Origin of the sequence: Haloarchaeobius amylolyticus (genome assembly GCF_026616195.1) — an archaeon.
GTDB classification, from domain to species: Archaea; Halobacteriota; Halobacteria; order Halobacteriales; family Natrialbaceae; genus Haloarchaeobius; species Haloarchaeobius amylolyticus.
On sequence record NZ_JANHDH010000003.1, the window covers coordinates 625,165 to 680,984 of the forward strand.

The 55,820-nt window shown below is 66.4% G+C and carries 55 protein-coding genes (1 of these 55 running past the window's edge); 17 read left to right on the top strand and 38 right to left on the bottom strand.

Features of this window, described 5'->3' with window-relative positions; genetic code table 11:
- The first annotated feature begins 1,673 nt into the window (after positions 1-1,673).
- The 5 genes from NOV86_RS20680 (at position 1,674) to NOV86_RS20700 (ending at position 8,657) form a co-directional block, all read left to right on the top strand.
- Complete coding sequence (locus NOV86_RS20680; RefSeq protein ID WP_267643721.1) at positions 1,674-2,462, top strand: DICT sensory domain-containing protein; 789 nt, start codon at positions 1,674-1,676, stop codon at positions 2,460-2,462.
- Positions 2,463-2,559: 97 nt separating this feature from the next.
- Complete coding sequence (locus tag NOV86_RS20685) at positions 2,560-3,306, top strand: class I SAM-dependent methyltransferase (RefSeq protein WP_267643722.1); 747 nt, start codon at positions 2,560-2,562, stop codon at positions 3,304-3,306.
- A 12-nt stretch (positions 3,307-3,318) separates the two neighbouring features.
- Positions 3,319-4,794, top strand: coding sequence for a ribonuclease H-like domain-containing protein (locus NOV86_RS20690; protein ID WP_267643723.1), 1,476 nt, complete (start codon positions 3,319-3,321; stop codon positions 4,792-4,794).
- 93 nt (positions 4,795-4,887) lie between these two features.
- A complete protein-coding gene (locus tag NOV86_RS20695) occupies positions 4,888-7,356 on the top strand; it encodes a DEAD/DEAH box helicase (protein ID WP_267643724.1) in 2,469 nt (822 codons plus the stop codon).
- A 107-nt stretch (positions 7,357-7,463) separates the two neighbouring features.
- Positions 7,464-8,657 carry an ABC transporter permease subunit gene (locus NOV86_RS20700; RefSeq protein ID WP_267643725.1) on the top strand — a complete coding sequence of 398 codons (1,194 nt, stop codon included), beginning with the start codon at positions 7,464-7,466 and terminating at the stop codon, positions 8,655-8,657.
- Positions 8,658-8,809: 152 nt separating this feature from the next.
- On the opposite strand, the gene NOV86_RS20705 is transcribed toward NOV86_RS20700, so the two are convergent.
- Together NOV86_RS20705 and NOV86_RS20710 are read right to left on the bottom strand one after the other, a co-directional pair.
- The gene (locus NOV86_RS20705; RefSeq protein ID WP_267643726.1) at positions 8,810-9,103 is read right to left on the bottom strand and encodes a PadR family transcriptional regulator; all 294 of its coding nucleotides are present in this window, start codon (positions 9,101-9,103) and stop codon (positions 8,810-8,812) included.
- A gap of 795 nt (positions 9,104-9,898) precedes the next feature.
- A complete protein-coding gene (locus NOV86_RS20710) occupies positions 9,899-10,210 on the bottom strand; it encodes a helix-turn-helix transcriptional regulator (protein WP_267643727.1) in 312 nt (103 codons plus the stop codon).
- A gap of 508 nt (positions 10,211-10,718) precedes the next feature.
- Between NOV86_RS20710 and NOV86_RS20715 the strand changes: the two genes are divergently transcribed.
- The 4 genes from NOV86_RS20715 (at position 10,719) to NOV86_RS20730 (ending at position 14,762) form a co-directional block, all read left to right on the top strand.
- Positions 10,719-13,007: a S8 family peptidase gene (locus NOV86_RS20715; RefSeq protein ID WP_267643728.1), complete on the top strand. Its 2,289-nt coding sequence runs from the start codon at positions 10,719-10,721 to the stop codon at positions 13,005-13,007.
- Positions 13,008-13,288: 281 nt separating this feature from the next.
- Positions 13,289-13,519 (top strand): DUF8028 family protein, encoded by a 231-nt coding sequence (locus tag NOV86_RS20720; RefSeq protein ID WP_267643729.1) that lies wholly within the window; start codon positions 13,289-13,291, stop codon positions 13,517-13,519.
- Between the two features lie 78 nt (positions 13,520-13,597).
- The gene (locus NOV86_RS20725) at positions 13,598-14,101 is read left to right on the top strand and encodes a hypothetical protein (RefSeq protein ID WP_267643730.1); all 504 of its coding nucleotides are present in this window, start codon (positions 13,598-13,600) and stop codon (positions 14,099-14,101) included.
- 97 nt (positions 14,102-14,198) lie between these two features.
- Positions 14,199-14,762, top strand: a complete 564-nt coding sequence (locus NOV86_RS20730; protein WP_267643731.1) for an NUDIX hydrolase — start codon at positions 14,199-14,201, stop codon at positions 14,760-14,762.
- 137 nt (positions 14,763-14,899) lie between these two features.
- Here the strand turns inward: NOV86_RS20730 and NOV86_RS20735 are convergent, their stop codons facing one another.
- From NOV86_RS20735 to NOV86_RS20745, 3 genes are read right to left on the bottom strand one after another with little or no spacing between them, the layout of a single operon-like run.
- Positions 14,900-16,027 (bottom strand): DUF63 family protein, encoded by a 1,128-nt coding sequence (locus NOV86_RS20735; protein ID WP_267643732.1) that lies wholly within the window; start codon positions 16,025-16,027, stop codon positions 14,900-14,902.
- Between the two features lie 42 nt (positions 16,028-16,069).
- Positions 16,070-17,104, bottom strand: a complete 1,035-nt coding sequence (locus NOV86_RS20740; RefSeq protein WP_267643733.1) for a hypothetical protein — start codon at positions 17,102-17,104, stop codon at positions 16,070-16,072.
- Positions 17,079-17,984: a hypothetical protein gene (locus NOV86_RS20745; RefSeq protein WP_267643734.1), complete on the bottom strand. Its 906-nt coding sequence runs from the start codon at positions 17,982-17,984 to the stop codon at positions 17,079-17,081. Before NOV86_RS20745 ends, NOV86_RS20740 begins: the two co-directional genes overlap by 26 nt.
- 237 nt (positions 17,985-18,221) lie before the next feature.
- Here NOV86_RS20745 and NOV86_RS20750 point away from each other — a divergent pair, with 237 nt between their 5' ends.
- Entirely contained in the window at positions 18,222-18,608 is a 387-nt protein-coding gene (locus NOV86_RS20750) for a winged helix-turn-helix transcriptional regulator (RefSeq protein WP_267643735.1), read from the top strand.
- Positions 18,609-18,760: 152 nt separating this feature from the next.
- Here NOV86_RS20750 and NOV86_RS20755 read toward each other — a convergent pair whose 3' ends face one another.
- The 12 genes from NOV86_RS20755 to NOV86_RS20810 form a co-directional block, all read right to left on the bottom strand.
- Positions 18,761-19,126 (bottom strand): winged helix-turn-helix transcriptional regulator, encoded by a 366-nt coding sequence (locus NOV86_RS20755; RefSeq protein ID WP_267643736.1) that lies wholly within the window; start codon positions 19,124-19,126, stop codon positions 18,761-18,763.
- Between the two features lie 279 nt (positions 19,127-19,405).
- The gene (locus NOV86_RS20760; RefSeq protein WP_267643737.1) at positions 19,406-22,441 is read right to left on the bottom strand and encodes a bacterio-opsin activator domain-containing protein; all 3,036 of its coding nucleotides are present in this window, start codon (positions 22,439-22,441) and stop codon (positions 19,406-19,408) included.
- A gap of 156 nt (positions 22,442-22,597) precedes the next feature.
- Complete coding sequence (locus NOV86_RS20765; RefSeq protein WP_267643738.1) at positions 22,598-23,377, bottom strand: hypothetical protein; 780 nt, start codon at positions 23,375-23,377, stop codon at positions 22,598-22,600.
- 168 nt (positions 23,378-23,545) lie between these two features.
- Entirely contained in the window at positions 23,546-24,247 is a 702-nt protein-coding gene (locus NOV86_RS20770) for a hypothetical protein (protein WP_267643739.1), read from the bottom strand.
- A gap of 153 nt (positions 24,248-24,400) precedes the next feature.
- On the bottom strand, positions 24,401-25,087 hold the full coding sequence (locus NOV86_RS20775) for a hypothetical protein (RefSeq protein WP_267643740.1): 687 nt from the start codon (positions 25,085-25,087) through the stop codon (positions 24,401-24,403).
- A gap of 441 nt (positions 25,088-25,528) precedes the next feature.
- Positions 25,529-26,284: a hypothetical protein gene (locus NOV86_RS20780; RefSeq protein ID WP_267643741.1), complete on the bottom strand. Its 756-nt coding sequence runs from the start codon at positions 26,282-26,284 to the stop codon at positions 25,529-25,531.
- Positions 26,285-26,564: 280 nt separating this feature from the next.
- Positions 26,565-27,344, bottom strand: coding sequence for a hypothetical protein (locus tag NOV86_RS20785; protein WP_267643742.1), 780 nt, complete (start codon positions 27,342-27,344; stop codon positions 26,565-26,567).
- Between the two features lie 262 nt (positions 27,345-27,606).
- Positions 27,607-28,386, bottom strand: a complete 780-nt coding sequence (locus NOV86_RS20790; protein ID WP_267643743.1) for a hypothetical protein — start codon at positions 28,384-28,386, stop codon at positions 27,607-27,609.
- A 241-nt stretch (positions 28,387-28,627) separates the two neighbouring features.
- The gene (locus NOV86_RS20795; RefSeq protein ID WP_267643744.1) at positions 28,628-29,434 is read right to left on the bottom strand and encodes a hypothetical protein; all 807 of its coding nucleotides are present in this window, start codon (positions 29,432-29,434) and stop codon (positions 28,628-28,630) included.
- A gap of 104 nt (positions 29,435-29,538) precedes the next feature.
- On the bottom strand, positions 29,539-30,315 hold the full coding sequence (locus NOV86_RS20800) for a hypothetical protein (RefSeq protein WP_267643745.1): 777 nt from the start codon (positions 30,313-30,315) through the stop codon (positions 29,539-29,541).
- A 197-nt stretch (positions 30,316-30,512) separates the two neighbouring features.
- Positions 30,513-31,268 (bottom strand): hypothetical protein, encoded by a 756-nt coding sequence (locus NOV86_RS20805; RefSeq protein WP_267643746.1) that lies wholly within the window; start codon positions 31,266-31,268, stop codon positions 30,513-30,515.
- Between the two features lie 257 nt (positions 31,269-31,525).
- Positions 31,526-31,807: a DUF7123 family protein gene (locus NOV86_RS20810; RefSeq protein ID WP_267643747.1), complete on the bottom strand. Its 282-nt coding sequence runs from the start codon at positions 31,805-31,807 to the stop codon at positions 31,526-31,528.
- Positions 31,808-32,563: 756 nt separating this feature from the next.
- Between NOV86_RS20810 and NOV86_RS20815 the strand changes: the two genes are divergently transcribed.
- Positions 32,564-33,472 carry a DUF63 family protein gene (locus tag NOV86_RS20815; protein ID WP_267643748.1) on the top strand — a complete coding sequence of 303 codons (909 nt, stop codon included), beginning with the start codon at positions 32,564-32,566 and terminating at the stop codon, positions 33,470-33,472.
- Positions 33,473-34,049: 577 nt separating this feature from the next.
- On the opposite strand, the gene NOV86_RS20820 is transcribed toward NOV86_RS20815, so the two are convergent.
- Positions 34,050-35,009 carry a transcription initiation factor IIB gene (locus tag NOV86_RS20820; RefSeq protein WP_267643749.1) on the bottom strand — a complete coding sequence of 320 codons (960 nt, stop codon included), beginning with the start codon at positions 35,007-35,009 and terminating at the stop codon, positions 34,050-34,052.
- Between the two features lie 412 nt (positions 35,010-35,421).
- Here NOV86_RS20820 and NOV86_RS20825 point away from each other — a divergent pair, with 412 nt between their 5' ends.
- Positions 35,422-35,607 (top strand): DUF7331 family protein, encoded by a 186-nt coding sequence (locus tag NOV86_RS20825; protein WP_267643750.1) that lies wholly within the window; start codon positions 35,422-35,424, stop codon positions 35,605-35,607.
- A gap of 177 nt (positions 35,608-35,784) precedes the next feature.
- On the opposite strand, the gene rdfA is transcribed toward NOV86_RS20825, so the two are convergent.
- The 10 genes from rdfA to NOV86_RS20875 all read right to left on the bottom strand — a co-directional run bounded on the left by rdfA (position 35,785) and on the right by NOV86_RS20875 (position 43,149).
- The gene (rdfA, locus tag NOV86_RS20830) at positions 35,785-36,414 is read right to left on the bottom strand and encodes a rod-determining factor RdfA (protein ID WP_267643751.1); all 630 of its coding nucleotides are present in this window, start codon (positions 36,412-36,414) and stop codon (positions 35,785-35,787) included.
- Positions 36,415-36,489: 75 nt separating this feature from the next.
- Complete coding sequence (locus NOV86_RS20835; RefSeq protein ID WP_267643752.1) at positions 36,490-37,227, bottom strand: DUF192 domain-containing protein; 738 nt, start codon at positions 37,225-37,227, stop codon at positions 36,490-36,492.
- A 185-nt stretch (positions 37,228-37,412) separates the two neighbouring features.
- Positions 37,413-37,967 carry a hypothetical protein gene (locus tag NOV86_RS20840; protein ID WP_267643753.1) on the bottom strand — a complete coding sequence of 185 codons (555 nt, stop codon included), beginning with the start codon at positions 37,965-37,967 and terminating at the stop codon, positions 37,413-37,415.
- Positions 37,968-38,503: 536 nt separating this feature from the next.
- Positions 38,504-39,091: a hypothetical protein gene (locus NOV86_RS20845; protein WP_267643754.1), complete on the bottom strand. Its 588-nt coding sequence runs from the start codon at positions 39,089-39,091 to the stop codon at positions 38,504-38,506.
- A 336-nt stretch (positions 39,092-39,427) separates the two neighbouring features.
- Positions 39,428-39,883, bottom strand: coding sequence for a hypothetical protein (locus NOV86_RS20850; RefSeq protein ID WP_267643755.1), 456 nt, complete (start codon positions 39,881-39,883; stop codon positions 39,428-39,430).
- A gap of 167 nt (positions 39,884-40,050) precedes the next feature.
- Positions 40,051-40,491 (bottom strand): hypothetical protein, encoded by a 441-nt coding sequence (locus tag NOV86_RS20855; protein WP_267643756.1) that lies wholly within the window; start codon positions 40,489-40,491, stop codon positions 40,051-40,053.
- 221 nt (positions 40,492-40,712) lie between these two features.
- The gene (locus NOV86_RS20860; protein WP_267643757.1) at positions 40,713-41,207 is read right to left on the bottom strand and encodes a hypothetical protein; all 495 of its coding nucleotides are present in this window, start codon (positions 41,205-41,207) and stop codon (positions 40,713-40,715) included.
- Between the two features lie 351 nt (positions 41,208-41,558).
- Positions 41,559-41,909, bottom strand: coding sequence for a hypothetical protein (locus NOV86_RS20865; RefSeq protein WP_267643758.1), 351 nt, complete (start codon positions 41,907-41,909; stop codon positions 41,559-41,561).
- Positions 41,910-42,179: 270 nt separating this feature from the next.
- Positions 42,180-42,572 (bottom strand): twin-arginine translocation signal domain-containing protein, encoded by a 393-nt coding sequence (locus NOV86_RS20870; protein WP_267643759.1) that lies wholly within the window; start codon positions 42,570-42,572, stop codon positions 42,180-42,182.
- 265 nt (positions 42,573-42,837) lie between these two features.
- The gene (locus NOV86_RS20875; protein ID WP_267643760.1) at positions 42,838-43,149 is read right to left on the bottom strand and encodes a hypothetical protein; all 312 of its coding nucleotides are present in this window, start codon (positions 43,147-43,149) and stop codon (positions 42,838-42,840) included.
- Positions 43,150-43,532: 383 nt separating this feature from the next.
- Here NOV86_RS20875 and NOV86_RS20880 point away from each other — a divergent pair, with 383 nt between their 5' ends.
- The gene (locus NOV86_RS20880; RefSeq protein ID WP_267643761.1) at positions 43,533-44,165 is read left to right on the top strand and encodes an HdeD family acid-resistance protein; all 633 of its coding nucleotides are present in this window, start codon (positions 43,533-43,535) and stop codon (positions 44,163-44,165) included.
- 60 nt (positions 44,166-44,225) lie between these two features.
- Here NOV86_RS20880 and lonB read toward each other — a convergent pair whose 3' ends face one another.
- Complete coding sequence (lonB, locus tag NOV86_RS20885; RefSeq protein ID WP_267643762.1) at positions 44,226-46,253, bottom strand: ATP-dependent protease LonB; 2,028 nt, start codon at positions 46,251-46,253, stop codon at positions 44,226-44,228.
- Positions 46,254-46,392: 139 nt separating this feature from the next.
- Between lonB and NOV86_RS20890 the strand changes: the two genes are divergently transcribed.
- Together NOV86_RS20890 and NOV86_RS23160 are read left to right on the top strand one after the other, a co-directional pair.
- Positions 46,393-48,261 carry an Hvo_1808 family surface protein gene (locus NOV86_RS20890; RefSeq protein ID WP_267643763.1) on the top strand — a complete coding sequence of 623 codons (1,869 nt, stop codon included), beginning with the start codon at positions 46,393-46,395 and terminating at the stop codon, positions 48,259-48,261.
- 114 nt (positions 48,262-48,375) lie between these two features.
- Positions 48,376-48,741: a twin-arginine translocase TatA/TatE family subunit gene (locus NOV86_RS23160; RefSeq protein WP_303647869.1), complete on the top strand. Its 366-nt coding sequence runs from the start codon at positions 48,376-48,378 to the stop codon at positions 48,739-48,741.
- Positions 48,742-48,951: 210 nt separating this feature from the next.
- Here the strand turns inward: NOV86_RS23160 and NOV86_RS20900 are convergent, their stop codons facing one another.
- A complete protein-coding gene (locus tag NOV86_RS20900) occupies positions 48,952-50,550 on the bottom strand; it encodes a HEAT repeat domain-containing protein (protein ID WP_267643764.1) in 1,599 nt (532 codons plus the stop codon).
- 155 nt (positions 50,551-50,705) lie between these two features.
- Between NOV86_RS20900 and msrA the strand changes: the two genes are divergently transcribed.
- Both msrA and NOV86_RS20910 read left to right on the top strand, forming a co-directional pair.
- Positions 50,706-51,236, top strand: a complete 531-nt coding sequence (gene msrA, locus NOV86_RS20905; protein WP_267643765.1) for a peptide-methionine (S)-S-oxide reductase MsrA — start codon at positions 50,706-50,708, stop codon at positions 51,234-51,236.
- 108 nt (positions 51,237-51,344) lie between these two features.
- Complete coding sequence (locus tag NOV86_RS20910; RefSeq protein WP_267643766.1) at positions 51,345-51,995, top strand: helix-turn-helix domain-containing protein; 651 nt, start codon at positions 51,345-51,347, stop codon at positions 51,993-51,995.
- Positions 51,996-52,001: 6 nt separating this feature from the next.
- Here NOV86_RS20910 and NOV86_RS20915 read toward each other — a convergent pair whose 3' ends face one another.
- The 8 genes in view from NOV86_RS20915 to NOV86_RS20950 are tightly spaced (at most 58 nt apart) and all read right to left on the bottom strand, a layout consistent with a single transcriptional unit that may run on beyond the window.
- Positions 52,002-52,592 carry a hypothetical protein gene (locus NOV86_RS20915; protein WP_267643767.1) on the bottom strand — a complete coding sequence of 197 codons (591 nt, stop codon included), beginning with the start codon at positions 52,590-52,592 and terminating at the stop codon, positions 52,002-52,004.
- A 58-nt stretch (positions 52,593-52,650) separates the two neighbouring features.
- The gene (gene gvpM / locus NOV86_RS20920; protein WP_267643768.1) at positions 52,651-52,881 is read right to left on the bottom strand and encodes a gas vesicle protein GvpM; all 231 of its coding nucleotides are present in this window, start codon (positions 52,879-52,881) and stop codon (positions 52,651-52,653) included.
- Positions 52,878-53,723, bottom strand: coding sequence for a gas vesicle protein GvpL (gene gvpL, locus NOV86_RS20925; protein ID WP_267643769.1), 846 nt, complete (start codon positions 53,721-53,723; stop codon positions 52,878-52,880). The genes gvpM and gvpL overlap by 4 nt, the downstream gene beginning before the upstream one ends.
- A complete protein-coding gene (gvpK, locus tag NOV86_RS20930) occupies positions 53,716-54,060 on the bottom strand; it encodes a gas vesicle protein GvpK (protein WP_267643770.1) in 345 nt (114 codons plus the stop codon). The genes gvpL and gvpK overlap by 8 nt, the downstream gene beginning before the upstream one ends.
- Positions 54,047-54,469, bottom strand: coding sequence for a gas vesicle protein GvpJ (gvpJ, locus tag NOV86_RS23165; RefSeq protein WP_303647870.1), 423 nt, complete (start codon positions 54,467-54,469; stop codon positions 54,047-54,049). The genes gvpK and gvpJ overlap by 14 nt, the downstream gene beginning before the upstream one ends.
- Complete coding sequence (locus NOV86_RS20940) at positions 54,462-55,304, bottom strand: hypothetical protein (protein ID WP_267643771.1); 843 nt, start codon at positions 55,302-55,304, stop codon at positions 54,462-54,464. The genes gvpJ and NOV86_RS20940 overlap by 8 nt, the downstream gene beginning before the upstream one ends.
- 13 nt (positions 55,305-55,317) lie before the next feature.
- Positions 55,318-55,569, bottom strand: a complete 252-nt coding sequence (gene gvpG, locus NOV86_RS20945) for a gas vesicle protein GvpG (RefSeq protein WP_267643772.1) — start codon at positions 55,567-55,569, stop codon at positions 55,318-55,320.
- 6 nt (positions 55,570-55,575) lie between these two features.
- A protein-coding gene (locus NOV86_RS20950; protein WP_267643773.1) for a GvpL/GvpF family gas vesicle protein crosses the window boundary here: on the bottom strand, positions 55,576-55,820 show its 3' portion. It continues 409 nt past the right edge of the window; the window shows 245 of its 654 coding nt (coding positions 410-654); its start codon lies beyond the right edge, outside the window — the gene reads right to left on this strand; the stop codon is at positions 55,576-55,578.

Here is a 55,820-nt window from a genome sequence, read left to right on the forward strand (position 1 = left end):
GGCACGGGACTGCAGGGGAGATCACGACTGAAGGGAGGGTCAGAACTGGACGGAGACACGTGCGGACACTAGTCTCGTGAGATCCGGTCGTGAGTTCCCGTGAGATGTAGTCCGTGCCCAGCCACCACGCCGTGCCCAGCCGCCACGCTTCCAGAGAATGCCGGTCTCCAAGCCAACGATTTCCTGGCAACGATCGATCGGTCGGTAGTCTTCGATGGGACGACGAGCTTCAACAGGATAGCAGTCACCGACCGACCGCAAACGGGTGCAACTAAACACGACCGAAGAGCAACCGCCGGTGAGTTAGTCTCCGTGAGTCAGTCTCCGTGAGTCAGTCTCCTTCGTTTCGTCTGCTCGCAGTACTGCCTGCCGCGAGCAGAGCTCGCTTTACTAGCTTGCGAGTCAATCACTGGACTGTTCTCCCTATTATTATTTAAAACCATCTATTTTAAACATCCGAAGAACGACAGTTCTAGCGCCGCTCTCAGAATCTTTCCCCTCCCCTCGGACCCTGTTTCACCGGAAACCCGGTGTGTGTGTCTACACGTCCTCCCCCTATCTAGACCAGTCTCGTGACCTATCGTGACGGCTCGTGAGTTCCCGCGACCGGTGGCGACCGACTCGGCAGCGTTACCCGGCCAGCGTTATCCAGCCCGTCTACAGCTCATCCCACCCTGAAGACGACGCTCTCTGCCAGCAGGGCGGGTATTCGAACTCACCGGCGACCTCACCGTGATCCCGTGTGATTTCACCGGAAATGAGGTGTCCGTCCAGGCGACGGGATTGCGGTTCTCGTGTCCATTCCCGCCCTCCTCCTCGGTAGCTCGGACCGACTCACCACCGCCGAGACCATTTCCTCTATCCACCCCCCGGTGCCTCCGAGTCCCATTTCACCGGAAACCCGGTGTGTGTCCCTGCCCTCCAGAGCAGGCTCGCACGCTTCCCTCTTCTCGAAGGACGATTTCACCGGAAACGAGGTGTCCGTCTTCACCGTCACCGCGACTGCCTCATCGTTTCTGGCTCATTGCTTCTACTCCATCGACTCTGACTCCTGCCTCACCGCTTCCGCCACGAAGCACCTCTGCCACGTCATGCTCCGACCACGTCGCGTTTCTACCACGTCGCGTTTCTACCACGTCGTGCTCCTGTCCCGCTACAGCATTCGACACCGCCGTTTCACTGCTCCGTACCTGGCGCACCAGACCTCGGCCCGTTTCACCGGAAACACGGTGTGCCACCGGGTGTGGACTCCTCCGAGGCACTCCCTATCGAGTACCCCGAAAACTCCGTCCCTCCAGTCAGGTCCATCGAGTTCCATCGACCGTACACTGCCTCGGAACGGGGCCGAAAATCGACAGGCTGGAAGGACACTACCCGCGGTTTTCACCGGAAACGTGGTGTCGGTCCAGCCGCGCGCTGAGAGTGAGAGAGTGACAGAGAGCGAAATCGTGTGCCAATCCGGTTCAGGTGGAGGGCCGACATCGTTGGACCGAGACGCACCCCTCGGTAGTCGTAGCGGAGAGGGAGAGGGACGACGTCCCTGATTTCACTGGAAACGAGGTGTGTCTCTCGCCGGGGCGTCGCACTCTCGAACGAGACCACCCGGCATGGTATCAGACGGCTATCACGGTTTGGCGAGAATACTTATTAAGACACATTTCCGAGTGATTGTCGTGAGCCTACTCGAGTTCATTCACGACCTCGGTGACGTCGACCGGACGTTGACAGTCGTGAATAGAACCGAGACAGACATCGTCCAGAGCATGCTGGAGGAACTCTTCGAGGGGCAGCCGGTCACCGTCACCGAGTCGGGTTCGGGACCGGCAGCCGAAGAGGACCGCGTGCTCGTCGACGGCGGCGGCGAGGGCGACGGCGGACCACCGGTGTCCTCGTCGCTCGAATCCATCGGAAACGCGGTGTTGTTCGTCAACTCCGACACCTACATCTCCGGGTCCCGGTCGCTGGACGAGGTGGAGACACCCGAGGCGATCCTGAAACTCGCAGACACCCCGTTCTCCATGGTCGGCTATCCCGACACGCGCAAACAGAAGTTCCTGCTCATCGAGATCTCGCGCTACATCGAGGCGAAAGCGTGGCAGGCCGGGACGGGCGCCATCCACTCGGGGTTCCAGACGCTCTCGCGCATCAACGACGAGCGCGGGACGCGACAGGTGTACGACAAGCTCGCCTCGACAGGACTCGACGTCCACGTCTACGGCATTCCGAACTGGACACCAGGCCCCGACTCTCCTCTCGAACCGCATGGCGAGGACGGAGACGAAGAGCTCCGCCGGTCCTGGTTCGTCATCTTCCAGCACCCGACCGACCCCGCACAGGACGCGGGGCTGGTCTGCTACGAGGTCGGCCGCAACGAGTGGCAGGGGTTCTGGACGTTCGACCACGAGCGCGTCGATACCGTCCTGGACTACGTCACGACGCGCTTTCACTACGGTTCTTCCTGACGGGGCCAGCACGGTCACGGGCCGCCCGAAGCTCGCGACTGTCGGGCACGGGATGCCACATTCTATACGCCACCACCTCCTACCTTCCCACTCTGAGATGACCGACGACCACCCGCTGTTCGCGGCGCTCTACGACCCGCTGACGAAGCCGGCGGAAACGGTGTTCGCGCCGCACCGTGAATGGCTCGCGAAGGACCTCTCCGGACACGTCCTCGACGTCGGAACCGGGACGGGTGCGATGTTCCCGTACTACGCGGCGGCCCGAAACTCGGCCCACCAGACTCCAGACGACACTTCGGCCGGGGACCGCCCGTCGCTCACCGTCTCGGCGGTCGAACCGGACCGCCACATGCGCCGGCGCGCCGTGACACGCGCCGAGGAGGCGGGACTGGACGTGACCATCTACGACGCGGGTGCCGAGTCGATTCCGCTCGCGGACGACTCGGTCGACGTCGCCGTGGTCTCCCTCGTCCTCTGCACCGTCGACGACCTCGACGCGAGTATCGACGAACTCGCGCGGGTCCTCAGACCGGGCGGCGAGTTGCGGATTCTCGAACACGTCCACGCTGGCGGTGTCACGGGTTCCGTCCAGTCGGCGGTCACACCGGCGTGGAAGCGGGTCGCCGCGGGCTGTCACCTCGACCGCGAGAGCGGCGACCGGCTCCTGGCCGACGACCGCTTCGAGACCCTCGAGTTCGAGCGCCTCGATTCCTCGTTCCCGCTGGTCACCCCACTCGTCAGGGGCCGGTTCAGGCGCAAGCGGGACCGGGACGCTTCCACCGGGCTCGATGCCCTCGCAAGCGAACTCCGTGCCGCCGTCGATACCCTCTTGCCGACGGGGTGAAGACGGACTGGTATGTCCCGCGCCGACCCGGCCCGTGTGCTCGCCCTGCCGCCCCGGTTCGTCGCGGACGCGCCGGACGCCGCACTCCGGGACCCGTTCGAGCACTTCGACCCGGACGCCGTGTTCCTCACCGGCGAGTCGCCGGACCGGCGCGCTCAGGCTGCCCTCGTCGTCACCGCCGACGACCGACCGCTGTTGATCCCTGGCGACCCGTCGCACCAGGGCGGGCCAGTCACGGTCGGCGGTATCGAGCTGTTCGTCGCGCCCGACCACGAGACGCTGGCGACCATCGCGGACCACGAACGTTGTGACCACGAAGGGGAGGGGACCCTCGATACCGCCACCGAGACGTTCGTCGTGAGCAATCTCCTCGACGTCTCGGTCGACACGACGACCCTCTCGGCCAGCCTCGACGGCCGCGAACCGTACGAAGCCGCGCTCGGAGACGCCTCGGGTTCCTATACGCACATCTCGGGCGCACTCCCGAGCGACTACCGTCGGGAGTGGGATTCGAGCGATGCAGACGACACACCGAACCGAAATCCGAACGCCCTCACGGTCCACGGGGCCGGTACCGCGGACGACGACGCAGTCACGTGTCTCGACCTCTACCCCGACGGGACGGTCTCTGTCGAGACGCTCTCGACGGCCCGCCTCGGCCTCAGGGCCATCTCCGGCGTCGGCGAGACCCGCGCAGATGCCCTGCGCCGCGCCGGCTACCGGACCCGGGCCGACGTGGCCGACGCGACGCCCGGTGACATCGAGACGCTCGACGGTTTCGGTGCCTCGACCGCCAGAAGCGTGGTCGAGGCGGCTGCAGCCATGACCGAGGGTCGGGTCGTGCTCACCGCGGACGCGTCGCTCCCGACCGGCGACCCCGTCTTCATCGACGTGGAGACGGACGGTCTCGCGCCGAGTGTCATCTGGCTCGTCGGGGTCCTCGACCCCACGACCGGGAACTACATGAGCTTCCGCCAGCGCGACCCCGACGCGCCGGGCGAGCCGATCGAGGCGTTCATGTCCTGGCTGGTCGCCAACGCCCGCGGCCGCCCTATCGTGGCCTACAACGGGTGGAACTTCGACTTCGGTGCCATCCACGACCAGGTCGTCGAGCACTGCCCGCGCTACGTCGACGACTGGACCTCGACCTACCGGTTCGACCCGTACGAGTGGGCCGTCAAAGATGGCAACGCCGTCCTTCCGGGGCTCACCAACCGCCTGCCCGACGTGGCCGAGGCTCTTGGCTGGCCCGGTGACGAGACCGGCCTGACCGGCGCGACGGTCGCGAGACGATACCGAGAGTGGGTCGCCGACCCAGACGAGTGTTCACCCGACTGGGAATCGTTCGAAGCCTATTGCGAGGACGACGTGCGCGCCCTCGCACACGTCTACGACGAACTCGCCAACTCGAACCGGCTACTGAGCACGGGAAGCGACGGGTCCACCGACCGCGACACCGGGACCCAGGGGTCGCTCTCTGACTGGTAGTGCGGTCAGCGCGCTCCCGGACGACGATTCCCGGCCATCCGGCGTGCGAGCGTTGAAGACACACCGCGAACAAGAACCGACACCCGACGCCAGATGAGTTCCGATACACCACAGCGAGACCTGCCCATCACCGGCCGTACCCTGGCCGACTCCTTTCCAGACTACGACGACCAGATCGTCCACGTCGCCATCCAGGAGGCCCGCGACGCCCAGCGCGTCCCCGCCGCCGAGGTGCTCCGTCCCGAACTCGCCCGGCGACTCCCCTTCGACCCGTACACGCATCAGGCGAAGGCACTGGACCGCCTCGAGTCTGGCGAGAACGTCTGTGTCGCCACGTCGACCTCGTCCGGCAAGACCTGGGTGTACGCCCTCCAGATTGCCCGGAACTACCTCGAGAATCCCGACTCCACCGCACTGCTGGTCTACCCGACGAAGGCGCTCTCTCGCGACCAGGAACGCCAGCTCTCGGACCTCTTCGACGACCTCGAACTCGACCTGACGGTCGCGGTGTACGACGGCGACACGCCCCGGGACCGGCGCAAGCACATCCGCGAGCACGCCGACGTCGTCATCACGAACTTCGCCGGCGTGAACGTCTACCTCGGCCACCACCGGCGCTGGCACGACTTCTACGCCGACTGCTCGCTCCTCGTGGTGGACGAATCGCACTCCTACACCGGCGTCCACGGGATGCACGTCGCCTGGACCATCCGGCGGCTCCGGCGCGTCCTCGCGCACAACGACAGCGACCCACAGCTCGTCTGTACGAGCGCGACCATCGGGAACCCGGCCGAGCACTCCCGCCGGCTCACGGGCGCGCCGTTCTCGGTGGTGGCCGAGGACGGCAGTCCCCACGGCCGCCGCGACATCGTGTTCTGGAACCCGCCACTGGACACCGACGCCCTTCCCGAGGACGCCGACCTGGAAGAGTACAAGCAGGCCCGCGCCAGCGCCGGGGACCAGGCAGCGTCACTCACGGCCCACCTCGGCCTCCACGGCGTCCAGACCCTCACCTTCACCCGGTCCCGCCAGGGGACCGAGATCGGCGCGAAGCAGGCCGTCAACGCGGCCCGCGACCACCCCCTCTCGGGGTACCTCTCGGTCGAGCCGTACCACGCCGGCCACGGCAAGGAGACCCGCCGGGGGACCGAGTACGAACTCAAATCGGGCAGCCTCGACGCGGTCATCTCGACCAACGCGCTCGAACTCGGCATCGACATCGGGAGCGTCGACGCGACCGTCCTGACGGGCTATCCCGGCACCAGACAGTCGTTCTGGCAGCAACTCGGTCGCTCCGGGCGGGGCGACTCGGACGCCCTCTCGGTGCTCGTCGCCCGGGCCGACGCCATCGACCAGTACATCCTCGACGAGCCGACGTACCTCCTCGGCGACAACGTCGAGGACGCGGTCGTCGGCCTGGAGAACAACCCGGTGTACGCCCAGCACGTCCGCTGTGCCGCCCACGAACTGCCCCTCACGACCGAGGACCGCGAGTGGTTCGACGGCGAGCGCCTCGACCGCGCCGTCGAGATGTTCAAAGACGCGGGTGAGTTCGTCGGCGACCTCGACCACGGCGTCACCTACGACGGCGGCCCGCGCCCCCAGATGGACATCTCGATGTACAACACCGGCGGCACGCAGTTCGACGTGCGCCGCCGGGACGGCGACATCGACATGGAGCCCATCGACAGGGAGCGGGCCTACCGGGAGTTCCACAAGGGGGCGCTGGTCCTTCACGCGGGCGTCGAGTACGAGGTGGTCGCCTTCGAGGAGGACCGCCCGAACCCATACGTCGAACTCCAGTCGGTCCAGACCAACGAGTACTCCGAGACCCTCTCGGACATCGACATCCACGACCTCGAAGAGGAACACACCCAGGACCTCGGCGACGGCTGGCGCGTGTGCTGGGGGACTGGTGTCGTCGACGTCCACTACAGCCACTTCCGCCGCCGGGACATCGACAGCGGGGAGATCACCCAGCCCCTTCGACCCACCGGCCTTGGACCCCTCTCGATGCGGACCCAGCTCATGTGGGTCGAACTCCCGCAGGGGATGCGCGAAGCGTGTGTCGAGCGCGTCGTCTTCGGGGACGGGGACGCTCAGGGGCACGACGATGGGGAAGACGACGGGGACCGGGACCTCCCGGAGGACGCACAGACCGTCGACGACCTCCCCGGCTCGAAGGTCGACCAGATATTCATGGGCGGCCTGCACGGCGCCGAACACGGGATGATCAAACTCGCCCCACTGGAACTCCGGATGGACAAGTCCGACCTCGGCGGCCTCTCGGTGAGCCAGCACGCCGAGACCGGGAAACCGACCTGGTTCATCTACGACGGCGTCTCGGGCGGCCTCGGGTTCTCGAAGGCGATCTACGAGGTGGTCGAGACGCTCGCGACGACCACGCGGAACCGCATCGACGGGTGTGCCTGCAAGGGCACCCGCGGCTGCCCGTCCTGTGTGATGGACAGCCAGTGCGGGAGCGACAACGAACCGCTGCACACCGACGCGGCGGTCGATGTCCTCACCGAACTTCTGGGTCGGCTTCCCGACGACGACTGACCGAAGTCGACCAGTTCTGGTGCCCCCCGGCTGTCCACCGACACTGCCTACACAGCCTGCACATTCTACACAGTCTACACCGTGTACACATCCTGCTTGGTTTTAACATGCGCAGCGACGAACAGGTCACCATGGTCCCCGACACAGAATCCGGCGAAGACGCCGCTCCCCCCGGCGGCCCCAGACCTCTCACCAGAGACGAACCAGATGCCGTCCCGGTCGGCACTCGCATCCACAACCTTCTGACGAGACGGACCGTATCGAGACGGGCCCTCGTCGCAGGGGCGTCCCTGTTGAGTGCACTCCTCGCCGCGTTCTTCGTCCTCCGACGCGGCCCCCTGAGTCCCATCGACACCATCTACTTCGGGTACCCGGAGTCCCGGGAGGTGGTCCAGCAGACGACACGCACCCTCGGCATGGAGACGCCCATCCTCGCGCACCTGGTCGAGTACCTCGCCCAGCTGCTCGTGCTGGAGTTCCCCCACTCGTACGTCCTGCAGACCGACCCGGCTCCTGCCTCGACCTGGTCGGTGGTCGCGACCCACGTCGGGCCGACGCTCTGGCTGGCCTTCTGGGGCTTCACCGCGGGAACACTCGCTGCCGGGACGCTCGCCCTTCTCGCGGGGCGACGCCCGGGAAGCCTCCTCGACAGGGCGCTCGGCGTGATCGCCAGGACGACGAGAGCGACCCCGACGTTCTTCGTCGCGGCCGTGGCGCTCGTCGTGGCCAGCCCAGAGCTAGCAGACGGCGGATTCGCCCGCGAACCCGCCTTCTCCCTCGACTTCTACCGGAGCGCCGGCGAGACACCTCTCGTCCTCGCGGAGCGAACCCTCGTCGTGCTGCCGTTCCAGTTCTCGCTGGACGCCTTCGTGGGCGCACTCACGGGCGTCGCGGTCCCGGCAGCCGTCGTCGCGCTCGCCTGCTTCGGGTGCCAGTTGCCCACCTGGCGGCGCGTCGTCAACGAGACCAGCCAGGAGACGTTCGTGACCGCCGCGAAGACGCGGGGGCTTCCGGCGACCACGCTGGTCGGCCGACACCTCGCGCCCGTCGTCCTCGCACGGGTGAGCCGGTCGCTGGACCGCTTCCTCGTCGTGCTCCTCGGCTCGGTCCTCGTCGTCGAGGTCCTCTTCGGCGTCCACGGACTCGCGGACGTCTTCTTCCAGGCCGCACTCCAGGGCGACCTTCCCCTCACCGAGGGGCTGTTCGTCCTGCTGACGGCGACGGTCGTCGGCGTCCGGTTCGCGGCCGACGTGGTGGCCGACGTCGTGCCACTGCCGACCCGGTCACGGACCCCACGATAGCGGGAGGCCGTCTACCGAGTGCCGCGGCTCGCCGGTTCGTGGTGTCGAAAGAATCGGGGGGTGCCTTGCGACGCGTGAGCGCCGCACTTCGTCAGTCGAAGCGAGTTACCGGGCCCTCGCTGTCTGTCGGCAGCGGGACCGGATGTACGACGTTACGCTTCTGCGCGGGCGAGTTCGTCCAGATACTGTGCTTCCCACTCCTGGCGCGCCTCGATCTCGCGGCGACCGCGGCGGGTCAGGGTGTAGAAGTTCGTCCGGCGGTCGAGTTCACCCTTCTCGACGAGGCCCTTGTCGACGAGGGTGTCGAGGTTCGGGTAGAGTCGGCCGTGGTGGATCTCTGATTCGTAGTAGTTCTCGAGCTCGTCCTTGATGGCAAGCCCGTGCGGTTCGTCGAGCCCTGCGATGACGTACAACAGGTCCCGCTGGAATCCAGTCAGGTCGTACATGAATGGGACAAAGTATCGGGGGAAAAAGAGTGTTTTGATTTTTGAATCTAGAACCGGGCAACCTTTCGCTCACAGACTCCGCAGTCTGGTTTCATCCCAGTCTCGTGTGTCTGGACTGGAATACGTTCGGAGAGAGGTAATCGCGGATGGATATTCGACGGATTGTCTTGATCACGATTGCCGAGAACGGGAGCGCTGGCGTCGAGTGCACCGCCGAGACGGTCGTGACGACGGGATGCACCGGGTGCCGTGGAACAGGTATCCGTTACTGAGGAAAGCGATACGTAAAAGGCTCTGGTTTGTACCGGTAGCCATCATGCCCGGATGTTCGACGATTGTCGGGGTAGAAACCGGGTTTCTCTGTCGAACCGGGAGTAAATACAGAGAGGGATACGCGTTTCTATACAAACATGGACGAATATCTCGGTCGATACGGCCCAGCACCGTCATATCATCACCGTGGAAAACGACGATTGTCTAACCTCGATTACTACGAACCGGGGACCGGTGCACAGACACACCGTACTCGATGCGTCTCGGGCCATCGTGATGCGTTCCAGGCCGTCGGCGATGCGTCTCGGCGATGGTGTCTCGTGGCTTCGTCATGATGTAGAGAACGCGGCAGTCGCCGGAATACGAACCGGCGCTGCCGGGCCTCTATCGGAATAGGTGGTACGCACGCGAGGCGCGCTACAGCCGCGACGCGGCTGCACTACGGGGCCAGCTGGGATGCTGTCACGTGGTGACCGCGACCGTTCGTGCGGTCGCCACGGTGACGTTCTACAGCAGTCCCCGTCACTGCGTCTTCGCTTCCTTGCCTTCGAACTCTTCGACGTTCTCCAGCTTCGTAGCCTCCCATTCGTGTCGCGCCAACAGGTCGTCGACTCCCGTCCGTGTCAACTCGTAGTAGTTCGTTCTGCGGTCCTTCTGTCCTTTCCGGACGAGGTCCTCTTCGACGAGCACATCGAGGTTCGGATACAACCGTCCCTCGTTGATGCGCTTGCCGTAGTACCGCTCTAGCTCTCGCTTGATGGCCAGACCGTGTGGCCGGTCGAGGCTGGCGATAACGTAGAGGAGATCTCGCTGGAATCCACTTAGATCTTGCATCCACTTCGATACTAGTCACAAGTATATTTAGCACCCTACCCAGTCTCAGACCACCGAATAACAGTTTCGTACCCGTGTTACCCGCGGTTTACCCGGTTTCTAATGCGTGGTTACCGCCGCCGTAAGAGAGTAAGTTACACGTTACCAAGAGACGTACGTGACGTAGCCGCCGGCCGTTCGGCCATAAGTGTGAATACGAATAACAAACTAAGACGACACGATTTCCCCAGTAATATATGATTTTTGGCCAACTTATTTCAGAAAATGTGACTTTCTGTGAAATAGACTTAAGACATCCGGGTCGATAACCCCAGAGTAGCTCAGTAGCAAGCTGAGACAAACACCACGGTTGCCCGAATCCCCCCTGGGCGACCGGTGCAAGCACACAATGAGCAGCAAGCGAATCTCGCGACGACGGATACTGCAAAGTATAGGTGGCGGTGTGGTCGCCGCCGAAGGTATTGGTACAGCTCTCGCCGCAGAGGCGGACACACGACGGAAACGTCGTGTGGTAGGAACGAAATCACTGTTCGGCATCGAGGTTGCGAAGAAGAAGGCTGCATCTATCGACAAGGAACTCGACTTCGGTGACCGTGGGAACGCGCTGGTCGGAAACTTCTCGGACCAGGCCATCAAGAGCCTCCAGCGCAACAACGACGTCCGGTACGTCGAGGAAGACGTGACCGTGCACGCGTTGGCCCAGTCCAAGCCGTGGGGCATCGACCGGGTCGACGCCGACGTGGTCCACAGCAACGGCCAGACGGGTGAGGGTGCACACATCGCCATCCTCGACACGGGTATCGACGCGGACCACCCCGACCTGCAGCCCAACCTCGGGAAGGGCTACGCGGTCGAGAACTGTTCGGGCACCGACTGTGTCGAGGACTGGGACGACGACCACAGTCACGGCACGCACTGTGCCGGTATCGCGAACGCCGTCAACAACGACGAGGGTGTCATCGGCGTCTCGACGCAGGCGACCCTGCACGCGGTGAAGGTTCTCTCCGGGTCCGGGTCCGGGTCCGCGAGCGGCGTCGCAGAGGGCATCAAGTGGGCCGCCGACCAGGGCTACGGCGTCATCTCGATGAGTCTGGGTGCCTCCTCGGGGTCCTCGACCATCCGCGACGCGCTCCAGTACGCACAGGACCGCGACGTCATCATCATCTCCGCGGCGGGCAACGAGGGACCGTGTACCGACTGTGTCCACTACCCCGGTGCTTACCCCGAGTCGATGGCGATCGGTTCGACGGCCTCCGACGACTCGATGTCGAGTTTCTCCTCGACCGGTCCGGAGGTCGAGATGTGCGCACCCGGTAGCGACATCCTCTCCTGTGTCAAGGGCGGCGGCTACCAGAAGTACTCCGGGACGTCGATGGCGACCCCCCACGTCTCCGGTGCTGCTGGACTGCTCCGTGCACAGGGTCTCAGCGCGTCCGAGACGCGCAAGCGCCTGACCGACACCGCCGAGGACCTCGGCCACGCGGACAACGAGCAGGGTGCGGGCCTGCTCGACGTCGAGGCCGCGGTCGGCGACGGCGGCGGCGGTGGCGACGAGCCGGCGACCTTCGCGGTCGAGACGCGCTCCGTCACCGACCTCGGCACGACCCAGGCGACGCTCAACGGCGAGCTGACCGGCCTCGGCGACGCGAGCTCCGCCACGGTCGGCTTCAAGTACTGGCAGTCCGGTGACCGCAGCGGCACCGAGCAGACCGTCGAGGTCGGCTCGAAGTCCGCCGCCGGCACCTTCTCCTCCAGCGTCTCCGGCCTGACCGAGGGCGTCACCTACCAGTTCCTCGCGTACGCGGTCGACGACAGTGGCACCGAGGTCACGGGCGCCGCACGCGAGTTCACCACGACCGGCGCACTCAGCGTCACCACGGCACCCGTCGCGGACGTCGGGGACAACACGGCGACGCTCACGGGCAACCTCCAGAGCCTCGGGAACCACGACGAGGCCGACGTCGGCTTCCACTGGTGGGCCGAGGGCATGAAGGACGCGACGCTCGAGCGCCGCGAGGTCGGCGAGAAGACCGCGACGGGCGAGTTCTCGCTCTCCGTCAGCGAGCTCCGCGCCGACACCACCTACGTCGTGCAGGCCTACGCCAACCCCGACTGGGACACCGACGAGGACTTCGGCTCGCAGGTCACGTTCACGACCGGCAACACGCCGTCCCTCGGCGTCAAGACCGGCTCCGCGAGCAACGTCACGGACTCCGGCGCGACCCTCTCGGGCGAGGTCACGAGCCTCGGCGAGAGCGGCTCGGCCGACGTGGGCGTGAACTACTGGGTCGCGGGCGACCGCTCGGGCACCGAGCAGTCCGCCTCCGCCGGTAGCCAGTCCTCGACCGGGAGCTTCTCGGTCGACGTCAGCGGCCTCGACGCCTCGACCGGCTACGAGTTCGAGGCGTACGCCGACGACGGCACCTCCTCGGTCTCCGGTGCCGCCACGTCCTTCACGACGGGCGACGCGCCCGAGCAACCGGACGGCCCGTTCGCCGTGACCATCAACGACTCGCCCGACTGGTCCACGTCCTACGCCGCGAAGCTCAGCGGCGAGATCACCAGCATCGACAGCGGCGTCGGTGAGGTCTACACCGAGTTCCAGTTCTGGGAGAAGGGCAACAAGGCGAACACGTTCGCGGTGGACGACTCCGACACCCGCACGACGCCGGGTGAGGTCGACGAGATGATCTGGGGCCTCGCGGCCAGCACGACGTACGTCTCGGTCATCCGTGCCTTCGACGACGCCGGCAACGAGGTCTTCAGCGGTCAGATGGAGTTCACGACCTCGGCCTGAACTCCCCGGCCCGGCTGTCATTCCCCTGTTTCTCGCTGTCGCGGCGCTACCCGTTACGCCGTTATTTGTGTAACGCGCTCGTTAGTCGCGTACCTCGAAGACAGGTTTCCGTTAAATCAGTCCAGCGCATACTTCAGTGTGAGGGTTAGTCCCATGGGGGTTGTAGGGGACGTCCCTCTCAGGGACTGCTGGACGGCGTCTCCAACGACCACACGATGCTGTGGGGTCATCCCGGGACGCCGCCCAGCGGTCACCGACAGACCGAGTACGGTGAGACGTTGATGGTATCAGGAAGCGATTCGCCGGGGGTTCGCAAGACCGCGTACCGCCGGCTGTCGCCTTCGCGTGTTCTCATGTGGGTCGCGTTCTGGCTCGCTATCGTATTGCCCTTCGTGCTCGTCTTTATCATCGTCGTCGGTATCGGCTCGACGACGAGTTTCCTCGTGTTCTGTGGCACGCTCTCTGTGAACGTCGTTGCACTCTTGCTCGGCCACGGACACGGCCTGCGGTGAGGCAGGCACGCCCACCTTTCGAGCGCGTTACTGCCGCGGTTATACTTCTTCGACGACTAGTACCACCGAGGAGAATCTATGACTTCCAAGCGCACAGCATGGGTGAAACTGGAGAACAGGGAGGTGCCCCTCGCACAGTCGGTCGCGGCGGGCATGGTCGGCGGGTTCGTGATGGGCCTGCTGATGCAGTACTCGACCGGGACGATGACGACGGTCGCCGGGCTCGTCGGGCAGGAATCGCTCGCCGTCGCCTGGGCCGTCCACCTCGTCGTCAGCGTCGTCTTCGGGCTCGTCTTCGGCCTCCTGCTGACGTTCACGTCCGCGGGCCGGTACCTGGTCTCGACGCTCGCGATGGGCCTGCTCGGGATGACCTACGGTATCGTGCTCTGGTTCGTCGCCGCCGGCGTCGCGATGCCGGTCTGGCTCTCGTCGATGAACGTCGTCAGCAACCCGACCATCCCGACCCTCGACACGACCGGGCTCATCATCCACGTCCTCTACGGCCTCGTCATGGCCGGGACGTACGTGCTCGTCTACACCATGGGCCGCGAGGAATCCTCGCAGCTCGTCGGTGACGCCTGATCCGTTCTCGCTATCTGCTCGTTCTCGACCGCGTCGTCCCACCCAGCGACATGGTCGCTCCCCGACACTTTTCTGGGTCCGTCGAATAGCCTCGCGCATGGTCTGGGTACTCCACGGGGACGCTCCCGACTACTGCCCGCGCTGTGGCGAACCGCTGACGCGCCGCGACACCGACGACGGCCCCCGGCCACACTGCAGCGACTGTGGCGTGACCATCTACCACAACGCCAGCGTGATGGCCAGGACCGCCGTCCTCGACGGCGACCGTGTGCTCCTCATCGAGCGTGGTGCAGCCGACGACATCGGCGCCTGGGCGACCCCCGGCGGATACGTCGAGGCCGGCGAACGCGCCCGGCAGGCGGCCGCTCGGGAACTCGAAGAGGAGACCGGCCTCGCTGCCGCACCCGGGGCACTCACGCTCGTCTGTGACGGCTTCCTCGATTACGGGTCCGGCGAGACCGACGTGGCACTCGTCTACGCCGTCGCCAGCACGGAGACGACCGGCACCATCCAGGCCGCCAGCGATGCGGCCGACGCCCGCTGGTGGACCCGAGCCGAGATAGCGGCCGAACTCACCGACGAGGAGGGCCACCTCCGCGCGGTCGGGGTGGACACGCTTCTGGGGTTGCTCGACGGGTCAGGCGAGGCTCTTCGCAAGTAGCAACTGCGAGCCCCTATCCCTGCGAGTATCTGTCCGAATCAGTCCGAGCCACTGCTCTTCGGACCCAGCAACACGGAAACAGCAGGAAGGGAAAACAGCAGAGAACAGACGCAGGTGCGACTACGCGAAACCGCGGCTCAGAGCCCGAACGTCATCGCCACGAGCACCTGGACGCCCGTCACGAGCCCGAAGGCGACCACCGCGGTCAGGAGCAACAGCGCGGGCGTGGTCGTCGTCACCTCCGACTCCTCGAAGCTCGACGCGACCACGATGCCGATGCCGAGCTGGACGAGCAGGTAGGGCCACGCGGTGCCGAGCCCACTCGGCAGCAGGGCCGCCGTCAGGGCGACGACGATCTGCCCGACGAAGTTCGGCGTGAACCCGACCGATTCGATGCCGAACACGCCGGCCCAGTCGAGGGCGACGACGGTCGCCACCCCGTTGAGCAGGAACGCCCAGAACACGACGAGCCCCATCGCGCCGATACCGGTCACCACGTCGGGCATCGCGCGTGCGAGCCCGGCCCAGACCACGACCGCGAGCACCGTCGTCAGGACGAGCACGACCGCCATCCCGGCCATCGAGCCGACGGTGAGGCGCCCGACCTCCGTCGTCAGCGCCAGCACGACACCGAGCAGCAGCGCCACAGCCAGGCCGGCAGCACCGACGCTGGCGGCGAACTGGTGGAAACTCGGCACCCGGTCGTGGCGTTCAAGGAACACCCCCAGCGCGATGACGAGGACCGTCAGCGTGACCGCCGAGAGGTAGACGACCGACGTGACCAGCCCGAGGTTGAACGGGAACGGGAGCAGGTCGAGCGGGCCGTTCGGGAGCCGGCTCGCGCCCTGCCCGATGGCGAGCAACACGCCGGTCAGCGCCATGAAGGGCACGACCGCGTAGAAGAACTCCCGCGTCTCGCGGGCGTCGAGCGTCTCCAGCAGGAGCAACGCCCCCACCACGAAGAAGCCGAGCACCAGCGCGAGCATGCCCGCCCCGAGGACGGTCAGGTCCGGGCCGGCGGCGACGGCACCGGCCGGCGCGACGCACTCGCCCGACGGGACGGTCACCCGCCCGTCCGTGAGCACGACGCACTCCGAGTTGGAGCCGCGGGCGACGATGGGGCCGAGCACATTGGGCCACAGGAACCCCAGCACCGCCGGTCTTGTCGTCTGGTAGACGGCCGTCGCCGAGAGCGCGAGCACTCCCAGCAGGGCCGCCGCGATCCACACCGCGAACGGGTCGATTCTGTGTCGTAGCTGTTGCATAGTGTCACCTGACTGGTTCAAAAGAGCTGAAGGAACGGGTGCTCACTCACGCGATTCGTCGCCGGTGAGCGGGGTGTCTGGGTCGAGCGGTTCGTCGGGGGTGACCCGGATGGCGGTCGCCATCGTCTCGGCGAGGTTGCGCTGCCAGCCGAGGAGCCGGGCCACCTGGCGGCGGTTCTCCTCGACCGCCGCGTCGGCGTCCCTGACCTGGCCGTCGAGCCGGTCGACGCTGTCGGAGACGGTCAGGAGCGCCTCGCGCATCGACCGCTCGATGCGGTCCAGCCGGTCGTCCACGCGGTCGACCCGGTCGTCCATGTCGGCGACGCGGGTCGCGAGCTGTGCGTCGGCGACGGAACTGGCGAGTTCCGTCTCCAGCACGTCCGCGTAGGTCTCCAGCGCGACGACGCGCTCCTGGAGCGACTGTACCTCCTCGGCGACCGCCGCGTCGACGCCGACCCCGAGGTGCGATTCGAGCACCTCGCGTGTCTCGTCGTCGACGGTCCCGGCGGTCAACTCGGCCGCGAGCGCGGCCGCGACCCCTGCTGGGGCGGCCGCTGAAGCGGCCGAATCGCTGGCGCGAACCTCGCCGACCGTGACGGGGCTCTGCCTGCTGTCCCCAGCCGATTCCGCGTCGGACGGGCCCTCGGCCTCCTCGACCATGGGCTGGTCGGCCGCGATTCGCTGCCACGCGTCGTCGCTGACTGCGCCTGCAGTCGCCACGCTCTCGTCGGTCGCCGCGTCGGGCGATTCGGCATCGCCGGGCGATTCGGCGTCGACCGCCTCGTCATCGACGGTCCGTCGCTGACTCGGGTGCGGCGCGGCTTCGTCGTCGAAGGCGAACCTGATCCCGTCGTCCTCGTCTTCCTCGTCCGCCGACTGGCTCGACCCGACCCTCGGCGACCGGTCCATGTCAGAGGCACTGGTCGCCGTCTCGTCGGTGGTCGAGCCCTCGCGCGGCCGAGACGCGCGCTCGTCGTCGCCGTCGGCTGCTGCGTCTCCGATGAGCCCGCGGTGGAGCCGCTCGATGAACCCGAGGGGCTCCGCGTGCTCCTCAGAGGAGCCGGGCTTCGAAGTCACCGTCACTCTCCCATTCGAGTTTGACGCCGATGCCCCGGAACTCGAGGTCGAGGTCGTCCCCGTCGTAGTCGAGCTTGAACAGCCCTTTCACGTCGAGTTCGCGGTTCTCCGGGTCCCACTCGAGGCTGGTGTACACGCCACGGTACTCGATCTCGCCGTCGTCGTCCTCGAACTTGTAGCCGGCCCCGTCGGACTCGAACTCGACGTCGTCGTAGTCGACCTCGAGGTCCATGTAGTCGGTCCGGCTCTCGATGGTCACCTCGAGGCCGTCACCGGCGTCGTGGACCTCCAGGTCGATGTAGTAGTCCGGCGTCGAGACGACGAACTCCAGGTCGAGGTCGCCGTTCGAGGTCTCGAACTCGATACCGTCCCAGTAGAACTCGATGTCACCGTTGTCATCGCGTTCGTAGTCCAGGTAGTCGCCGGAGACGTAGCCACCCGGGCCGCCGTGGCCGGGGCTGCCGCCGTCGCCGGGGTCACCGACGCCGCCGGAGCCGCCGTCTCCCGGGTCGTCGACGCCACCGGCACCGCCGTCGCCGCCGGGGCCACCGTCGACGCCGCCGGAGCTGCCATCGCCGCCGGGGCCGCCGTTACCGCCGTCGACGCCGCCGGAGCCCCCATCACCGCCGGGGCCACCGCCGCCGCCACCACCGACGCCGCCGGAGCCCCCGTCACCGCCGGGGCCGCCGCCGCCACCGATGCCACCGGACCCACCGCCTGGGCCGGGCGGGGTCACGTCGGGAGTCGTACCGGGTTTGTCGGTCGCGGCCGGCTTGTTGTTCGAGATGAGCAAGCCACCGGTCGCGAGTGCGAGAGCACCCAGTGAAGCTCCTGCTAGCTTCAGGTAATCGCGTTTCGTAAGTTGGTCAAGTTCCTCCATACTCTACCATCCGGAGATAGGCCAGTGCCGGCAATAAACAATCAACTACCTGTCAGGTAATAACGGGTGCTCCCGGTGGGCTTCCTACGGCCCGGAATGCGTCTGAGCGCCGAGTGAGGGGGTTACGCCCTGGTCGACCTCTCAGGGGGTTGAGCACCGCCTGAGCCGGGGGTACTTACCGGAGCCTCGCAGGGACGGGGACCGCTTTTTAGCTAATCAGCACTAGTCCTCTAGTGTATGGAGGAGACGACAAAGAAATCAGAACTCTGGTATCGGAGCGACGACTGGTGCTCCATCACCGCAGCCAGTAACGTCCTCGGCAAGAAGTGGGTGCCAGCGATCGTGCACCGACTGCTGAAGAACGAGGCACTGGGGTTCTCGGCGTTGCGCGAGGAGATATACGGCGTCTCCAGCAAGGTGCTCTCGGAGAACCTGAGCGAGATGGAGCGGCTCGGGCTCGTCGAGCGCCGGATCATCAGCGACCGCCCCTTCCGGGTGGAGTACCGGCTGACAGAGCGCGGGAAGGACCTGGAAGCGGTCATCGACAGCATGGCCGAATGGGGGGACAAGCACCTCGTCCCGGAGATGCTCACCGAAGAACAACAGGACATGCGGGAGTTCTGATCCACGACCACGGATTCTTTCTCTGCCGTCTCGATTTCGACACTGCGCTCCCGGAGCGTGGGCTCACGTGCGCGACACTGCACTGTCGGCGAAAAAACGTAGTCGCAGGTTCGTACGCGGTCGATACAGCCGGGTCGGACCGTCTCGGGTCGCTAGACCGAACTCTCCCGTGCGGCCTCGATGACCGGCTGGAGTGCCTCCCCCCGTTCGGTCAACGAGTACTCCACTCGGAACGGTTTCTCACAGACGACCGCCCGCGAGATGAGTTCTTTCTCCTCGAGGTCGCTCAGGCTCTCCGACAGCACCTTGCTCGAGATTCCCCCGATCTGTCGCTGCAGTGCACTGAACCCCTGCGGTCCCCCCTCGAGCAGCTCGTCGAGGATGACGAGGTGCCACTTCCGCCCGAGCAACGTCGCGACCGCCGTCAACGGGTTCGCGGTCTCGAACGACTCTCGTGCAGCTGCCTCCGCGGCAGCACGGTCCCGGATCGAATTGTAATCGCCAAATGACCTGTTCATGCCGATCTCTCGTTACCATATAACCTCCGAATCCCCATGAACTAGGAACCCACACTTCTCGGTACCGTCCTGACAACACTCCTGATAACCTGCGGAATCTCCGCGATGTTACCTAGAGGAGTCGGTAGTGCGAACCGATATGTTGTGTTGAGCTATCACGCCGTCCGGGGAAACCGACGTGACACGGGTATTCCGGGTCGGTCGCTGCGAAACGTATCAGTAGAATAGCTGGTCGGGTGGTTCGTGGCTCACATCACGGTGGTTCCGTGGGAGCCACGCTCACTCCTCATCGAACAGGGCAGAGAGCACCTTCTGGAGGGCGATCCTGACGTGCTGGTGAAAGGTCGAGGAGGCGATGTCGAGCCGGTCGGCGACCTCCTCGGCGGTGCTCCGGCGGGGCCAGTCGAAGTAGCCCTCGACGTAGGCCGTCTGCAGGGTCGCGTGCTGGCGGTCCGTGAGGTCGCCCAGCAGGATGTCCCGGCACTCGTTCGCCGTCCGGACGGGCCGGTCGCGTTCGAGGACCGAGACGACGTCGGTCTCGGGGAACTCCTCGACCAGCAACTCGACCACGTCGCGCACGTCGTCCTGCGTCGGGGCCTCGACGACGACGGTCGCCCGGCCGTCGTCGACGGTCTGCTCGCGGACCCGGACCCCGTACTCGACGAGCGACTGCACGAGCGACCCGCCCGACAGCTCGATGGCGATGAGCGACTCGTTCACGCGCTCGCTGATGACCTCGACGTCCTCGACGCCGCGGTAGCGCCAGAGTGCGGCGACGACCGTGGCCGCGGGCGCGTCCTCGACCAGGTAGTAGTACCGCCGTCCGTTCTGGTTGTTGTCGACGATGCCAGCCAGGGTCAGCCGGCAGCCCACCTCCGCGGAGAGATCGACGAGCGCGGCGTTCCGGTCCGTACTCACGACCTCGACCTCGATGATTGAGTCGCTGAGCAACAGTGCCCGGTCGGTCGTGGCCCGGATGGCGAAGGCGACCAGTTCGCCGAGCACGGAGAACGCGCGCGTCTCGAACTCGCCGAAGGCGTCGGCGTGGCTCGCGATGACGACCAGTCCGCCGTAGTTCCGGCCGGCGTAGGTGAGCGGCACCGCGATGGCCGCCTCGAACCCGCGCTCTGACGCTGCCCGCCGGACCGGTTCGTGCAACTCGACGTCGCCGTCCTGCTTGCGGACGACCTGTGCCTCGCCGGTCTCAATCGACTCGTCGATGGCGCCGCGTTCGAGTTCGGTCGGGGTGATCTGGGCGATCTCGTCGAGGACGCCCTCGTCCAGCCCGGCCGCGGCCCGGGGGACGATGCGCCCGCGCCCGAGGCTGTAGTTGCCGATCCACGCGAAGTGGTACAGTTCCGACGAGGCGATGGTCTCGCAGACGGCCTGCTCTATCTCCTCGCGCGATTTCGAGTGTACGGTCGCGTCGGTAATCTCCTGAACGAGCGAGCTGATACCGAGCAGAATCTCCTGGCGGTCGTGCTGGCGGCGCAACACGTCCTGTTTGCGCGTGAGGTCGGCCTGCATCTCGCGGAGCTGGCGGTCCCGCCGGGCCCGGGTGAACGCGACGGTCAGGTTCGCGCCGAGCAACTCGGCGAGGTCGACCTCCTCCCGGCTGAACCCGTGCGGGTCGGTGGTCCCGACGCTCATGACGCCGTGCTCGCCGAGTGGCACGTACATCGCCTCCGAGAGCGGGTACCGGCCGTAGGGGTCAGCCTCGTTGACGACGGTGATGACGGTCTCGCCGGTCTCGAACGCACGACCCGCAGGCGTCGTCTCCACGTCGTATCGCGGGCGGGGCCCGAGGACCTCCATCGTGCTCTCGGGCGCCTCGGTGAGCACGAGGTCGTTCGACTCCGGGTCGTGGAGCCGGATGGCGTTCAGGGGCAGGCCGACGACCTGCCCGACGGCCTCGCACCCGATGGTCGCGATCTCGGTGTCGCTCCGCGCGCTCATCAACCGGTGGGTGATGACGTTCAGGTCGCGCAGGCGCCGGGAGTAGTGCTTCTGTGCGCTGAGGTCGTGGACGACCGCGACGAGGCCGCCGCCACCGACCGTGCTCAGCGAGAGCGACTGCGGGAAGGTCTCGCCGTCGGCGCGGCGCCCGGTCGCCTCCCCGCGCCAGGTCCCCTCGCGCTCGACCGCGGGGAGGACCTGCCACGAGAGCTTTCGCCACTCCTCGTCGGTGTAGAACTCCTGCCACTCCGACCCGACGGTCTCGTCTACGGTCGTGTCGTGGAGCGACGCGAACTCCTCGTTCGCGTACGTCACCCGGTACTCCTCGTCGAGCGTGGCGATGCCTTCGAGGGCCGCATCCATCGCGGCGACGCGGTCCGTCTGCTCGGTCTCGCGTCGTCGTCGGTCGGTCACGTCCTGGACGGCGACGGCCAGCCGGACGTCTCCCGACCTGACAACCGACTTCACGACCACGGTGATGGGGCTCCCGTCGGTCCGCCGGCAGGGCAGGTCCTCGTTCGCCGTCACCTCGCCCGCGAGCAGGCGAGCGGCGGTACCACGACCCGCTGACCCGTCACCGTCCCCATCCGTGTCGTCACGGAACAACCGCGACGCGTGGGTGCCGACGAGTTCCGCCTTCTCGTCCTGTTCGGCGCCGAGGAGTCCGACCGCCCGGTCGTTGGCGTCGACGAGTCGGCCGGTCTCCGTGTCGAAGATGACGATGGCGTCGTGGCTCTGGTCGAACAGTTCCCGGTACAGCGTGTCGGTGGCCCTCCCGGCGGTCGTGTCGTCGGCCGCGTCGGAGGGCCCGGTTTGGTCGGGTTCCGGGACGTGGTCAGGTCGCTCTCCCGGGGAGCGAACATCGGTGGACCGAGTTTCGCCTGTCTGCCGGTCCGGTGTCTCCGCGGGTGCGAGGACGCGGTCGCTACCTGCATCGGTGTCACCCTCGTCCGCAGAAACGCCCTCGAAGTCCCGGACGACCTCGACGTAGGTCACCTGCTCTTCGGTCTCGACGCGGTGGACGGAGACCGGCAGGGCGACCTCGTTCCCGTCCTTGCCGCGATGGCGGACCACCCGCACGTCGTCGTCGTCCGCGAGTTCGGCCAGCAGGTCGAGCACCGACTGGACCTCGGACTCGGGGAACAGGCGTGTCGAGGACTGCCCGACCAGCGGTTCCGACGTGTAGCCGAGTGTGTCCGCGACCGACGGTGTCGCGCCCACGATGGTTCCCGTCTCGTCGACCTCGACGAGGCCGAAGCCGGCCTCGGTGAGCGCCTGCCACGCGGTCGCACTCCCGTACCTATCCGGTAGACCGAGCGATTCCTCCCCCCGGCGGTCGCTGTTGATTTCCTCCTCCAACCCCCTTCCCCCCTCTCCCTGTAAGTAGTCTCCTCAGATACTTAAGTGTAGTATGCTGAGTTATCGCAATTTCAGGATAACTGTCCGGGGGTTTGAACCGGAGAAATTGTGGAAAAAGAAGAAATAAGGTTATTTATATCACTGGCACAGGATAGCCTACAGGCGGCGAGCCTCGAAGTCGCCGTCGCTGTGGTAGCCGAGGCCCTCCCATTCGATCTGGACCTCGATGCCGCGGTACTCGAGCTCGCGGGTGGACTGGTCCTTCGCGCTCCATTCCAGGCGCGCACCGGCGATCTTGAGGTCGAGTTCGAGCGACTCGGGGTCCCACTCGAAGTCGACGAGTCGGCCGCGGTACTCGACCTCGTTTCCGTCGTCCTCGAACTTCGTCCCGAGGTCCGAGGCCGCCTCGAACTCCACGTCGTACAGGTGGTCGACCTCGAAGTCGATGTAGTCGCCGTCCGCGACGGCGCTCAACTCGACGCTCTCGCCGCCGTCTTTGGTCTCGAACTCGATGTAGATGCCGTAGTCGTTGACCTCGAACTCCACGTCGAGGTCGCCGCCGTGGGTCTCGAACATGAGCCCGCCCCACTCGAACTCGACGTCCCCGTTGTCGTCGCGCTCGTAGTCGAGCAGGTAGCCGCTCCCGGCAGGCCCGAGTATCGGTTCGTTCGTCTCGTCCGGGGCACCGACGGCCGGGTCCGCCGGGGCCGCGTCGGGGCCGGGTGATGCGGCCGGTGTCTCGGCACCCGCACTCGGGCCCGGGCTCGCGGCGGGCGATTGCCTGCCCGGGTTGGCCGCGGGCGAGACCTCGCGCGTGTTCTCGACGTTCGACTGCAGGGCACCGTCTGCCGCGAGTTTCCCGCCGACGCCCATCGAGAGTGCTGCGAGCGCAGTGCCCGCGTACTTGAGATACTGCCGCTTCGAAGTAGCTGCCATTGAATTGCCTCCACTGTATACCAGGCGGGTATGCGCTATAAGGTATCAAATTACTGTCTGGTGTGGACGTAGGCTCGGGTCATATCGTTACCATCCCGGTACGACTACGATTACGTGGAGTGTTCACGGAACAAAGGAATCCGGTTGGGACGGTGGCTGACAGCGTCCTCAGACGCGCCGGGCCTCGAACTCGCCCTCGCCCGAACCGCCGTGGTACTGGCCGTACGCGGGGTTGTTGTGGGTGCTGGCGTCCCACTCGAGCAGGACGTTGCGACCCCGGTAGTCGAACTGGTCGCCGTCCCAGTCGAGGTAGACCGCACCGCGGATCTCGAGTTTGTGGTCGTCGGGTTCCCACTCGAACTTGATGCGCGAGGCGTGGAACTCGATGTCCCCGTCGTCCTCGAACTTCCGGCCGTCGGCGACGGCCTCGAAGTCCACGTCGTAGTTGCCCCGGACCTCGAACTCGATGACGTCGCCGTCGACGACGAGCTCCAGGTCGAGGTCGTCGCCGAACTCGTCAGTCTCGAAGTCGATGTAGACGCCCGGCTCGTTCGCCGTGAACTCGATGTCCTGGTCGTTGTTCTCTGTCTCGAACTCGACGCCGTCCCAGTAGAACTCGATGTCACCGTTGGGGTCGCGCTCGTACTCGAGGGCCGCGCCGACGGCTGCGCCGAGCAGCGGTTCGCTGGCCGACTCCGGTGTCGCGGCGGGTGCCGCGTCACTGCCGGTTCTGGTCGCGGTCGCCACCGTCGACTCGGGGGCCACGTTCGGCACCGTCGAGCCCGCGAGCTTCCCGCCCAGTGTGAACGAGGCTGCCGCGAGCGAGGCACCGGCGTACTTCAGGTACTGTCGCTTGGATAGGTCTGCCATAGTCCTCCTGTACGTACAGATGCGCGGTTCGTACATTAAGCATCAAATTACTGAAAACTCGTCTCGTTACAGGGGTGAGAGGACCGGGTGGTTCGATGCCTACCGGAACGGTACGATTCGGTGGAGACCGGGACCCACGTGCCCCAGCACGCGTCAGCCCACGTACCGGGCCTCGAAGGTCCCGGGTCTGTCCGGGGTCCCGCGCCGCCAGTCGATGCGGACCAGCCGGTCCCGGTACTCGAACTCGTCGCCGTCCCAGTCGAGGTGGGCCGGGCCGCGTATCTCCAGGTCGACCCGGCGCGGGTCCCACTCGACCCGGAGCAGGTCGCCCGCGTACTCGATGGCTCCACGGTCGTTCTCGAAGGAGCGGCTGGGGCCGATGGTCGCCACGTCCACGTCGTCGGGGCCGGCGACCTCCAGGTCGAGGCCGACGCCGCCGACCAGCACCGTCAGTTCCAGGACGCTCCCGTCCCCGGCGGCCTCGAGGTCGAGGGAGAACTCGCCGTCCTCCACGAGGAACTCCACGTCGCGGTCGCCGTCCTCGCTCTCGAACTCGACGCCCGCCCAGCGGAAGTCCACGTCGCCGTTCTCGGCGCGGTCGAACGCGAGCGCGTCGCCGGGTCGGAGCCCGGCGAGGTCTGTGGGCCTTCTGGGCGGCTCCCGGGCGAACGCCGGGGGATCACCCGGCTCGGCACCACCATCACCGGCAGTCGGGTCCTGCTCGCTTGTTGTGGGACCGCCAGACCCGTCCAGGGCCACCAGCCCGCCGACACCCAGTGTGAGCAGGGTCAGCCCTGCCCCGGTGTACTGCAGGTACGCGCGTCTGGAGATGTTTCCCATACCCTCGACTCCGTGCAGACTACGACGCTCGCCGAACCGATAAGCTATCAGATAACTGGTTCGTGGGTCGGTTACCGCCCCGAAACGTGCTCGCAAGTGACCGGCTGGAGTCCTGCGTGATTCCGGGGTGGTACACGCCGAACAGGCCCTCCATCCCGGATATCACTAAAAAGAAAGGGCGGCTTATGCGGCGGCCAGAGTGGCGCGTCAGACGGAGAATTCGACCGCGAGACCGTTCAAAGCCGCGTAACCCCTGGTTACTCGGTCACCGGGAGGGAGTTCCCGGGTGGCCACCGGCGGGCACCAGCGACGGCCCGGTGACAACTCCTCGGCTGGGGACGGTACGATGCGGCCATCTGGCACGCACTGGGGAATCCTGTCGAAAAAACGGTGTCTGCTGTGTCAGCAGTCGATATGGCCTGGTCGAGTGTGGGAGTCGAGTTAGATGCGGCGTGCCTCGAACTCGTCGTCGCTGCCGTTGCCCCATTCCCACTCCATCAGGACGTCCTCGCCGGCGTACTCCAGCTCGGTCTCGTCGAAGTCGATCATGATACGGCCGTCGGCGTACTCGAAGTCGAGGCCGTTGTCCATCTCGAGCTCGAGCTTGACCGCGCCCTTGATCTCGAGTTCCTGGCTGTCCTCGTCGTACTCGAAGTCGAGGAAGCGTCCGCGGTACTCGATGTCGCGGCGGTCGTCCTCGAACTGGTGACCCTGGCCGTCGGACTCGAACTCGACGTCGCCGTCGTCGTACTCGAAGGAGATGTACTCGTTGCGGAACGCGATGTCCAGCTCGACGTGGTCGCCGTCGTCGTCCATCTCGAGGTCGACGTAGACTTCACTGTCTTCGACGGTCAGCTCGAGGCTCTCACCGTACATGTCGGTCTCGAAGTCGACGCCAACGTCGTCGAGATCGATGTCACCGTTGTCGGTCTCGAACGAGAGGTACGCCCAGTCGAACTCGATGTTGCCGTCGTCGTCGCGCTCGTAGTCGAGGATGTCACCGACGCCGGCGGGGCCCAGGATGGGCTCCGGGGCTGCTTCGGCGCTCGGCTTCGCTGCGGGTGCGACCTCGGTGGTCGACTGGACGCTCGACTGGAGCGAACCATCCGCGGCGAGCTTGCCACCGACGCCCAGCGAGAGGGCGGCGAGGGATGCGCCGGCATACTTCAGGTACTGTCGCTTGGAAAGGTCTGCCATTTCAGTGCCTCGTTCTAACGAAGGTCGGCTTCAGGTATTAAGCATCAAATAACTGTAAGGTCGTCTCGTTACGTCTGCGAGATTCCGCGAAGAAAACGAACGTACCTGGGGTGGAGTCGACCGTGTGGCCGACACGCCGGCTTCACCCGGCCGTCGGTGTCGGAACCGGTGTCGTGACCGCTCGGGATGGGCCCGCATCGACGCAGTAGTCAGGAGGCAATCGGTGTCCGTGCGTCTGGGCCGGTCCCGGGCCACGCGCGGGCCGGGTTCTGCTGCGGGCTCAGATACGACGTGCCTCGAACTCGTCCTCCGAGTGCGACTGGCCGTAGCCGTGGCTGCCGCCGCGCCACTCCCACTCGAAGATGACGTCCTCGCCGGCGTACTCGAGTTCGGTCTCGTCGAAGTCGACGACGATGCGGCCGTCTGCGTACTCGAAGTCGAGGCCGTCGTCGACCTCGAGTTCGAGCTTGATGGCGCCCTTGATCTCCAGTTCGCCGGAGTCCTCGTCGAACTCGAAGTCGAGGAAGCGTCCGCGGTACTCGATGTCGCGGCGGTCGTCCTCGAACTGGTAGCCGCCACCGTCGGACTCGAACTCGACGTCGCCGTAGTCGTACTCGAAGGAGATGTACTCGTTGCGGAACGCGATGTCCAGCTCGAGCTGCTCGCCGTAGTCGTTGAACTCGAGGTCGACGTAGACCTCGCTGTCCTCGACCGTGAACTCGAGGCTCTCCTTGCCGAGTTCGGTCTCGAAGTCGACGCCGACGTCGTCGAGGTCGACGTCACCGTCGTCGGTCTCGAACGAGAGGTAGACCCAGTCGAACTCGATGTTGCCGTAGTCGTCGCGCTCGTAGTCGAGGATGTCCCCGACGCCGGCGGGGCCGAGGATGGGCTCGGGTGCCGCCTCGGTGCCGGGCTTGGCCGCGGGCGCGACCTCGGTTGTCTCCTTGACGCTCGACTGGAGCGAGCCGTCCGCGGCGAGCTTGCCGCCGACGCCCAGCGAGAGGGCGGCGAACGACGCACCCGCGTACTTCAGATACTGACGTTTGCTGATGTCTGCCATTTCAGTGCCTCGTCCGTACAGACGGGTGTATCAGATATTAAGTATAAAATAACTGGCCTGAACTTACGTAACTGGGCCGCAAGTACCCGGTACTGGACATGTCTGTTTCCTTGCTGTCACGCTCGTCGTAAGTTCAGGCGCGTTCCCGGAGGCGGACGCCGGCGGAGTTCGGGCCGACGCGGTCGCTCGTGGTCGGGGGAAAGCTCGAAAAATACCGGGTCTCCGCGGTCGCGAAGAGGGAGTGGCTGGTGTGCGGGGGTGTTCAGATACGGCGGGCTTCGAACTCGTCCTCGGAGTAGCGCCGTCTGAGAGCGTTGTTGCCACCGCGGTACTCCCACTCGAACATGACGTCTTCGCCGACGTACTCGAGTTCGGTCTCGTCGAAGTCGACCGCGATGCGGCCGTCTGCGTACTCGAAGTCGAGGCCGTTGCCGACCTCCAGCTCGAGCTTGATGGCGCCCTTGATCTCGAGTTCCTGGCTGTCCTCGTCGTACTCGAAGTCGAGGAAGCGTCCGCGGTACTCGATGTCGCGGCGGTCGTCCTCGAACTTGTGGCCACCACCGTCGGACTCGAACTCGACGTTGCCGTAGTCGTACTCGAAGGAGATGTACTCGTTGCGGAACGCGATGTCCAGCTCGAGCATGTCGCCGTAGTCGCTGAACTCGAGGTCGACGTAGACCTCGCTGTCCTCGACCGTGAACTCCAGGTGCTCCTGGCCGAGTTCGGTCTCGAGGTCGACACCCACGTCGTCGAGGTCGACGTCACCGTCGTCGGTCTCGAACGAGAGGTAGACCCAGTCGAACTCGATGTCACCGTCGTCGTTGCGCTCGTAGTCGAGGATGTCACCGACGCGAGCGGTGCGCAGGATGGGCTCCGGCGCTGCCCCGGCTCCCGGCTTCGCTGCCGGTGCCAGTTCGGTGGTCGACTGGACGCTCGACTGGAGTGTGCCATCCGCGGCGAGCTTGCCACCGACGCCCAGCGAGAGGGCGGCGAGGGACGCGCCGGCGTACTTCAGATACTGTCGCTTGGAAAGGTCTGCCATTTCAGTGCCTCACACTATGGAAAGCCGGATTCGGATATGAAGTATCAGATAACTGTGTGGTCGTCTCGTTACCGGCCGGAGAGTCCGTCAGGGTGCACCAGAACCCACAGAAGGCATCCGATTCGCGGCCAGTGAGAGGACATGTCGGGGGCCGTCGCTACTCGTGCTGGGACGACCGGCAAAAGAACTCGTGTGGACCGCACACGTCGTCACGAGGCCGCAAGCGTTCCGGACGGGTCGCTCAGATGCGGCGGGCCTCGAACTCGTCGTCGGTGCCGTAGTCGACGTACTCCCACTCGAACATGACGTCCGTGCCGGCGTACTCCACGTCCAGCGAGCTGACGTCGATGTCGACGGCGATGCGCCCGTCGACGTAGTCGACGTCGAGCTCACCGCTCTCGGTCCATTCGATGTCGGCGCGGATGGCACCCGATATCTCCAGTTCCCACTTGTCGCCGCCGTCGGTCTCCTTGAACTCGAACTTGAGGCGGCGGCCCTGGTACTCGATGTCCCGGCTGTCGTCCTCGGCCTCGAACTGGTGACCGCTCCCGTCGGACTCGAACTCGACGGTCGGCCCGTCCGCGTCGAACTCGAAGGAGACGTACTCGTCGCGGAGCGCGAAGTCGAGCTCCACCGAGTCGATACCGCCGCTCTCGAGCACTTCGAGGTCGAAGTAGAGTTCGCTGTCCTCGACGAGCATCTCCAGTGCGTCGAAGTCGTCACCGCCGTCGACGGTCGCTTCGATGTCGACGCCGACGTCCTCTATCTCGAACGAGCCGTCGCCCTCGGATTCGAACGAGAGGTAGCCCCAGTCGAACTCGACCGCGCCGTCGTCCTTGCGCTCGTAGTCGAGGATGTCTCCCACGCCCGCGCCGCGGAGGATGGGCGTCGCTTCGGGGTTCGCCCCTGCCGAGGGGGCGAGTCCGGTCGTCTCACCGACTGCAGCCAGCGGGCCGTCCGCTGCTAGCTTGCCACCGACGCCCAGCGAGAGGGCGGCGAGGGATGCGCCGGCATACTTCATGTATTGTCGCTTCGATAGGTCTGCCATTTCAGTGCCTCGCGTGGAGACTAGCCACCTTCGGATATCAAACCTCAAATAACTGAGTGGTCGTCTCGTAACCGCCCCGGAACGTCCGGTCGACCCGGAACCGCTCAGATACGGCGCGCCTCGAACTCGTCGTCGCCGTTCTCACGCCACTCCCACTCGAAGGCGACACCCTCGCCGCTGTACTCGAGTTCCGTGGTGTCGAAGTCGATGAAGACGCGGCCGTCTGCGTACTCGAAGTCGAGCCCGTCGTCGACCTCGAGTTCGAGCTTGATGGCGCCCTTGATCTCCAGTTCGCCCTTCGCCTCGTCGTACTCGAAGTCGAGGTAGCGACCCTTGTACTCGATGTCGCGTCTGTCCTCCTCGTACTGGTAGCCGGTCCCGCTGGATTTGAAGTCCGTGTCGCCCGCGTCGAACTCGAAGTCGATGTACTCGTCGCGGAACGCGATCTCGATCTCGCAGTAGTCGCCCTCGCGGTCGAACTCCAGGTCGACGAACACCTCGCTGTCCTCGACGGTCAACTCGACGAAACTGCTGTCGAGGTCGGTCTCGAAGTCGACCCCGATGTCGTCGAGGTCGATGTCGCCGTCGTCGGTCTCGAAGGAGACGAACTCCCAGTCGAACTCGATGTTCCCGTAGTCGTCGCGCTCGTAGTCGAGTACCTCGCCGATACCGACGGGGCCGACGATGGGTTCGGGGACCGCCTCGGTGTCGGGGGTGGCCGCGGGGGTGACCTCGCTGGTCTCCACGACGTTCGCGGTCTGTTCGTCCACGCTGGACTGGAACGCGCTCCCGGCCGCGAGTTTCCCGCCGACACCGAGCGAGATCGCGCCGAGTGACGCCCCAGCGTACTTCAGGTACTGCCGCTTGGAAAGGGCTGCCATATCGATTCCTCAGAGCAACAGAAGAACCGCAGGGTAATCAACTATCAAATTACTGTGACGTACGGTCGTTCCGCCCCCGGAGGTACGTCGCCGAAGGTGGCTTACCTGGCGGTAGACGACGTCTCGTCGTCGGGTCGGAGTGTCCTGAAAAAACGGCCGAAGGATGCCAGAGTGTCGGAAGGGGTTGCTCGTGGGGTCTAGATGCGGCGGGCCTCGAACTCGTCGTCGCTGCCGTTGCCCCATTCCCACTCCATCAGGACGTCCTCGCCCGCGTACTCGAGCTCCGTGGTGTCGAAGTCGATGGCGATGCGGCCGTCGGCGTACTCGAAGTCGAGACCGTTGTCGGTCTCCAGTTCGAGCTTGATGGCGCCCTTGATCTCGAGTTCCTGGCTGTCCTCGTCGTACTCGAAGTCGAGGTAGCGGCCGCGGTACTCGATGTCGCGGCGGTCGTCCTCGAACTGGTAGCCGCCACCGTCGGACTCGAACTCGACGTCGCCGTACTCGTACTCGAAGGAGATGTACTCGTTGCGGAACGCGATGTCCAGCTCGAGGTTGCCTCCGTTGTCGTTCATCTCGAGGTCGACGTAGACCTCGCTGTCCTCGACTGTCAGCTCGAGGTGGTCGCTGTAGACGTCGGTCTCGAAGTCGACGCCGACGTCGTCGAGGTCGACGTCACCGTCGTCGGTCTCGAACGAGAGGTACGCCCAGTCGAACTCGATGTTCCCGTAGTCGTCGCGCTCGTAGTCGAGGATGTCACCGACGCCGGCCGGGCCGAGGATCGGCTCGGGAGCGGCTTCGGTTCCGGGCTTGGCCGCGGGTGCGACCTCCGTGGTCTCCTTCACACTGGACTGGAGTGTCCCGTCGGCGGCGAGTTTGCCGCCAACGCCCAGGGAGAGAGCCGCGAGAGATGCACCGGCGTACTTCAGATATTGTCGCTTGGAAAGGTCTGCCATGTTTCCTCCACTCTATACCCAGGCCGGTTTCGGACATATAGTGAATAATTACTGTCAGTAAATCACGTTTCCCCAACGTCACCCGGTTTCCCCTCGCGTGCGTATCCAGCGCTTGGACCGGCTGGCGTACCTCTCAGGTGCTTCTGGTGCCCACCAGCTCGGGGGCGATCCTGGGCCCACGCGATGCTGTGGTTACCTGTCGGTTGTCCGGGGCGAGAACAGAGAGAAGACGGTCGTCGGGGTCGGTCTCGGCCGGCTCAGGCCCGCTGTCGCATCTGTGCCGGGTTCGTCGGGGTCACCTTCCACGTCGTCCCCGAGGAGTATCCCCACTTCTCGATGTCGAGGCCGACGTCGCGGTTGCTCTGCAGTATCTGTGCGAGGTTCGACCCGACCTCCTTGGCGGAGAGGCCGACCGCCTCCCCGATGAGTCGCGATTTGAAGTAGGTCTGGTAGCCCACCTGCGCCGACAGGTACTGCAGGATTCGCTGTTGTTTCTCGTTCAACCCCGGAATCGGTGCGCTGCTGTTCGTATCGTGCATGTTGTTTCCCCCACGGCGACGGCCCCCCACGGACCGACACCGTTGCTAGGCTGATATTCGCGTTACAAGAACATAACGTTCGTCTTACCTGTGTGCCACTGAGTCGCTGGTAACCGACGCGGCTCGCCGGCTCGCCACGGACGTCTCGCGAGCGATACGGGACGAAGAGAACACGGGACCAGGGGCCTCCACACCGAACAGATGTGTGACACTGCGGGCGAACGCTGCGTGAGACGGACTGCTGTCCGTGGCTGCCGACCCCGCCACACGTCCTCGTGCGGCCGGACCGGCGTCGACGAACAGCAGCCACATTGACCGACCCCCGACGTGGGGGTCGGCGCCTCGTACGAACGGCGGTAACCGGCACGACCGTCGCGCATTTGACGACCGGATGAACTGGCCACAACGTGTGTACCGGGCACCGAGACGACAGGCGGTCTTGCGACTTGGAGGCGCAGACGTCCGGTGACGCTGCTCCCCCGTTTACTAGGTGGCCACGACCGGGTTTAAGACCGCGCGAACCCCCGAGTCAATCCATAACACCCGTGTTAATCGGTCCGGTGGAAGGTCCACCCGACTGGGGCCTCGACCATCCGTGCCGGCCGACACATCGCCGCGGTGAGGGAACTACGCTCACGTAAGGCGAACCCCATATAGCTGTACGTCGTATGATAGGCTGAATACGCGTGGCCGCCGGGGTGCCGAACCAGGGCAGTCGGCGACCGACCCGGGCCACGCAGTCCGAGGAACTACACGATGTCAGGATACGAACTGTTGCTGTCCGGGGCCGTACCGCGGTCGACGGAACTGGGAGGCGTCGCGCTCCCCACGAGCGGTGACCTCGGCGGCCTCGTGCTCGTCGGCTCGTTCGACCCGGTTCTCATGCATCCCTTCCACACGCTGGCGCTGCTGCTGGCGGTGAGCCGAATCTTCGTCCTCATGAAGGCACGGAACCTCTACGCGACCGAGGAGCTGGTCATCGGCTTCTTCCCGTGGGTCGCCGTCGCGGCGGCGCTCTCGGTCTTCGGGCAGGTCGTCGTGCTGCCCGAGCAGGTCATCCCGTTCCTGTCGTCGCCGCTGGTCTACCTGACCGCGTTCGCCATCGGCGGGCACCTCTGGCTCCACCTGGCCGCGCCCGACCGACGCTCGTCCCGGGAGGCGGCCGAATCGGTCGCCCTCAGCGGCATCCTCTTCCTGGCGCCCATCGCGGGCGCGACCATCGCCCTGAGCGGGCGGGAGGTCCACCCGCTCTGGTCGCTCGTGGCCGTCCTGGTCGCCGTGTCGCTGTCCATCCTCATCTGGGCGTACGTCGACCAGTTCCACCCCGGCGTCACCGGGAACGCCGGCCTCCTCGGGTTCGCGGTCCTGCTCGGCCACCTGCTCGACGCGAGCACGACGCTCATCGGCATCGATATCTTCGGGCTCGCCGAGCAGACGCCGCTCTCGCGGGACATCATGGAGTTCGCGGCGACCCTGCCGACGGCCGACCTGCTCGGCATGGCGTGGCTGTTCGTGGTCGTGAAGGTCCTCATCGCGCTCGGCATCGTCTACGTCTTCAGCCACGCCATCACGGACGCCAGACACCGCAGCATCGTCCTCGGTATCGCGGCCACGACCGGGTTCGGCCCGGCCCTGCACAACCTGTTCCTGTACACGATTCTCTGAGCTCGGGTCCCTCGACGGGCCCGCCTGCTGTGACCCATTCTCGCTGATTCGACCCCGATAGCTATCCAGCGCGTGCTCGTTCTCTTCGCGGATTCGCCCTCCAGTTTCCTCGTTCGATCGATGCTCGGCTTCGACTCGCGGCTGACTGGTCGGCTGGCCCGGTGGTCGTCTCGCTACGCACTGGTGGTGGTCAGGTGTGACGGACTGGTCCGGCAGACTGGCTCGGCGGTCTGGCCCGGTCGAGAGGAGAGTGCGGCCGTGCGGATAGGAGGGTAGCGAGAAGCGGGCGGTCGAGAGAACTGGACAGTCGAGATACTGGCGGCTGGAGATGGCCCACGAGCCGCGAGCCGACACTCCAGACACGACACGTGCGACCAGTCCCCCAGCGTCCGGGGAGGGTTCGGGCGTTCGTCCGAGTCCACACAGTCACTGCCCGCGAGCCAGCGACTGCCGAGGCTGCTCCACGCTGATACTGGAAGACTCACTACCGGCCGGAACTGAAACGAGAGCTCTGACGCTCTCCAGGCAATCGAGCGTACGAAGAGAGGGGGGACGCGATGGGTCGGGACTGGTCGAGCTACTGCGTGAAGCTACTGTACTCGGGGGTGGCGTTCAGGAGTTCCTTGTACCGCGTCCGGATGGTCACGGTGCTCATGTTCGCCACCTCGGAGACGTCGCGCTGGGTGATGTCCTCCGCGGTCACCACGGACGCGGCGTAGACCGCCGCGGCCGCGAGGGTCACGGGGCTCTTGCCGCTGTCGATGCCCTTCTGCTGGGCGTTCTCGAGCAGCTGGTACGCGATGCGCTCGCCCTCCGAGGAGAGGCCGAGCGAGGAGGCGTACCGGCGGACGTAGTCCTTCGGGTCGGCCAGCTGGACGACGAGGTTCAGCTCGCGGACGAGCGTGCGATACGCCCGCCGGAAGTCGCTGTCCTGGATGCGGCTGACCTCGATGACCTCGTCGATGGTCCGCGGGATGCCCACCTGTCTGGCGGCGATGTAGAGCGACGCCGTCGCGATGGACTCGATGCTGCGCCCCGGGAGGAGGTCCTCCTTCAGGGCGCGCCGATAGATGACCGAGGCGGTCTCGCGCACGTCGGTCGGGAGCCCGAGTGCGCTGGCCATGCGGTCGATCTCGCCGAGTGCCTGGCGCAGGTTGCGCTTCTTGGAGTTCTCCATGGTGAAGCGCTGGTTCCACACGCGGAGCCGCTCCATCTGGCGGCGCTGGTTGTGGCTCAGCGGGGCGCCGCTGCTGTCTGCGTTCTTCCAGTCGATGGTGGTCGACAACCCCTTGTCGTGCCAGAGGACCGAGACGGGCGCGCCGACGCGGCTCCGCTGGTCCGCCTCGTCCGAGGAGAACGCCTGCCACTCCGGGCCGCGGTCGATCTCGTCCTCGGCGACGACCAGTCCACAGTCCATACAGACCGTCTCACCGTGTGTCTCGTCGTTGCGAACGCTGCCACCGCACTCCGGACACTGGAGCGGTGCGTTCTCCCGACCCGACGGGACGTCGCTTCCGATGCTGTCCTTTCGTGTCATAGTATATCTGCCTTGAATCGGGATGGTCGACACTCCGGACCGGAGCATCTCCCCCCTCGCGCGGTGGCGCGTTCGCGTCCCCGGCCGACCACACCCGTCGCTGCTGCGATGTCGAGTGGCGACCGGGCGGACGTCTGAACGGCCTCTCCGCCCTTGCGACCATTTGGCTACAGAGCGTCTTAACGTTCTTCTAACGTGTCGGAAGGTACCCGACCTCGAGTTCGTCACGTGGAGGAAGCGGGATAACGCCGGTTCGCCGGGATGTCCCCGGTTCGTGGTGATATGTTTCACCCGGGTAAGGGAGACGGAGGTGCCTCGCTAACACTGTTGTAAGCTAGCAGTTATCATGGTCTGCACCGTAGTATGTGTAACGCGCGAAGCGACACGCGCTCGGCGTTACACAGGGGGGACCATGAGATACTCAAAGAAGGAACGAGAGGACGCACCGACGCTCGAGGCGAACGCGGGACTGCCGACGACCGCACCCGCGTACGCCGCGTTGCTCCTGACCCAGGGCGAGGTCATCATCTACGACACGGCGAACCACAGGGCGTGGATCCAGTCGACGTGTGCCGTGGGCCTCGAGGACGCACTCTGAGCCGGCGAGACGAACGGACGAGCGTGGCCGACTATTCTTCATCACCGTGACGTGAGCGACCCGCCAGAAGCGGGGGCGTCCAGTGCCTGTTCCACGAGACCTATCCGGGATCCGCCGCCGGTCCATGTCGTGGTAACACACACCTCAGCGTTACAAAGTTACGTCTGTAACGGGATGTCAGCGTTCGTCACGCGTGCAGCGACAGCCACCGCGCTCCAGGAGCGTCGAGAACTCGGCCGACTGGCCACAGCTGGTACACAGGACGGTGATGTCGACCAGTATCTCGAAGTCGGAGACGGAGACGTGGCCCGCGTCGTCCAGTCGCTCGAGGTTCGAGTTCGCGACCGCGTTCGTGCGACTCCGGAGGCGCTGGATGGCCTGGCTCGCCGTCTCCACCGGGTCGGACGCCGTCGTCTCGTGGGAGGCCCCGCGGTGGTTCTTGAGGTACCGGTAGATGGCCTGGTGGGAGACGAAGTCTCCCGTCACGTCGTCGATGTCGACGCCGTCCTTCTCGAGGCTACGCACCGCCTGCATCCGGGTGCTCTCGCTCGCGTCGTCGTCCGTCAGTAGCTCGTACTTGGCCTCGAGTTCGCGCTCGGAGAGGTAGACGCCCGCCGCCTCGAGGGCGGCTCGCAACACGGCGAGGTTGAACAGCGCCGCCAGCTCGCGGAGGCTGTACTGGTCGTCACCGTCTGCCGTCCAGCGGCGTTCGAGGTCGTCCCCGAGTCCCCCGAGGTCGTACGTCTCGATGACGCGACGGACCTTGCTCCTGGCCGTGGTGCTCGACGAGGTGGTCGGGGAAGTCACGGTGATTACTATCCGGCAAGGGGATTAAAACCTACCGCCGATGAGAAGAATCGTTGAGATGTCGGTGCTGCCCGGTCAGATGTCGAATTCGACGACCGTCCCGGCACCGATACCCAGTTCGTCAGCGTAGCCCTGGTTCACCGCGATGACGTACTTCACCGGCGCGTCGCTCTCGTAGCGTGCCAGTTCGTCGTCGCTCGCGCCCGGTTGCGGGTCGGCCTGTGCGACGTTGACGACCGTGTTGTCGGCCCCGACGAAGATGAGGTCGAGCGGGATGGTCGTGTCCTTCATCCACATGGAGACGTAGTACTCCTGGTCGAAGACGAAGGCCATGCCGGCCTCGTCGGGCAGGGAGCTCCGGCCGCTCAGGCCGGCCTCCTGTTCTGCGGCCGTGTCGGCGACCTCGAGGGTCGCGCTGCCGACGGTGAAGCCGTCGACGACGAAGATGGCGGTCCCGTCGTTGGTGAACTCGCTGTCACCGCCAGCGTCAGGGGTGGTGGTGGGCGGGCTCGTGGTCGGGGGCTCGGTGGTCGGCGGGGCCGTCGTCGGCGGCGCGGTGGTGCCGTCACCGTCGCCAGCAGGCGGTGTCACGTCCGGTCCGAAGTCGTCGTCCGGGCTGGTCGGGGACTCGTTCCCCTCGTCACCGATCGGAGGCAGGACGATATCGCCCGAGTCGTTCACGCCCGGGTCCGTCACCGGGTCGGTCGTGTCGCCGGGGTTCACGGCCGCCTGGCCGCCGCCCTGGAGCACGACGGCCGCGACCAGTACGACGACGATGGCGACGAGTATCAGGGACTCGCTTCGCACGTTCATGCAAGTACAGAGACGCAGCAAGGGGAAAAGTTCTCTATAACTGGGAGGTCACGGAGTCACGTCGGAAACACGAGTGACCCGACGGCGTGGAGAATGGCAGGTCATGTCACAGCGACTACGGCCGTCGGGCGGGTCAGGTCGGACCACGCGTCTACGCGTGTGGTGTCGGCCAGGTACCGGTGTGGTCAGTACCAGTAGCGGCGGCCGTAGTAGCCGTCGTTGCTGTCGACCTTGATGAAGCCGCCGTCCGCGTAGCGGATGTCCAGTTCGCCGTTGTACTCGTCCACGTCGAAGTTGACGACCGGGCAGCGCGCGTTGTCGATGAGGCGCACGTCGAAGTCGTTGTAGTCGCAGTCGATGTAGACGGTCGGGCTCTGGAACTCGAAGCCGCCCCAGTCGTAGGCTCTGTAGTACGCCGAGCCGTAGGGCCCGACGAACTCCACCTCGGTGTCGCCGGCCAGCCACGCGTCGTACGAGTCGAAGTCGAACGTCGTCCCGGTGCCACAGTAGTCGTGGACGGTCAGCTGGAAGTCACCGAACCGGCCGAACCGGCGGCGACGGAAGTACGGTCGATAGACGTTGCTGCGCGCGAAGCTACTGCCGAGGTCGGCAGAGGTGTCCCCCACGTCCCCGATCTTCGCAGCGGCCGGGGCCGCAAGGGCCGCGGTACTGACGAGCCCGGTGCCGAGGGCCTTGAGTAGCGTGCGTCGCGAGGTTCCTGAGTTGGTAGTGCTGTCCATTGGGTGATTTCCTCCTTCTCACTAACCCATAGGTGGGCTCTACAGATAACACGTCTACTATCCAACCAGTGACGATACTACGACGAAGTTGACCGATGGTATGGAAGTTCAGCAGTGACGAAAGGTCGATACATCGGGCACGGGAGAGGCCGAACCGTCGGTTCGGGAGCGAGGGTGACCGACCAGCCGGCGACTCACGCTCCGGGAATGGCCGTGCCTGCGACCGGTGCGGTGCGCAGGGCGGGCCTCGAGGGCGCATCGAGAGTCAGGCCGGGGCCTCTCGGGGCGGCGCCCGTGTCGTCTGTCAGGGAAAAGCGCCCGGCTCTGGCTCGTGGCTGCGAGTCTGGTAATGACCAGTTCGGCGCGCCAGACCCGCACCTGGACAGCTCGGTGGGAACTGCGTGGTCGCTGGACGGGACACGTGAGAAACAGTCGACAGAATCGGGACACCGCGAAAAAGTGACGACCGGCTATGGTTCAGCCAGTGGGTCGGAGAGTACTATCGACCGGGTCGCCCCGGTCGCCCCCGGCACAGCTCAGTAGCAGGCGCCGAAGTCGGCCTCGAGGTCGTCGCCTTCGACCTCGAACTTGATGACGTCACAGCGCCCGAAGGTTTCGAACTCCATGTCGCCGTAGGCGTAGTCGTACTCGAAGTCGATCTCGGCGCTCTCGAACTCCACGTCGCCCGTGTAGTCGTCGCGCTCGTACTCGAAGCCGCCGGCGAGGATGTCACCGCGAGCCTCGACCTCGCCGTGGTCGAACTCGAACTTGCCGCCGTAGTACGGGCCGTAGCCGCCGTAGCCGCTCCCGTAGTACGGGGCGGGTGCGCCGTGGGTCGCCGCCTCGATGCTCTGGCTGCCGGCCGGCCCGGCGCCCGAGCTGAAGCTCCGGCTGGGGCCACCGCGACGGTAGCTCCGGCTGCGGCTGTAGCCACGGTAGCTGTTGCTGCGCCTGTAGCCACGGGTATCGTAGCTGCGGCGGTTCCGCCGGAAGTACGGGCTCCGGGAGCCGGTGTTGTCGGACGCGGCGACCGCCTGGGAACCCACCCCGATGGTGAGCAGGCCCGTGCCGATGGTCTTGAGCAGGGTCCGTCGCGTGCTTTGGGTCGAGGAATGTTGTTTCATGGTGGTAGTTCCCTCTCAGCCACTATCTAGGGAGTGTCCGGGAATATAATGTTAGCTAATAAACTGGTTACGCGGATACCACGAAGTTGTGTGGCGAGATTGACTTACCAGTCCGGGAAGAGATTACGGGAGCGCCGTAACTGGGGCGCCACGAGTCCGGAGTCACGGGCGTTCCGGGACCGGGGTAGATCGCAGGACGGGGACACGGCAGTCCGTCGGCGGAATCGACAGAGTTGACTCTCGACAGGTCGGCTGTCGGTCGAAAACGGTCGGCTGGCGGTTCTGGGTGCGCACGGGCCGGCCCGCGTCGAGTGCGGGTCGGGCCCGGGGACCCGGTCAGTACCAGTACCAGTAGTACGGGCGGTAGTACGGCCCGTAGTAGGGGTCGTAGTAGTACGGGCGGTAGTAGTACGGCCGGTAGTACGGGTAGTAGAACCGGAACTCGAAGTCGTCGTCATCGTCGTCGTACCGGCGACGACCCCGGCGTCCGCGGCGACCACGCCGCCTGCGCCAGCCATCGTCGTCGTCCCGGCGGCCTCTGCGACCACGTCTCCCCCGCCCGTCATCGCCGTCGCCGCGCCGACGACCCCGACGGCCATCGCCACCGCGCCGACCCTCGTCACGCTGGTACTGGCCGCCCTCGGTCGGTCCGGCCTGTCCCACCGCGGGGGTGCCTGCGCGACCACCGTCCGCGGCGGAGGCGACTCCACTGCCGAGGCCCACGGTCACCAGCCCGAGGCCGACGGTCTTCAGCAATCGTCGTCGATACACGCGTCTATGGTTGCTGGTCATGCTTTCTCCCCTCGGTCGAGGGTAGGCTACATCGAAAAATAACGCCACGGTAATACCTGGGTTACCGGACTACCACCGAGTTGCACGACGACACGGAGTTACCAGTCGGGAACGTCATCACGCCGACCCGTCCCCGTGTCGCCTCCGGCGACCTCGACCAGCGACGCTCAGTCGAAGTCGACCCTGACGTACCCGTCGGGACCGTAGTAGACGTACTCGTCGTCGTCCACGAAGAACGGGCCGTAGTAACCGCCGTAGTACGGGCCGTAGCCGTAGCCGCCGTAGTAGCCGGAGTAGTACGGGTCGCCGTAGATGCGGATCTCCACGTCGTCGCCGTAGTAGCCGCGCCGGCCGTACCAGCGCCGACCGTACCCACGCCGGTGGTACCGGCGGAAGCGCCGCCGACCGTATCGGCGCCGCCCGCGACGGTACCGGCGACCGTGATACGCCTCCATCGGCGACTCGCCGGCCTGGACGGTCTCGCTGCTCGGGTCCGGTCGTCCGGCTGCGGCGGCGACGCCGCTTCCGACGCCGAGCGTGAGCAGGCCCACGCCGGCCGCCTTGAGAACAGTTCGTCGGGACGTTCCGTCGGTGAAATTTCGTTTCATGGATGAAACCCTCTCCCGTAGAAGCTATGCCGGGCTCGAATATATCTCTGAAGTGATGATTGGGTTACCGGGACACCACGAAGTTGCCCGGGGACACGTAATCTCCTGCTGAAACGTCTGCGTGGTAACGGCGAAGCGGTCGCTCACGGTGTGAGAAAACGGATGGAAGAAACGACGACTGGACAGCTCCAGTCGCTACCTGACAGGCCTACGCGACGGCGTCAGTAGAGGAACCGGCGGCGGTAGAGGCCGCGGTTGTAGATGCCACGACCGTAGAAGCCCCGGCGGTACAGGCCACCGGCGCACGGGTCGGCACACGGGTCGATGTCCGCACACGGGTCGACGGCGCACGGGTCGACGTCGGCACACGGGTCGACGTCAGCACACGGGTCGGCGCACGGATCGATGTCCGCACACGGGTCGACGGCACACGGGTCGACTCCACAGGGGTCGACGCCGTAGTAGCCGAAGCGACCGCGGTAGCCGTACGGGCGGTAGCCGGTGCGGAACCGGATGCGGCTGCCGTGGTAGCGGCGGCCGTAGAACCCGCGGCGACCGTAGAAGCCACGGCGGTAGCGCAGGCGGCGCCCGTACAGTCCTTCCTTCCCGGTCCCGGTGATGTTCGCGGACCCCTCCTTCGCGGAGACGGCCTGCGAGCCGACACCGACCGCGACCAGCCCGACGCCGACGGTCTTCAGAAGCTTTCGTCGATACATCCCTCGAGAGTTATCTTGAGTCATTTGGAGTTCAACCCCCGTGCTTCGATATGAGTTAATAAAATATAGCCTCGCGGTAATAATTCTGTTACTTCAGTACTACGAAGTTGCACAACGTGACGGAACTACCAGTGCGAACGACCACCGCGGAATCACGTTTCGGTGGGGAAATCACCCCGCGGCGATTACGAGCGAGCGATCACCACGGCCGGCAACCACGGTGCGAAGGCAGCGTCAGCGAGGAGACGCCGTGCCGGCGCGGAGACGACGGCCGGAGAGACCGTCCGGTCACCAGTCGGGATAGCTCGAAAACGCGGGACGGACCAGGGTCGATTCCCCGACCCGGCCGGCTCAGTAGTAGTAGTCGACCTCGATGGAGCCGTCCTTGTCGCGCTCGTAGCTGAAGTACGACGGGCCGTAGCCGTAGCCACCGTAGTACGGGCCGTAGCCGTACCTGCGACCGTAGAACCGGCGGCCGTAGTACCCGCGGCCGTAGTACCCACGGTAGCCGTACCTGCGACCGTAGAACCGGCGGCCGTAGTACCCGCGGCCATAATACCCGCGGTGATACGGCTGGGCACCGGTGGCTGCGCCGGTGCCGACGCTGGCCGAGGTGCCCTGGTTCGCGGAGACGGCTCCGGTGCCGACGCCGAGGGCCAGCAGGCCGACACCGACGGTCTTCAGCAACTTGCGACGATACATACTCCCGATTCCGTTGTGAGTCATGATTTGCAACCCCTCGGCCGGTATCTACGAGTTATTACGGAATAATCTCGAGGTAATAATCCCGTTACCGGGGCACCACGAAGTTACACGACGACACGTACTTTCCAGCGGAAACGAGCGTCCGGCAAGCAGGTTCCCCCGTCGATATCACCCGCGGGTGACCGAGGCTCGACGAGCTGGCCGCGAAAAAACAGGTGGCGATCGGGTGGTCTCCCACCCCGTTGGTCGTTCGATTACGCCGACCCGTCAGTAGGTGCGGAACCGGATGCCGCGCCCGCGGAACCGGACGTACGGGCCGTAGCCGTAGCCGCGGTAGAAGCCGCGACCGTAGAACCGGCTGCCGTAGTAGCCACGGCCGTAGAACCGGCCGCGGTACCCGCCGCTACGCCAGAACGCGTAGCCCGCGCACGGGTCACAGTGCGGGTCGTACAGGCCACCGGTGCGCCAGTACTCGCCCCACGGGCCGCCCCAGTAGGCGCCGAACTGCTCCTCGGTGGGCTTCTGTCCCGGGGCGACCGCCGGCGACTGTCCCTGTTTGGCGGAGACGGTCTGGCTGCCGACCGCGACGGCGGCGAGGCCGACGCCGACGGTCTTCAGCAGTTTGCGGCGATACACTCCTCGAGGTTCGGTATGAGTCATGGTTTCAACCCCCTCGGTGGAGGTAGGCGTGTGAGCCGCATAATTTCGCGGTAGTGACGACGTTACGGCCGTACTACGGAGTTGTTCGACGAAACGTAATCACCATCCGATACGAGCGCCGGGAAACGAGGTTTCGCTGCGGAAAGCGGTGCGCAGGACGGCTGTCGGGGCGAACGCGTGCCGCAGCTACCGGACGGTCTCGGTCGGTAGTTCGCAAAGAAGCGCGCCGGCGCTGGTGGCCGGCGGGTGGTCGACGACGGGTCGGTCAGTACCAGTACCGGAAGCGGAACCCGTCGCCGCGGAACCGGATGTACGGGCCGTAGCCGTAGCCGCGGTAGTAGCCACGGTAGTACGGGCGGTAGTAGCCGCGATAGTAGCCACGGTAGTACGGACGGTAGTAGCCGCGGTAGAAGCGGCGCCGGTAGTACCCGCCGTAGTGGTACGGTTGCTCGCCCTCGGGCTGCTGGCCGGCGGCGACGCTGGGCTCGACACCTTCCTTCGCGGAGACGGCCTGGCTGCCGACCGCGACGGCGGCGAGGCCGACACCGACGGTCTTCAGGACTTTGCGACGATACACTCCTCGAGAGACGTTGTGAGTCATGTTTTCCAACCCCCTCGGGAAGGCATAGGAGACATCCGAATATAGCGACGAGGTAGTAACGTCGTTACGCCCGTACCACGACGTTTTCAACCGAAACGAAAGTACCAGTCGAACTGAGCGGACGGTAGTATCGTTTCCTCGGTCTCTCAGGACGTCGAGACTCCCACGGATCGACCGTCTGTGCGCGGGAACACCCGGATTCGACGGTTCCCGCCCCGGTCGTGACAGTCTCGGGGAGAGTCCCGAACCCGGCGTGCTGAGGTGTCGAGGGACCCGAACGACCGGTCTGGCGCCCGACGGCTCTCACCAGTCTCGTGGAACATTATACTTCCCGCGTACACCCCTACTCTCCCGTGACCATGAGTCCAGAAACCGGTGATATCGGCGAGAGTAGTATCGAAGAGCGCATCGACGAGCCGACGATGGCCACGCTCGAGGGTGACTGGCGGCCGCTGTTCCTCGCGGGTATCGCGCTCGCCATCGGTGGCATTCTCGCGATCGCGTTCCCCTTCGTCACGAGCATCTCACTGTCGCTCCTCTTCGGGGCCGTGCTGGTCATCGGCGGGCTGGTGAACGTGGCACACAGCATCTCGCAGATGAAGTGGACCGGGTTCGTCAGCCAGGCGTTGCTCGGGGTCCTCTACACGGTGGCGGGTATCTTCCTCATGGCGAACCCGCTGCTTGGGCTCGCCTCGCTGACGCTCCTGCTGGTGGGGTTCTTCCTGTTGAACGGGATCGTCGAGATATTCCTCGGCTTCAAGCTCCGCGAGGAGCCGAACTGGGGCTGGGTGGTCGCCAGCGGCGTCGTCTCGCTGGTGCTCGCCTCGCTCGTCCTGGCGAACTTCCCGAGCAGCGCGCTGTGGGCCATCGGTCTGCTCTTCGGCGTGAACCTGCTCTCGACCGGCATCTCGTTCGCGCTGTTCGCCGTCGGCGCGCGGGACGCGGCCGAGAAGGAGACGACCCCGCCGGTGTCGAAACCGGGCCAGGCCTGAGCATCGCTCGCCGTCTGGTATCTTTTATAAAACAGGACAGCAGGGCCGATCAGCCCGCGGTCACTGCGTGCCCGAGTCGTGTTCGCTCTCGACGCGGGCCTCGCCCGCGCCCGAGCCGAAGGTGAACTCGCCGAAGGTCTCGCTGGCGGCCTTCGAGAGCTTCTCCAGCATGGAGTGCTTGACCGTCTCGGTGACCAGCGCGGCGTCCAGCACCTCGCCGATGTGCCGGACGGGGATTATCTCGATCTGCTCCAGCACCTCGGGGTCGACGAGCACGTCGCGCTCGTTCGCGGCCGGGATGATGACCGTCTTGCTCCCGGCCTTCACCGCCGCCTCGACCTTGTGGGTGACCCCGCCGACGGGGAGCACGTCGCCCCGGACCGACAGCGAGCCGGTCATCGCGACGCTCTGGTCGACCGGCACGTCGGTCAGCGCCGACAGGATGGCGGTCGCGACCGTCACGGAGGCCGAATCGCCCTCGACGCCGTCGTACGCCTGCACGAACTGGACGTGGATGTCCTTGTTGTCGAGGCTCTGGTCGGAGTACTTCTTCACGACCGCGGAGACGTTGTGGACGGACTCCGTCGCTATCTCCTGGAGTTTGCCGGTCGCGATGACCTGGCCGGGCCCCTGCGAGGGAGCGATCTCGGCCATGACGGGCATCACGATGCCGGAGTCCTCGCCCATGACCGCGAGGCCGTTGACCCGCCCGACGACCGCGCCCTCGTTGACCGTGAGGTCGTACTCGCGGCGGCGCTCGATGTAGTCGTCGGCGATCTGCTGCTCGATGGAGCGCGCCCGGCGCTTTGCCTGCAGGACGTGCTGGCGCGTGGTATAGGGTGCGTCCTCGTCGCGGGCGATGTCACCGGCGACGCGGACGAGCCCGCCGAGGTCGCGGAACCGCAGCGTCAGGTGGTCCTGGCGGCCGGCGCGGCGCTGGGCCTCGCGGACGACCTCCGCGATGGCACCCCGGGTGAAGTGGGGCAGGCGGCCGTCGTTGGCGACCTCCTGGGCCACGAACCGGACGTACTTCTGGCGGATCTCCGGCGTCTCCTCGATGGTGTCGTCCATGTACACCTCGTACCCGTAGCCCTTGATGCGGCTCCGGAGCGCGGGGTGCATGTTCTCCATCGCGTCGAGGTTGCCCGCGGCGATCATGATGAACTCACACGGCACCGGCGCGGTGTGGACCATCGCGCCCGAGGACGTGTCGGACTGGGCCGTGATGGAGTACTCGCGCTCTTGCAGCGCGGTCAGCAGTTTCTGCTGGGTGCGGATCTCGAGCGTGTTGATCTCGTCGATGAACAGCACGCCCTTGTTCGCCTTGTGGATGGCGCCGGGTTCGACGCGGTCGTGACTCGGCGTCTCCATCCCACCGGACTGGTACGGGTCGTGGCGCACGTCGCCCAGCAGCGCGCCGGCGTGGGCGCCGCTCGCGTCCTGGAACGGCGCACTCGTCCGGTCGCTGTTGTCGATGAGGATCTTCGGAACCATCCGGTTGCGGTTGCGCGCGCTGCTGCGGAAGATGTAGTAGACGACCGCGATGGCGAGGATGCCGAGCAACAGCTGCCCGACGATGATGGTGTAGATGAAGACGAGGATTATCGTCGTCCACATCGCGAACCAGCGGAGCTGGAGGCCCTTGCGGGCGCGCTGGCGGTGTTCCTGTACCACCATCTCGCCGCCGCCGGCGGGCACGACCTCGACCTTCGGGCGGTTCCCGTCGTCCTCGTTGTGCATGACGAGCACGTCCGGGAGGTCGCTACTGGGTAGCAGTTCGGCCATCGCCTTCGACAGCATCGACTTGCCGGTCCCGGGCGAGCCGATCATCATGACGTGGCGGCGCTGTGTCGCCGCCTTCTCGATGATGTCCCGCGCGCGGTCCTGCCCGATGACCTGGTCGATGAGCAGTCGCGGGACCTCCACGTCGGCGGTGCTCTCGATGTCCAGCCCGCCGAGGAGCTGGGCCGTCTCCTCGTCGGAGTCGTCCATCGGCGACTCGGGCGGCAGGAACGGCCCGTACTCCCCAGCGTCGCTAGAGGACTCGGTGCTAGCAGTCAACTCAGAGGTGTCCTTCTCGGTTTCCATGGTCTGATCGGCTCATCACTCGTGTGTGATATAGACGCACAGGCTTCATATCCTTTCTACCTACGTGATAGCTTTCTGTCGTTACCCGGTTACGGCGCGGGTTGAAAGCCTTATCAGGAAAAATACCTTCCACTAGCGCATGAAGGGGGCTCCAGCAGTGCTACTCGCACTCCTCGTGTTGCTCTCGGGGACGGTCGTCTTCGTGTCGTTCGAAGACGCCCCCGTGAGCGCCGTACCAGACGACGACTATCCACCGGTCGTCGACGACCCGTCGCCCACCCCGGACGTGACACCGCCCGCGGGGGACGGCACCGACGGTGAGACCCCCGACGTGGAACCCCCGGAGCCGACCGCTCCCGACGTTCCAGCACCCGATTCCGACGGCCCCACCAGTCCCGACGCGGACGGCGGCAGCGATGCTGGCGACCCCGCAGTCGACCCGTCGCCCGGTGACGGCGGGGATGGCGACCCCGCGGTCGACCCCACGCCCGGTGACACCCCGGACACCGACGGCCCGTCGGACGGCTCCGACGCGCCCAGCAACGGCGGTGGGCCCGATGCGCCCAGCAACGACGGCGGCTCCGACGCCGGCCAGCAGGACGGTGACGCCGGCGGCGACCCCGACGTCACGCCCGGTGACGACGACGGGACGACCGACGGCGGCGTCCCGGTCGACGACGGCGGCGAGCCCCACCCCGTCGGCAGCGAGGACGACGGCATCATCGGCTACGAGGCCGGCTACTGGTACAACCAGACCGTCGTCATCGACCAGAGCGACGGCGTCTCCGACGCGGAACTCGACGCCCTCGTCGCCGTGACGATGGCGCGGGTCGAGTACATCCGCGGGCTGGAGTACCTCGAACCGGTCGACGTGAAGATCATCTCGCGGGCGGACTACCGTGCCCAGCTCGCCGAGGGCACCAACGAGACGCTGGACCACTCGCTGTGGAACAACCAGGTCTGGGAGGCGCTGTTCATCGTCGGTGAGGACGCGAACGTCTCCGACGAGTTCACCAAACTGTTCGGCTCGAACGTGCTCGGCTACTACGCCCCGAAGACCGACGAGATGGTCATCGTCTCGACCGACGCGGACCAGCCGACGGTCGACCCGAACGTGCTCGTCCACGAGATGGTCCACGCGCTGCAGGACCAGCACTTCGACCTCACCGCGTCGCTGAAGGACGTACAGGACGAGCAACTCGCCCGCAACGGCATCGTCGAGGGCGAGGCGAACTACATCACGGCGCTGTACAAGCAACACTGCGGGACGACGTGGACCTGCACGCCCAGTCCGTCGAACACCGGCGCCGACACCAGCGGCGAGTCCCCGGCGACCGGCCTGCTCATCGCCATCTTCCAGCCGTACTCCGACGGCCCCGTCTGGATGGAGTACATGGTCGAGCGCAAGGGCTGGGAGGCCGTGACCACCTCGTTCGAGAACATGCCCACGACCACGGAGACGTTCATCCACCCGGAGAAGGACGACGCCCCGACCATCGTCCGGGTCGATGACGCCACCACTGGTGGCTGGGCCCGCTTCGAGTCGGGCCAGGACGGCGCCGACGTGCTCGGCGAGGCGTCCATCTACGCGATGTTCTACCACCTCGCGAAGGAGGAGAACTCCCGCGTCATCAGCGCCTACGACATCAACCGCGTCGAGTCCGAGTTCGACACCTACAACTACGTCAGCACGCCCTCCGAGGGCTGGGCGGGCGACCGCATCGTCCCGTACCAGAAGGACGGCGAGTACGGCTACGTCTGGGTGACCGAGTGGGACAGCACCCGCGACGCCCAGGAGTTCTACGAGGCGTACACCGACGTCTTAGAGGAGTTCCGAGCCGACCGCGTCGGGCCCGACACCTGGGTCGTCGACCGCGGCCCGTTCGCCGACGCCTTCCACGTCACCCTCGACGGGACCCGCGTCACCATCGTCAACGCCCCGACCGTCGAGCAACTGTCCGAGATCCGCATGGACATCGACGTGACGCTGTACCAGCGCTGGCGCTGACCGCCCCCGACCATTCGTTCTCCACACCTTCGACGGCGTTAGGACCTGAGCCGGGAGTTATCTCCTTGCCTCGGTAGAAGGGTTATCACCGAGCATCGCCTCTCTGAGTATAGAATGGTGACGATACCGCTGTTCATCGGAGGCATCGGCGGCCCCGAACTCATCGTCGTCTTCCTGCTCGTCATCCTCCTCTTCGGCGCGGACAAACTGCCGAAGTTGGCGCGTGCGAGCGGTGAGGCCATGGGTGAGTACCAGAAGGGGCGAGAGAAGCTCGAGGCAGAGATCACGGGCGTGAAAGAGGAGACCCGCCGCGCCGTCGTCGGCGACGAGATGGACGACGAGCCGCAGGCCGCATCCACGGCGACGGCCGAGGAGCCCGCCGGCGTGGTCGACGAGTCCACGGAACCGGCCGCCGAAGCGGTCGAGTCCGAGGACACCGAGTCCGAGCTGGAGACCGAGACCGACCGCGCGTCGGACTGACCGGGACGACCACGGACACGAACCATACGGAAATCTACCCTTCTGTTTCTCTCCTTGCTCACGACCTCTTTGATTAACAAATCAGTTTACAGTTCTCGAGTCTTGAACCGCCAAAATCGGACTTCAGTACGGTGTAGTGGACATTCACGCCTTCCCACAGGATGAATTAGTTAACAACGTCTTCGTTATCGAAATCTGCCAGTACCGTCGTCAGTCGGCCCGGTGACCGTGGACCCGTTCCACCGCCGACTTCGCCGCGTTCCGCACCCGGGACTCGGTGTCGGTCTGGCACTCGTAGAGGTCGTCGAGCGCGGTCTGGACGCCGAGGTTCCCGAGCGCGGTACACGCGTTCGCCCTGACCCGCGGGTCCCCGGACGAGAGCAGGTCGAGGACCGCGTCGACGGGGAGGTCCCCGGCCGAGGCCTCCGTACTGGCCCCGGTCAGCTCCACGAGGCCCCTGCTCGCGAGGCGGACGTCGTTCGGCTCGTCGCCGTCGGCGAGCAGGTCGAGGACCGCTCCCACGGCGGCCTCCGGCGGTGCATCCAGCAGGCCGAGGGCGATACCGGCGTTCCCGCGCACGCCGGGGCACTCGTGGTCGAGCGCGGCCAGCAGCGCGGGGCGGTGCCCCTCGACGGCAGCCGGCTGCTCCTCCGCCACGACGGCGACCGCCCAGGCCGCGTTCCTGGCGACGCGGGCTTCCCCCTCTTCTACCAGTTCTACCAGCGCGTGGAGGTGGTCCGCGACGACGACCGGGAACGTCTCGGCGACCACCCCGAGCAGGTAGGCCGCGTTGTGGCTCACGTCGGGGCCGCGGTCGAGGCTCGCCGCGAGGGCGTCGAGGTGGTCGACCATCGCCTCCGGCTGCGTCCAGGCCGCCGAGGCCAGGCCGAGCAGGAGGTTCGCCGCCACCCGTCCGTCCTCGTCACGGGTGGCCCGGACCAGCGGGTCGACACGGTCGGTCAACTCGGCCGGGCGATAGTCCGCCAGCGCCGTGAGCACGTTCGAGGCACTCGTGCGGGTCTCCGCGTTCTCGTCGTCGAGCAGCGCGACGAACCGGTCCCGGTGGTCGAGCGAGACCTCCGGGTAGGCCTTGACGACCTGCTGGACGACGGCGGCGACGTTCTGGCGAACCCGCCCGTCGGCGTCGTCCAGGCAGCGGACGAGCCGCGGGACCGCCGGCTCGACGCGGCCCGGGAACGCGGTCGCCAGCGGGCCGAGCGCGGCTGTCGCCATCACCCTGACGTTCTGGTGGCGGTCGAAACATCGGTCGACGAGTCCCTCGACCGCCGGCACGCTGGCCTCGGGGTGTTCGGCGGCGATACCGCGCAGGACCGCCACGGCGCTCAACCGGGTCGCCTGCTCGGGTCGGTCGAGGAGGCCACGGAGTGGGTCGACGGCCTGGACGACCGCCTCGGGCGTGGTCCACGCGATGGGCCACAGCGCCACCGCGGCCGCTTCGCTGGTGCCTCGTCGGTCCTCCTCCAGGAGGCGACACAGGTCCGGCGCGACGGGGCGCGCGAGCGACGGGTCCTCGTCGCTGACGATGGCGACCGCGTTCACGGCAGCCCGGGCCGTCTCCGGGTCGCTGTCGTTCAGGGCCGCGAACACCACGTCGAGCACCGGTTCGACGGTGTCGACGCTTCGCTCCGCGAGGTCGCACAGACCCTCGACCGCGAGACGACGGACCGACGGGTCGTCGTGCGTCCCGAGCGTGGCGAGGTCGCTCGCCAGCCCAGCGGGGTCGTCCGGTGCATCGCCGGCCGCTGCTCGCAGCCGCTCCGCCCGCCGCTGGTCGTCGTCTGGACCCATTTCTCAAATTTCACTCCGGGGAGTGACTTAATTCTGCGCATTACATAGTTAGGTATCGACTCGCATGGGTCCCTCAGACGGTGGGGTCGCGGCCACGCCCGCCCCGTCTTTCCGCTGCCTGTGTGTCTTTACCCTTCGAGGACGTAGAGGGGCGCATGACGACCGAGACTGCCACCTTCGGCGGTGGCTGCTTCTGGTGTATCGAGGCGGCGATGAAGGAACTCGACGGCGTCGAGTCCGTCACCTCCGGCTACGCCGGCGGCCACGTCGAGAACCCAACCTACGAGCAGGTCTGCTCGGGCGACACCGGCCACGCCGAGGTCGTCCAGGTCGAGTACGACACAGCCGTCCTCGGCTACGAGGACCTGCTCAAGGTCTTCTTCACCGTCCACGACCCGACCCAGCTGAACCGGCAGGGACCCGACGTGGGCACCCAGTACCGGTCGGCCATCTTCACCCACGACGACGACCAGCAGGAACTCGCCGAGGCGTTCATCGCCGAACTCGAAGCCGAGAACGCCTACGACGACGACATCGTCACCGAGGTAGAGCCACTGGAGACGTTCTACGAGGCGGAGGCGTACCACCAGGACTACTACGAGAAGAACCCGAACGACACCTACTGTACCTTCCACGCGCAGCCGAAGATCGAGAAGGTCCGCGAGAAGTTCGCGTCGAAGCCGTAGCGCGGCCGGGTCGCCCTCGTTCCGGTCGACGGTTCTGGAACCGTCACTGTAAAATCGCGTGACAGCTAGGCTTCTCGTTCATAAGTGTCGCTGGATTGAATGTCGCACATGAGCACCATCGTCGAAGCGGTCGTTCCGGCGGAGGAGTTCGCGCTCGCCGAGGCGATGCGCCGGGTGTCGGACGTACACTTCGAGTTCGTGCGTTTCGCCGCCCAGCGGACCGACGGTATCCTCCCGTACCTCTGGGCGGAGGGGGCACCGGGAGACACGCTCCCCCGGACCGTCGCGTCGGACGAGACGACGACGGACGTCTCCGTCCTCGCGGCACTCGAGGACGGCTACCTGCTGGACGTGGACTGGCACGCGAGCGCCCGCATCGTCGCGTCGGTCCTGCTCGAGGAGGGTGCGACAATCGTGGACGCCGTCGCCCGGGACGGTGTCTGGCGGTTCCGGCTGCTCTTTCCGGGCCGGGACGCCGTCTCGCGAACCTACGACAGGTGCGAGGAGAACGACATCGACCTCGAGATACGACGGCTCTCGGAACTCACGGACTCCTTCCAGCGGGGGCTGTTCGGGCTCACCGAAGAACAGTACGAGACCATCTCGAACGCCCACGACGAGGGCTACTACGAGATTCCGCGCGAGTCCGACCTGACGGAACTCGCGAACGAGAGCGAGGTCTCCCATCAGGCGCTCTCGGAACGGCTCCGCCGCGGGCACGAACGCCTGATAGCCAACGCGCTGTTCACCGAGAGCTGAGGGCGGTCAGTCGCCCGCGGCGACCGCCTCGTCGGCGGAGGCGCTCGTCTGGTCGTCGTCTTCGCTCTCGTCCGTGGTCGACGAGCTACCACTGTTGCGCCGGCGGCGGGCGAGTGCGGCCGCGCCGATGGCCGTTCCGACCCCGAGCGCGGTCTTCTTCCCGAGCGACCGGCCGGCAGCGTCGTCGGTCGTCGTGCCGCCCAGTTCTTCGGCGTCGTCCTCGTCGGCCGTGTCCTCGTCGGTCCCGGCCTCGGCCTCGTCGTCGGTCACGGCGCCAGTCTCCGACTCGGCCTCAGCCTCGGTCTCGTCTTCGCCTTCGGACCGGCGATTCCGCCGTCGTCGCAGTACGATGGCACCTGCGAGTGCAGCGATTCCGACGAGGAGCCGCCGGCCACGGGAGCGGCCGCTGGACGCCTCGGTGTCGTCCTGCGCCGTCTCCGACGCCGTCGAGTCCTCGTCTGTCGTCGTGACCGTCTCGCCCTCGGACTCGCGTTCGTCCAGTGCCTCGTGGACGGCCTCCTTCACGGGTCGTTCGAGTGCTGCGCCAAGTATCGCTGTGAGCGGCGATCGCTCGCCGTCGGTCGGTGTGTTCGACATGCATCCCTGCTAGCGCCTTCCCACCCGAGAACCTCCGCCTTGCCTGTGCGCGCCCTTTTCAATCCCTGCCCGCTCGCTCGGCCTCTCGCCGGACCTCGCGGTCCCAGTCCGCCAGGAGGCCGTACTCCCGCATCGTCGCCAGTCCGGCGACCGCCGCCCGGAGTTCGATTCCCACGAGCGGGATGTCGGCGACGCTGACGAGCACGTCGGCCTGCACGAGGACGCCCTCCGCGAGCAACACGTCGACGAGGTCCACGAGGGCGTCGTCGGGATCCCGGGTCGGCTTCACTGGTCCTCCTCGAACGACGGCGTGAACGAGTACGGCGGCCACGGCCCGGTGTACCGGACCGTGACGCCCGGCCGCGCGGCGACCTCGTCCAGTCTGTCGCCGATGGCCTCCTCGTGCTCGGGCGCGGCGAGGACGGTCAGGCTCTCCGACACCGTCTCGTCGGCGGACTCGCCCGCCGCCTCGAGGCTCGAGACCGACTGCTCGACCGTGGTGATGGCGCGGGCTTGCGCGTCGAGGTCGGCTCGCAGGGCCGCCATCACCGACGACCGGTGGTCGGCCGTCGCCGCGGACAGGGCGCGCTCGTACTGCTTGTCGAGCAGGAACGCGGTGCCCTCCGACGCCCCGGCCCGCCGGTCCGCGAGCGCGGCCAGTTCGTCGTCGTCGGCCGCGACCCGGTCGGCGAGGCGTGTCTCGTCCCAGCGGACCTCTATCCGGTACTCCCACGCCCCGGCGACCCGGTCGAGCGCGTCCCGGAGCCGGGCGCCGTTGTCGTGCATCCACGTCGCGACCCGGGCGTCGTCACCGCGGACCACGGTGTCGAACCGGAACGGGAGGGGCGTCCCGAAGGCTTCCCCGGCCGCGTCGACGACCGACTGGTGTGCGAGGAGCCAGCAGCGGACCGTCCGCTCGTCGGTGGCGTCGTAGACCCCGTCGCATTCGTGGACGACGGCGGCGAGGTCGGTGGCGTCGCCAGGTCCGTAGCTCCCATCGGCCGCCACCAGCGAGACGGGTTCCCCATCGACGCCCTCGGTCTCTAACGTGGGTTCGTCGGGGGCCGGCGCGCCGCCCTCCCTGTCGACGATACAGTACACGTACCGGCCGTCGTCGACCGATTCACTCACGCTCGGCCACCCCGGTTCCCGGCTGGTCGGCCATCCCGGGATAGCCGTCCTCGGGGGCGGCGGTCCGGACCGCGTCCGAGACCAGCCCGTCGAGTTGCGCCCGGAGGTCGTCGACCGCGTCCTCGACGCCCTCGCGCTCTTTCATGTCGGCCACCTCGGCCTCCAGGGTCGCGAGTTGCGAGCCGAGGCGTTCGATCTCGGCGTCCGAGAGGTTCCCCGACTCCATCCGGCGGATGGCCTCGCGTTCCAGGGCCTCGACCAGCAGTTCGACCACGGCGACGACGACCGCGACCAGGCCGTTCGAGGCCTCCGAGCCGCCGACGTCAATCGTCGTCATCGGTCACCTCCGGCTGTTCCGGTTCTGCTGACTCGGCCGGTGGCTCTCGCTCCGCCGGTTCCTGCGACGACTCCGTCTCGTCCGGGTTGCCCGCGAGCTCCGGATGGGGCGGCCGCCGCCCCCGTGGCGACCGCCCCGGGACCTTCGCGGGGCCGACGGCAGCCGGGTCCAGTGCCTCCCGGTCGGCCGCGGCGTCGACCCGCCGCATGTCGGTCCCGGACGGGAACTCCAGGCCGTACTCCGCCGCGGTCTCGAACGACGCCACCGCGGCCCGCAGCCGGATACCGAGGAGTTCCGTGTCGCCCACGGAGACGGCGATGTCCGCGTTGATGACGACCCCCTTGTCGAGGAGGAGTTCGACCACGTCCGCGAGGTCGTTCGTCGACCGGGTCGGGCCGGCGTCACTCATCGGTCCCTCCGGTCGCCTCGTCGAAGCGCCCGCCGTAGATGCGCTTGCGGTTCGGGGCGGTCGAGCAGCGCGTCTCCTCCGGGACCGTCGAGTGGCGGAGCGCCCCGCCCGACGACCCGGGCATCGTGGAGACGGCCGTGGGATTGCGGGAGCTGTCGGTGCTGCCGTGTCGGCTCTCCGCTGTCTCCTGGTTCTCCTCGAACTTCTCGCGGAGGCGGACGTGCGCCTCGAGGATGGACGCCCGGAACTCGCCGACCGCGTCCGCCACCTCGGACTGCACCGCGTTCTCCACCGATTCGGCGTCGGCGTCGAGGACTCCGCCCCCCGCGTCGATACCGCCGACGTCGAGGCCGCCGTCGTCTCCCTCGTCGCTTGCCTCGTCCGCCTCGTCGGCTCCGACGAGTTCCGACACCGCCTCGTCGAGTTCTCGCTGTTGCCGCCAGAACGCCCGCACGTCGGCCGCCTCCCACACGTCAGAGAGGTCGAGCAGGCGAGCCAGCGCCCGGAGCCGGACCGCGTCGCCCGGGTCACCGTCGCCGACCGCATCCGGCAGTTCGTCCAGGTCGACCACGTCCGGGGCGGTCTCGGGGAGCGCGTCCCAGTCGACCGCCGAGAGCACGCCGGTCACGTCGACCGTCTCGAGTACGTCCTCGGCCTCGTCGGCCACCTCGACGAGGTCGTCGACGGGGTCGACCATCTCGGTCGGCAGGGCGTCGCTCTCGTCCTCGCCGCCGTCAGAACCCTCGCGTCCGTCCTCGTCCGACCCGAGGTCGTCGACGGCGTCCTCGGCGCGCGAGAAGAGCTCGTCGACCGGGGCCGGCAGGGCGGGCGTCATCGGCGGCCCCCACTCATCCCTTCACCTCCACGCGGTCGCCGAGCTGTTCGCGCGCCTCCTTCGCCAGCGCCAGTTCCGCCTCCAGTTCCTCCCGGCGGGCCTCGTACTCGGCCGTCGACCGCTGCCCGAGTTCGTACAGCAGCTGGTTCTCCTTGATGTCGTCCCGGATGGCGTCGACGTCGTAGAGCTCCTCGAGCGCCATGTCGTGCAGGACGCCGACGAGGGAGACGAACGGCCGGACGAGAAGGTCGTCCACGAGCAACATCGCGGGTCACCGCTGGGCCCCGATCTGGATGTCGACGAAGTTGTAGGGTGCCCACGGCCCGGTGTACTGGACGAGCAGCGACTCGTGGCGGTCCTCGATGCGGTCGACGGCATCGTCGAAGGCGGGGCGCTCCTCGCGCTCGACGAGGTACGAGCGATTGAGGACCAGCCGGTCGCTGAAGCGGTCGCCCTCGGTGCGCTCGACGTGGTGGTCGGCGAGTTCGGACGCGACCGACTCGCGGACCGCCTGCT

Coding starts and splice junctions, on each gene's coding strand:
- NOV86_RS23160 (WP_303647869.1), top strand. CDS start 48,376: ATGGTGACGATACCGCTGTTCATCGGAGGCATCGGCGGCCCCGAACTC.
- NOV86_RS20755 (WP_267643736.1), bottom strand. CDS start 19,126: ATGAACAGGTCATTTGGCGATTACAATTCGATCCGGGACCGTGCTGCC.
- NOV86_RS20725 (WP_267643730.1), top strand. CDS start 13,598: ATGACTTCCAAGCGCACAGCATGGGTGAAACTGGAGAACAGGGAGGTG.
- NOV86_RS20815 (WP_267643748.1), top strand. CDS start 32,564: ATGTCAGGATACGAACTGTTGCTGTCCGGGGCCGTACCGCGGTCGACG.
- NOV86_RS20775 (WP_267643740.1), bottom strand. CDS start 25,087: ATGGGAAACATCTCCAGACGCGCGTACCTGCAGTACACCGGGGCAGGG.
- NOV86_RS20705 (WP_267643726.1), bottom strand. CDS start 9,103: ATGTACGACCTGACTGGATTCCAGCGGGACCTGTTGTACGTCATCGCA.
- NOV86_RS20880 (WP_267643761.1), top strand. CDS start 43,533: ATGAGTCCAGAAACCGGTGATATCGGCGAGAGTAGTATCGAAGAGCGC.
- NOV86_RS20850 (WP_267643755.1), bottom strand. CDS start 39,883: ATGACCAGCAACCATAGACGCGTGTATCGACGACGATTGCTGAAGACC.
- NOV86_RS20770 (WP_267643739.1), bottom strand. CDS start 24,247: ATGGCAGACCTATCCAAGCGACAGTACCTGAAGTACGCCGGTGCCTCG.
- NOV86_RS20780 (WP_267643741.1), bottom strand. CDS start 26,284: ATGGCAGACCTTTCCAAGCGACAGTACCTGAAGTATGCCGGCGCATCC.
- NOV86_RS20915 (WP_267643767.1), bottom strand. CDS start 52,592: ATGTCGAACACACCGACCGACGGCGAGCGATCGCCGCTCACAGCGATA.
- NOV86_RS20810 (WP_267643747.1), bottom strand. CDS start 31,807: ATGCACGATACGAACAGCAGCGCACCGATTCCGGGGTTGAACGAGAAA.
- NOV86_RS20720 (WP_267643729.1), top strand. CDS start 13,289: ATGGTATCAGGAAGCGATTCGCCGGGGGTTCGCAAGACCGCGTACCGC.
- NOV86_RS20710 (WP_267643727.1), bottom strand. CDS start 10,210: ATGCAAGATCTAAGTGGATTCCAGCGAGATCTCCTCTACGTTATCGCC.
- NOV86_RS20910 (WP_267643766.1), top strand. CDS start 51,345: ATGAGCACCATCGTCGAAGCGGTCGTTCCGGCGGAGGAGTTCGCGCTC.
- NOV86_RS20940 (WP_267643771.1), bottom strand. CDS start 55,304: ATGACGCCCGCCCTGCCGGCCCCGGTCGACGAGCTCTTCTCGCGCGCC.
- NOV86_RS20840 (WP_267643753.1), bottom strand. CDS start 37,967: ATGGACAGCACTACCAACTCAGGAACCTCGCGACGCACGCTACTCAAG.
- NOV86_RS20835 (WP_267643752.1), bottom strand. CDS start 37,227: ATGAACGTGCGAAGCGAGTCCCTGATACTCGTCGCCATCGTCGTCGTA.
- NOV86_RS20785 (WP_267643742.1), bottom strand. CDS start 27,344: ATGGCAGACATCAGCAAACGTCAGTATCTGAAGTACGCGGGTGCGTCG.
- NOV86_RS20865 (WP_267643758.1), bottom strand. CDS start 41,909: ATGTATCGTCGCAAGTTGCTGAAGACCGTCGGTGTCGGCCTGCTGGCC.
- NOV86_RS20790 (WP_267643743.1), bottom strand. CDS start 28,386: ATGGCAGACCTTTCCAAGCGACAGTATCTGAAGTACGCCGGCGCGTCC.
- NOV86_RS20890 (WP_267643763.1), top strand. CDS start 46,393: ATGAAGGGGGCTCCAGCAGTGCTACTCGCACTCCTCGTGTTGCTCTCG.
- NOV86_RS20745 (WP_267643734.1), bottom strand. CDS start 17,984: ATGGAGGAACTTGACCAACTTACGAAACGCGATTACCTGAAGCTAGCA.
- NOV86_RS20800 (WP_267643745.1), bottom strand. CDS start 30,315: ATGGCAGCCCTTTCCAAGCGGCAGTACCTGAAGTACGCTGGGGCGTCA.
- NOV86_RS20695 (WP_267643724.1), top strand. CDS start 4,888: ATGAGTTCCGATACACCACAGCGAGACCTGCCCATCACCGGCCGTACC.
- NOV86_RS20820 (WP_267643749.1), bottom strand. CDS start 35,009: ATGACACGAAAGGACAGCATCGGAAGCGACGTCCCGTCGGGTCGGGAG.
- gvpG (WP_267643772.1), bottom strand. CDS start 55,569: ATGTTGCTCGTGGACGACCTTCTCGTCCGGCCGTTCGTCTCCCTCGTC.
- NOV86_RS20690 (WP_267643723.1), top strand. CDS start 3,319: ATGTCCCGCGCCGACCCGGCCCGTGTGCTCGCCCTGCCGCCCCGGTTC.
- NOV86_RS20765 (WP_267643738.1), bottom strand. CDS start 23,377: ATGGCAGCTACTTCGAAGCGGCAGTATCTCAAGTACGCGGGCACTGCG.
- gvpK (WP_267643770.1), bottom strand. CDS start 54,060: ATGACGACGATTGACGTCGGCGGCTCGGAGGCCTCGAACGGCCTGGTC.
- NOV86_RS20730 (WP_267643731.1), top strand. CDS start 14,199: ATGGTCTGGGTACTCCACGGGGACGCTCCCGACTACTGCCCGCGCTGT.
- NOV86_RS20735 (WP_267643732.1), bottom strand. CDS start 16,027: ATGCAACAGCTACGACACAGAATCGACCCGTTCGCGGTGTGGATCGCG.
- NOV86_RS20900 (WP_267643764.1), bottom strand. CDS start 50,550: ATGGGTCCAGACGACGACCAGCGGCGGGCGGAGCGGCTGCGAGCAGCG.
- NOV86_RS20805 (WP_267643746.1), bottom strand. CDS start 31,268: ATGGCAGACCTTTCCAAGCGACAATATCTGAAGTACGCCGGTGCATCT.
- NOV86_RS20860 (WP_267643757.1), bottom strand. CDS start 41,207: ATGTATCGACGAAAGCTTCTGAAGACCGTCGGCGTCGGGCTGGTCGCG.
- NOV86_RS20825 (WP_267643750.1), top strand. CDS start 35,422: ATGAGATACTCAAAGAAGGAACGAGAGGACGCACCGACGCTCGAGGCG.
- NOV86_RS20750 (WP_267643735.1), top strand. CDS start 18,222: ATGGAGGAGACGACAAAGAAATCAGAACTCTGGTATCGGAGCGACGAC.
- lonB (WP_267643762.1), bottom strand. CDS start 46,253: ATGGAAACCGAGAAGGACACCTCTGAGTTGACTGCTAGCACCGAGTCC.
- NOV86_RS20870 (WP_267643759.1), bottom strand. CDS start 42,572: ATGACTCATACCGAACCTCGAGGAGTGTATCGCCGCAAACTGCTGAAG.
- gvpJ (WP_303647870.1), bottom strand. CDS start 54,469: ATGAGTGACGCCGGCCCGACCCGGTCGACGAACGACCTCGCGGACGTG.
- NOV86_RS20855 (WP_267643756.1), bottom strand. CDS start 40,491: ATGAAACGAAATTTCACCGACGGAACGTCCCGACGAACTGTTCTCAAG.
- NOV86_RS20795 (WP_267643744.1), bottom strand. CDS start 29,434: ATGGCAGACCTATCGAAGCGACAATACATGAAGTATGCCGGCGCATCC.
- NOV86_RS20845 (WP_267643754.1), bottom strand. CDS start 39,091: ATGAAACAACATTCCTCGACCCAAAGCACGCGACGGACCCTGCTCAAG.
- NOV86_RS20685 (WP_267643722.1), top strand. CDS start 2,560: ATGACCGACGACCACCCGCTGTTCGCGGCGCTCTACGACCCGCTGACG.
- NOV86_RS20700 (WP_267643725.1), top strand. CDS start 7,464: ATGCGCAGCGACGAACAGGTCACCATGGTCCCCGACACAGAATCCGGC.
- msrA (WP_267643765.1), top strand. CDS start 50,706: ATGACGACCGAGACTGCCACCTTCGGCGGTGGCTGCTTCTGGTGTATC.